At 69.9% G+C, this 47,619-nt stretch carries 43 protein-coding genes, 1 tRNA gene and 1 pseudogene (1 of these 45 running past the window's edge); 22 read left to right on the top strand and 23 right to left on the bottom strand.

What is annotated here, in order from left to right:
• Positions 1 to 101: 101 nt before the first annotated feature.
• Both B042_RS0108635 and B042_RS0108630 read right to left on the bottom strand, forming a co-directional pair.
• A complete protein-coding gene (locus B042_RS0108635) occupies positions 102 to 425 on the bottom strand; it encodes a hypothetical protein (RefSeq protein ID WP_028647959.1) in 324 nt (107 codons plus the stop codon).
• Positions 426 to 607: 182 nt separating this feature from the next.
• On the bottom strand, positions 608 to 2,191 hold the full coding sequence (locus B042_RS0108630; RefSeq protein WP_028647958.1) for a molybdopterin-dependent oxidoreductase: 1,584 nt from the start codon (positions 2,189 to 2,191) through the stop codon (positions 608 to 610).
• Between the two features lie 129 nt (positions 2,192 to 2,320).
• On the opposite strand from B042_RS0108630, the gene sigK reads away from it, so the two are divergent.
• The 6 genes from sigK to B042_RS0108600 all read left to right on the top strand — a co-directional run bounded on the left by sigK (position 2,321) and on the right by B042_RS0108600 (position 6,535).
• Positions 2,321 to 2,941 (top strand): ECF RNA polymerase sigma factor SigK, encoded by a 621-nt coding sequence (gene sigK / locus B042_RS0108625; protein WP_028647957.1) that lies wholly within the window; start codon positions 2,321 to 2,323, stop codon positions 2,939 to 2,941.
• A complete protein-coding gene (locus B042_RS0108620; protein WP_028647956.1) occupies positions 2,938 to 3,726 on the top strand; it encodes an anti-sigma factor domain-containing protein in 789 nt (262 codons plus the stop codon). The genes sigK and B042_RS0108620 overlap by 4 nt, the downstream gene beginning before the upstream one ends.
• Before the next feature lie 95 nt (positions 3,727 to 3,821).
• Complete coding sequence (locus tag B042_RS0108615; protein ID WP_028647955.1) at positions 3,822 to 4,055, top strand: hypothetical protein; 234 nt, start codon at positions 3,822 to 3,824, stop codon at positions 4,053 to 4,055.
• An 86-nt stretch (positions 4,056 to 4,141) separates the two neighbouring features.
• Positions 4,142 to 5,122, top strand: coding sequence for an ADP-ribosylglycohydrolase family protein (locus B042_RS0108610; protein WP_028647954.1), 981 nt, complete (start codon positions 4,142 to 4,144; stop codon positions 5,120 to 5,122).
• Between the two features lie 59 nt (positions 5,123 to 5,181).
• Positions 5,182 to 5,703 (top strand): YbaK/EbsC family protein, encoded by a 522-nt coding sequence (locus B042_RS0108605; protein WP_028647953.1) that lies wholly within the window; start codon positions 5,182 to 5,184, stop codon positions 5,701 to 5,703.
• 145 nt (positions 5,704 to 5,848) lie between these two features.
• Positions 5,849 to 6,535 carry a TetR/AcrR family transcriptional regulator gene (locus tag B042_RS0108600; protein ID WP_028647952.1) on the top strand — a complete coding sequence of 229 codons (687 nt, stop codon included), beginning with the start codon at positions 5,849 to 5,851 and terminating at the stop codon, positions 6,533 to 6,535.
• Here B042_RS0108600 and B042_RS22410 read toward each other — a convergent pair.
• The gene (locus B042_RS22410) at positions 6,508 to 6,825 is read right to left on the bottom strand and encodes a response regulator transcription factor (protein ID WP_231493877.1); all 318 of its coding nucleotides are present in this window, start codon (positions 6,823 to 6,825) and stop codon (positions 6,508 to 6,510) included. The genes B042_RS0108600 and B042_RS22410 overlap by 28 nt on opposite strands.
• Before the next feature lie 1,599 nt (positions 6,826 to 8,424).
• Here B042_RS22410 and chrA point away from each other — a divergent pair.
• The 4 genes from chrA to arsB all read left to right on the top strand — a co-directional run bounded on the left by chrA (position 8,425) and on the right by arsB (position 12,322).
• Positions 8,425 to 9,639 carry a chromate efflux transporter gene (gene chrA, locus B042_RS0108590; protein WP_028647951.1) on the top strand — a complete coding sequence of 405 codons (1,215 nt, stop codon included), beginning with the start codon at positions 8,425 to 8,427 and terminating at the stop codon, positions 9,637 to 9,639.
• 183 nt (positions 9,640 to 9,822) lie between these two features.
• Positions 9,823 to 10,503: a helix-turn-helix domain-containing protein gene (locus tag B042_RS0108585; RefSeq protein WP_028647950.1), complete on the top strand. Its 681-nt coding sequence runs from the start codon at positions 9,823 to 9,825 to the stop codon at positions 10,501 to 10,503.
• Positions 10,500 to 11,144 (top strand): arsenate reductase ArsC, encoded by a 645-nt coding sequence (locus B042_RS27030; protein ID WP_028647949.1) that lies wholly within the window; start codon positions 10,500 to 10,502, stop codon positions 11,142 to 11,144. Before B042_RS0108585 ends, B042_RS27030 begins: the two co-directional genes overlap by 4 nt.
• A 95-nt stretch (positions 11,145 to 11,239) precedes the next feature.
• Complete coding sequence (gene arsB / locus B042_RS0108575) at positions 11,240 to 12,322, top strand: ACR3 family arsenite efflux transporter (protein ID WP_028647948.1); 1,083 nt, start codon at positions 11,240 to 11,242, stop codon at positions 12,320 to 12,322.
• Positions 12,323 to 12,465: 143 nt separating this feature from the next.
• Here arsB and B042_RS0108570 read toward each other — a convergent pair whose 3' ends face one another.
• Positions 12,466 to 13,614, bottom strand: coding sequence for an MFS transporter (locus B042_RS0108570; protein ID WP_231493876.1), 1,149 nt, complete (start codon positions 13,612 to 13,614; stop codon positions 12,466 to 12,468).
• A gap of 89 nt (positions 13,615 to 13,703) precedes the next feature.
• A complete protein-coding gene (locus B042_RS0108565) occupies positions 13,704 to 15,038 on the bottom strand; it encodes an FAD-dependent oxidoreductase (RefSeq protein WP_028647946.1) in 1,335 nt (444 codons plus the stop codon).
• A 93-nt stretch (positions 15,039 to 15,131) separates the two neighbouring features.
• On the opposite strand from B042_RS0108565, the gene B042_RS22405 reads away from it, so the two are divergent.
• The 6 genes from B042_RS22405 (at position 15,132) to B042_RS0108535 (ending at position 23,005) form a co-directional block, all read left to right on the top strand.
• On the top strand, positions 15,132 to 16,055 hold the full coding sequence (locus B042_RS22405; protein ID WP_081748666.1) for a metalloregulator ArsR/SmtB family transcription factor: 924 nt from the start codon (positions 15,132 to 15,134) through the stop codon (positions 16,053 to 16,055).
• A gap of 36 nt (positions 16,056 to 16,091) precedes the next feature.
• Entirely contained in the window at positions 16,092 to 17,075 is a 984-nt protein-coding gene (locus tag B042_RS0108555) for an arsenic resistance protein (RefSeq protein WP_028647945.1), read from the top strand.
• A 528-nt stretch (positions 17,076 to 17,603) separates the two neighbouring features.
• Positions 17,604 to 18,962 (top strand): tyrosine-type recombinase/integrase, encoded by a 1,359-nt coding sequence (locus tag B042_RS0108550; protein WP_028647944.1) that lies wholly within the window; start codon positions 17,604 to 17,606, stop codon positions 18,960 to 18,962.
• 362 nt (positions 18,963 to 19,324) lie between these two features.
• Positions 19,325 to 19,621 carry a hypothetical protein gene (locus B042_RS0108545; protein ID WP_231493875.1) on the top strand — a complete coding sequence of 99 codons (297 nt, stop codon included), beginning with the start codon at positions 19,325 to 19,327 and terminating at the stop codon, positions 19,619 to 19,621.
• Positions 19,622 to 19,787: 166 nt separating this feature from the next.
• A complete protein-coding gene (locus B042_RS0108540) occupies positions 19,788 to 20,510 on the top strand; it encodes an ABC transporter ATP-binding protein (protein ID WP_051415547.1) in 723 nt (240 codons plus the stop codon).
• Positions 20,507 to 23,005 (top strand): FtsX-like permease family protein, encoded by a 2,499-nt coding sequence (locus B042_RS0108535; protein WP_028647941.1) that lies wholly within the window; start codon positions 20,507 to 20,509, stop codon positions 23,003 to 23,005. The genes B042_RS0108540 and B042_RS0108535 overlap by 4 nt, the downstream gene beginning before the upstream one ends.
• A gap of 118 nt (positions 23,006 to 23,123) precedes the next feature.
• On the opposite strand, the gene B042_RS0108530 is transcribed toward B042_RS0108535, so the two are convergent.
• Positions 23,124 to 24,041 (bottom strand): replication-relaxation family protein, encoded by a 918-nt coding sequence (locus B042_RS0108530; RefSeq protein ID WP_028647940.1) that lies wholly within the window; start codon positions 24,039 to 24,041, stop codon positions 23,124 to 23,126.
• Between the two features lie 1,104 nt (positions 24,042 to 25,145).
• Here B042_RS0108530 and B042_RS0108520 point away from each other — a divergent pair.
• Positions 25,146 to 25,688 carry a phosphatase PAP2 family protein gene (locus B042_RS0108520; RefSeq protein WP_231493874.1) on the top strand — a complete coding sequence of 181 codons (543 nt, stop codon included), beginning with the start codon at positions 25,146 to 25,148 and terminating at the stop codon, positions 25,686 to 25,688.
• A gap of 101 nt (positions 25,689 to 25,789) precedes the next feature.
• On the opposite strand, the gene B042_RS0108515 is transcribed toward B042_RS0108520, so the two are convergent.
• The 3 genes from B042_RS0108515 to B042_RS0108505 all read right to left on the bottom strand — a co-directional run bounded on the left by B042_RS0108515 (position 25,790) and on the right by B042_RS0108505 (position 27,453).
• Positions 25,790 to 26,044: a hypothetical protein gene (locus B042_RS0108515; protein WP_028647938.1), complete on the bottom strand. Its 255-nt coding sequence runs from the start codon at positions 26,042 to 26,044 to the stop codon at positions 25,790 to 25,792.
• A 144-nt stretch (positions 26,045 to 26,188) separates the two neighbouring features.
• Positions 26,189 to 26,875, bottom strand: coding sequence for a helix-turn-helix domain-containing protein (locus B042_RS0108510; RefSeq protein WP_155988958.1), 687 nt, complete (start codon positions 26,873 to 26,875; stop codon positions 26,189 to 26,191).
• 128 nt (positions 26,876 to 27,003) lie between these two features.
• Entirely contained in the window at positions 27,004 to 27,453 is a 450-nt protein-coding gene (locus B042_RS0108505; protein ID WP_028647936.1) for an ATP-binding protein, read from the bottom strand.
• Positions 27,454 to 27,718: 265 nt separating this feature from the next.
• Between B042_RS0108505 and B042_RS0108500 the strand changes: the two genes are divergently transcribed.
• Together B042_RS0108500 and B042_RS0108495 are read left to right on the top strand one after the other, a co-directional pair.
• Positions 27,719 to 28,528, top strand: a complete 810-nt coding sequence (locus B042_RS0108500; RefSeq protein ID WP_197024212.1) for a helix-turn-helix transcriptional regulator — start codon at positions 27,719 to 27,721, stop codon at positions 28,526 to 28,528.
• Positions 28,525 to 28,719 (top strand): DUF397 domain-containing protein, encoded by a 195-nt coding sequence (locus B042_RS0108495; protein WP_028647934.1) that lies wholly within the window; start codon positions 28,525 to 28,527, stop codon positions 28,717 to 28,719. The genes B042_RS0108500 and B042_RS0108495 overlap by 4 nt, the downstream gene beginning before the upstream one ends.
• A 193-nt stretch (positions 28,720 to 28,912) precedes the next feature.
• Here B042_RS0108495 and B042_RS22400 read toward each other — a convergent pair whose 3' ends face one another.
• The 9 genes from B042_RS22400 to B042_RS0108455 form a co-directional block, all read right to left on the bottom strand.
• The gene (locus B042_RS22400; protein ID WP_036554306.1) at positions 28,913 to 30,001 is read right to left on the bottom strand and encodes a hypothetical protein; all 1,089 of its coding nucleotides are present in this window, start codon (positions 29,999 to 30,001) and stop codon (positions 28,913 to 28,915) included.
• Positions 29,998 to 32,019 carry a methyltransferase, FxLD system gene (gene fxlM / locus B042_RS0108485; RefSeq protein ID WP_028647933.1) on the bottom strand — a complete coding sequence of 674 codons (2,022 nt, stop codon included), beginning with the start codon at positions 32,017 to 32,019 and terminating at the stop codon, positions 29,998 to 30,000. The genes B042_RS22400 and fxlM overlap by 4 nt, the downstream gene beginning before the upstream one ends.
• Entirely contained in the window at positions 32,012 to 33,271 is a 1,260-nt protein-coding gene (locus B042_RS0108480; RefSeq protein WP_028647932.1) for a lanthionine synthetase C family protein, read from the bottom strand. Before B042_RS0108480 ends, fxlM begins: the two co-directional genes overlap by 8 nt.
• Positions 33,268 to 35,166 (bottom strand): lantibiotic dehydratase family protein, encoded by a 1,899-nt coding sequence (locus B042_RS0108475; protein ID WP_197024210.1) that lies wholly within the window; start codon positions 35,164 to 35,166, stop codon positions 33,268 to 33,270. Before B042_RS0108475 ends, B042_RS0108480 begins: the two co-directional genes overlap by 4 nt.
• Positions 35,084 to 35,428 (bottom strand): lantibiotic dehydratase, encoded by a 345-nt coding sequence (locus B042_RS27025; RefSeq protein WP_369797688.1) that lies wholly within the window; start codon positions 35,426 to 35,428, stop codon positions 35,084 to 35,086. The genes B042_RS0108475 and B042_RS27025 overlap by 83 nt, the downstream gene beginning before the upstream one ends.
• A 121-nt stretch (positions 35,429 to 35,549) precedes the next feature.
• Positions 35,550 to 35,723: an FxLD family lanthipeptide gene (locus B042_RS24865; RefSeq protein WP_081748662.1), complete on the bottom strand. Its 174-nt coding sequence runs from the start codon at positions 35,721 to 35,723 to the stop codon at positions 35,550 to 35,552.
• A gap of 94 nt (positions 35,724 to 35,817) precedes the next feature.
• Positions 35,818 to 36,690: a helix-turn-helix transcriptional regulator gene (locus B042_RS0108465; RefSeq protein WP_028647930.1), complete on the bottom strand. Its 873-nt coding sequence runs from the start codon at positions 36,688 to 36,690 to the stop codon at positions 35,818 to 35,820.
• Positions 36,691 to 37,215 carry a DUF6879 family protein gene (locus B042_RS0108460; RefSeq protein WP_028647929.1) on the bottom strand — a complete coding sequence of 175 codons (525 nt, stop codon included), beginning with the start codon at positions 37,213 to 37,215 and terminating at the stop codon, positions 36,691 to 36,693.
• Entirely contained in the window at positions 37,199 to 37,342 is a 144-nt protein-coding gene (locus B042_RS0108455; RefSeq protein ID WP_231493873.1) for a hypothetical protein, read from the bottom strand. Before B042_RS0108455 ends, B042_RS0108460 begins: the two co-directional genes overlap by 17 nt.
• 181 nt (positions 37,343 to 37,523) lie before the next feature.
• On the opposite strand from B042_RS0108455, the pseudogene B042_RS26455 reads away from it, so the two are divergent.
• A pseudogene (locus B042_RS26455) lies at positions 37,524 to 37,996 on the top strand (hypothetical protein); the annotation flags it as partial.
• 134 nt (positions 37,997 to 38,130) lie between these two features.
• Here the strand turns inward: B042_RS26455 and B042_RS0108445 are convergent.
• On the bottom strand, positions 38,131 to 38,763 hold the full coding sequence (locus B042_RS0108445; RefSeq protein WP_028647926.1) for an HAD family phosphatase: 633 nt from the start codon (positions 38,761 to 38,763) through the stop codon (positions 38,131 to 38,133).
• 337 nt (positions 38,764 to 39,100) lie between these two features.
• On the opposite strand from B042_RS0108445, the gene B042_RS22395 reads away from it, so the two are divergent.
• Complete coding sequence (locus B042_RS22395) at positions 39,101 to 39,352, top strand: DNA-binding protein (RefSeq protein ID WP_197024208.1); 252 nt, start codon at positions 39,101 to 39,103, stop codon at positions 39,350 to 39,352.
• A gap of 771 nt (positions 39,353 to 40,123) precedes the next feature.
• On the opposite strand, the gene B042_RS0108435 is transcribed toward B042_RS22395, so the two are convergent.
• Positions 40,124 to 40,197: transfer RNA gene (locus tag B042_RS0108435), tRNA-Ile, on the bottom strand.
• A gap of 948 nt (positions 40,198 to 41,145) precedes the next feature.
• Here B042_RS0108435 and B042_RS0108430 point away from each other — a divergent pair.
• Positions 41,146 to 42,933, top strand: coding sequence for a thiamine pyrophosphate-requiring protein (locus tag B042_RS0108430; protein WP_028647925.1), 1,788 nt, complete (start codon positions 41,146 to 41,148; stop codon positions 42,931 to 42,933).
• A gap of 99 nt (positions 42,934 to 43,032) precedes the next feature.
• Here B042_RS0108430 and B042_RS0108425 read toward each other — a convergent pair whose 3' ends face one another.
• From B042_RS0108425 to gyrB, 3 genes are all read right to left on the bottom strand, one after another.
• Complete coding sequence (locus B042_RS0108425) at positions 43,033 to 43,893, bottom strand: DUF3566 domain-containing protein (protein ID WP_028647924.1); 861 nt, start codon at positions 43,891 to 43,893, stop codon at positions 43,033 to 43,035.
• A 107-nt stretch (positions 43,894 to 44,000) separates the two neighbouring features.
• Positions 44,001 to 46,574 carry a DNA gyrase subunit A gene (gene gyrA / locus B042_RS0108420; RefSeq protein WP_028647923.1) on the bottom strand — a complete coding sequence of 858 codons (2,574 nt, stop codon included), beginning with the start codon at positions 46,572 to 46,574 and terminating at the stop codon, positions 44,001 to 44,003.
• 84 nt (positions 46,575 to 46,658) lie between these two features.
• On the bottom strand, positions 46,659 to 47,619 hold the 3' end of the coding sequence (gyrB, locus tag B042_RS0108415; RefSeq protein WP_081748661.1) for a DNA topoisomerase (ATP-hydrolyzing) subunit B. The gene runs 977 nt beyond the window's last position; 961 of the gene's 1,938 nt are visible here — the last part of the coding sequence; its start codon lies off the right edge, out of view — the gene reads right to left on this strand; the stop codon is at positions 46,659 to 46,661.

Here is a 47,619-nt window from a genome sequence, read left to right as displayed (position 1 = left end):
GTTCCGAAACCCACGCGTGCCCGCACCGGGAAACCCCGATACGGGCACGTCAGAGCGCTGTTGTGCTCTACACCGCGATCCACATGAGAGCAGAAAGCTCGTTAGCTCTCCTCGTCCATGGAGTCCTCCATCATCTCCTCGTCCATCATGGAGTCCTCCTCCATGCCCTCGTCCATGGAGTCACCGTCCTCCATCATCTCCTCGTCCATGGAGTCCTCCTCCATGCCCTCGTCCATGGAGTCACCGTCCTCCATCATCTCCTCGTCCATGGAGTCCTCCTCCATGCCCTCGTCCATCTCCTCGCTCTCGACCGCGGGAGCGTCGACCGGCTCGTCGTTGCAGGCGGCGAGGGTGAGGGCCGCGGTGGCGGTGATGGCTCCGGCCATGAGGAGTCGACGGAGGGTGTTGGGCAGGGCAGTGGTCATGTCTCTACTTCCTTCTCTGTCCCGACGGACACACGAAATGTGATCACACGATCCCCATGTGTGCTCGCCGACATTCTGTCTTCTCGCTTTGTCGATCTCTGGTCGTCTCGACATTCCCGACCGCTGGTCTTCTTCCGCCGTTCACCCCTTTCCCGTTCTCGCGGCGGAGGGTCGGGAACAGGTCACTCGACGGTGACCTGGATCGTGTGGTGGCCGGTGGCACCGTCCGGTGCGACGGGGGCCCGCTCCTCGGTCTGTGTCCGCCCGTCCCGGTCGGTGGCACGTACCGAGATCCGGTGCTCTCCGACCTCGGCACCGGCCCACTCGTAGGACCACTGGCGCCAGGTATCGGCCGTGTCCTCGTCCGCGAGTACGGCCTCGCGCCAATCGCCATCGTCGATTCGAACCTCCACCCGGTCGATCCCGGTGTGCTGCGCCCAGGCCACACCCGCGACCACGACCGTCCCGGGCGCCTCGGAATGGGTGACCCTCGGAGTGTCGATACGGGACTGCGTCTTGATCGGTCCACGCGCCGACCAGCCGCGCGGCACCCAGTAGGCGTCGAAGGCGTCGAAGGTGGTCAGTTCGAGGTCGACGATCCACTTGCACGCCGACACATAGCCGTAGAGGCCGGGAACCACCATTCGGGCGGGAAACCCGTGCTTGTAGGGGAGCGGACGGCCATTCATACCGATGGCGATGAGCGCGTCCCGCCCGTCCATCACGTCCGCTACCGGCGTGCCGATGGTCATGCCGTCATCGGAACGCGACACGAGCTGATCCGCCGGCCCTCCCTCCCCTGGGGGGCGTACCCCGGCCTCCTCCAGAAGGGTTCGCAGCGGCACACCGATCCAACGGGCGTTCCCCACGTACGACCCCCCGACCGGGTTGGAGACGCAGGCCAGGGTGATGTCCCGTTCGACCAGGTCGTCCCGGTCGAGCAGGTCGGCAAACGTGTACACCCGTTCCGTCGCGCCCAGACCGTGGATACGCAGCGACCAGGTGGAGGCGTCCACACGCGGGATGGTCAGTGCGGTGTCGATCCGGTAGAACTCGTCGTTCGGAGTGAAGAACGGGTCCAGCCCGGCGAGTTCCAGGTCAGCCCCGTCAGGAACCGCACCGGCCGGAAAGGCGGGACGCGGCAGGGTGACGTCGGCCGGTGTGAGCCGCCCCTCGGCGGTGGTCGCGGCCAGGAACCTGGCCGCGACCCCGGTGGCGGCCGAGGCCGCGACCGCCGACCCGGCGAGCAGGGCGAACCTCCTCCGGTCGAAGCCCTGCGGCTGTTCCTCCCGCTCCGGGCCCTCCTCGGCCCCGCCACTGCGGCCCTTGGCGATCGCACCGAGGAGCAGCACGAGGACACCGGCACAGGCCGCCGCGCCGACGAGCGTCGGCAGGACGTCGAGGGGGCCCGCGTCCGGACGTGTCAAAGCGGCGAGCACCCCCGCGCCCGCGAACGCCCCCAGACCGGCGAAACCGATCCAGCGCCTGTGCACGGCCGCGACGCCCAGCAGAGCGGCGGCGACCGCCAGTATCACCCCCATGCCGACGAACAGGGCGATCTTGTCCGCCGTACCGAACGCGTCGACCGCGAACTGCTTCACCGGCTGCGGGGTCAGATCGACGACGGCGTCCCCGACCGCCAGAATCGGGGTCGCCGAGGGACGTGACAGCAGGGCACCGGTGACTTCGGCGGTCGCGAGCGCGGCGCCGGTGGCGACCAGTCCGGTGGTCGCTCCCGGAACCCAGGTGCGGATGGTGTCGAACATGCCCTGTGTTCGGCGCCGGCCCGCCGGAGGCGACCCGCACCGTCATCACGAACTGGTAAACATGTACCGACCGGAACGTCGCCCCGCGCCGCCCCGCCTCGAATGACGAGTAGGACACGCGGGAGGACGGTGGACGTGGAACGGGTGAGGGACATCGGAACCGATCACGCCCGGGGGCCCGGCCCTCGACCCAGACCTCCGGAGGACGATCTGGGCTCCCTGCTCCGCCGGACCGCGGTCGGCGACCTCACCGCGTTCGAGCGTGTCTACCGGGAGCTCGGCGGGCCCGTGTTCGGGGTGGTGCGCAGGGTCCTGCTCAACGAGGCCCAGTCGGAGGAGGTCACCCAGGAGGTGTTCCTGGAGGTCTGGCGGAACTGTTCGCGCTTCGACCCCTCCCGGGGGAGTGCCCGTTCGTGGGTGCTGATGATCGCGCACCGCAGGGCCGTCGACCGGGTGCGCTCGGAGGCGTCGGCGACCGAACGGGAGGCCGCGGCGGGACGCCTGGAACCGGAGTCGACCCCAACCGACGGGGTCGAACAGGTCGTGGAGAACAGTCTCGAACGCGAGAAGGTGCGCCGCTGTCTGCGCCGTCTGACCTCGTTGCAGAAGGACGCGGTCCAGCTGACCTACTACACCGGTTACACGCAGGCCGAGGCCGCCGCCCTCCTCAAGGTCCCGCTGACCACGGTGAAGGGACGCCTGCGGGACGGCCTGATCAGACTCCGCGACTGCTTGGGGGTGACCGCATGAACGACATCGACGCGCACGGCCTGATCGCCGGGTACGCCGTGGACGCCCTGGAGCCGGAGGAGCGGGCCGCGGTGGAGCGGCACCTGCCCGGATGCGAGGACTGCCGGAGGGACCTGGGGGAGTTCCGGGAGACGCTGGTCCGGTTGGCGTACGCGGAGGCCGCGCCCCCTCCCGAGGACCTGTGGTCGCGGATCCGCGACACCGCGGCGGGGACCCGGCAGTTCCCGCCCCAGCGGGTTCCGGGCTCCGCCGGCACGGAGGGTTCCGACCCACCGTCCGCCGAGGTGGAGGCCGGCGGGGCCCCCGGAACCGTCGTGGCGGGTCCCGCGCGCTGGTGGAGCCACCGGTTGCCGTGGCTGGTGGCCGCGGCGTGCGCGCTGGTGGCCGTGGTGCTCGGGGGCACCCTGGTGTCGTTCGAGCGGAGCATGGACCAGATGTCCGCGCACAGCGCCGAGGTCGAGGCACTGCTGGCGGCCCCGGACACGCACATGCATGAGGGGCCCCTGGGGGAGGGGGCGCGGGCCACGGTCTTCACCTCCTACGAGATGGACGCGCTCATGCTGGTCGCGGAGGGGCTGCCCGACACCCCGCCGGGAATGCAGTACCAGATGTGGTACGTCGATGAGGACGGGATGCGCTCGGCGGGGATGCTCTCGCTCTCCTCGGACGGCCGGTACTCGGGGATGGCCCACGACATGGGGTCACCCGTACAGGTGGGGGTCTCCCTAGAACCCGAGGGCGGCATGCCCGAGCCCAGCGAGCAGCCCATGAAGTTCAACCTTTGAGACGTGCGTGGTCGAACGGTGGCGGTGGCGGTGGCGATGTGGCGAAGTTTCCGGAAAACCCCTGGGGTCCGGTCCGTGTGCGTTACCGTGATCGCATGTCGATCTGGGCGTCGGACAACCGCAGTGGACAGGTCCGGGAAGCTTTGACCATGCTGCTCTCCCAGGGCGTGATCGACGATTTCCGTATCCGTCCCGAGGACGACTTCCCCTTCCGGGTACAGATCCCCGCCGGGGTGGTGCCGATGACCGAGCACCAGGCGGCGCACTTCGCGCTCGGCGCCACGGTCGCGCACTTCGGCCGCCTGGCCCGCTGCGAGGAGACCTTCTGACGTTCGGACGCGGCGCGTGGCACCTCCTGCCCGGCCGCGCCGACGGCCCACTGCCACCCGCCCCGCCGAATGTGAGAGGCCCCACCGTGTTCCCTCCCCCCGGTACCGTCGACGACCGCGCGGCGGGCGTCCTCCTGGGCACCGCGTGCGGCGACGCCCTCGGCGTGCCCTACGAGTTCGGCCCCGCCCTGCCCGAGGAGCGGATCCCGGAGATGGTCGGTGGCGGGCTCGGCCCCTACGCCCCGGGAGAGTACTCCGACGACACCCAGATGGCGGTGTGCATCGCCGAGACGCTGCGCGACCACGAGGCACCCCTCTCCGTAGCGGCGCTCAACAGCACCGCGGACGCCTTCCTCACCTGGCGGAGCGAGGGGGCCACCGACATCGGCAACCAGACCGCGCGTGTCCTGGGCGCCGCCGGGGCCACCCGGGGCGGCGAACGAGTCGCGGAGGTGATGGGGAGCGCCGCGGCGGAGATGTTCGCCGCCGGGGTGCCGGGCGCGGGGAACGGCTCCCTGATGCGCACGGGCCCGCTCGCGCTGGCCTATCTGCACGATCCGGCGGGGCTCGCCGAGGCGGCCGACCGGTACAGCCGTCTCACCCACGGCGACCCGCTGGCCGGGCAGGCCTGCGTCCTGTGGTGCGAGGGCGTGCGCCGCGCGGTCGTCCACGGCGACCTGTCCGGGGTGCGCGCCGGGCTGGACCTGCTGCCCTGGGACGCACGGGCTCCGTGGTCGGCGTGGCTGGACGAGGCCGAGGATTGGCCGCCGCACGCTTTCGGGGACAACGGGTTCGTCGTCCGCGCACTCCAGGCCGCGTGGTCGGCGGTCGTCCGCGAACCACACGGGTTCGCTCCGTCGCTGCACACCGCGGTCCGGGCCGGCCACGACACCGACACCGTGGCGGCGATCGCGGGTGCGCTGCTCGGAGCCCGGTGGGGGGTCGGCGCGATCCCCGAGGCGTACGTCTCCGCCGTGCACGGGTGGCCGGGCTACCGGGCCGAGGGTCTGGCCGAGCTGGCGCTGTCGATCGTGCGGCGGCACGACCGAACCGCCGAAGGGGCCTGACCGGGCGGAGTGCGCGATCATGGTGCCGGACCGTGCCCGGCGACCCTGAGGAGCGCACCGTGCCTGCCCGTATCGACTGGACGCCCCCGACCGACCGCCCCGACTTGCTGGCCGATCCGGTGCGCGAGGGGTTGCGGGAGCTGGAGGCACGGGCCCGGGTGGCAGGGATCGACCCGGGGCTGGCCGACACCGCGGCGTTCTGCGAAGGCTACGGAATGCCTCTGGAGACAAGCGCCAACTGCGTGGTACTGGCCGCCAAGCGCGGGGGAGCGGTGTCCTACGCGGCCTGCGTGGTGCTGGCGACCCGGCGTGCGGACGTCAACGGTGTGGTCCGCCGCCACCTGGGGGCACGCAAGATCTCGTTCGCTCCGATGGACGAGGCCACCGGTATGACCGGCATGGAGCAGGGGGGCATCACACCGTTCGGCCTGCCCGGGGAGTGGCCCGTGCTCGTCGACGCGTCGGTCGTCGACACCCCGCACGTGGTGGTGGGGAGCGGGCTTCGGCGCTCCAAACTTCTGGTGCCGGGGGCGTCCCTGAAGGAGCTCCCGGGGGCCGAGGTCCTGGCGCTGTCGAAGTAGGGCAGCGGCGGCCCTTCCCCTCACGTGTCCATCGTTTCACGTGAAACACCCGCTGTGCCGGGACGGCACCGCGGGTGTCCTCTCCAGGCCGGGGAAAGGGCGGGAGGGCGTCCTCCCCGGTCAGCACGTAGGAGATGATGGGAGTATGCCGAACCCGTCCACAGCGCGCGGGGCCCGCGGCCGAACCGCCCGTATCTCCCGTGGGGAGATCATCACCGCGGCCCGCCGGATCATGTCCGAGGAAGGCATGGCGCGACTGACGATGCGGCGGTTGGCCCGAGAGGTCGACAGCACGCCGATGGCGCTCTACCACCATGTGCGGGACAAGGAGGAACTCCTACTCCTCCTGCTGGAGGACCACGCCGAACGGTCGCTGCACCGCCCCGCACCGCTGCCCGACCACCCGCGCGACCGGGTGGTCGTCGCCGCTTCGGTTCTCCACGATGTGCTCTCCACACACCCCTGGATCGCGGAGGTGCTCAGCGCCGACGATCTGACGTCCACGTCGGCACTGTGGTTCGTCGAACAGATCGTGGACGGTCTGGCGGAGTCCGGGCTCACACCCGAACACGCGGTGCACGGCTACCGGGCGATCTGGTACTACACCGTCGGAGAGGTCATGGTCCAGGCGGCCCGGCGGCGCTCGGACGGGGGGCGGACGTTCCACGGGGGCAGGGGCTTCTCCGGGCTCGACCCCGGAGAACTGCCCCGGCTGGCCCAGGTGGCGGACCGGTGGCCGGACCTGACCGCCCAGGACACCTACCTTGACGGGCTCCGGGCCCTGGTGGACGGTCTCCTCACCGGTCAGGGGCGGGCGAGGCCGGCGCGGTAGGCCCGCACGACCGTCTGGAGGCGATCGCGCGTGCCGATCTCGGCCATGACCCGTCCCAGGTGGGACTTGACCGTGCTGGCCTCGACGAACAGCGCCCGGGCGATCTCCGCGTTCGACATGCCGCGGGCGGGCAGTCGCACGGTGTCGGCCTCCCGTGCGGTGAACAGGTCCGACACGGCGGAGTCCGCGCCGTCCGGCGGACGGTGCCGGGCGAACTCGGCCATGCCCCGGCGCGCCACGGCCCCGTCCACTAGGCCCTGCCCGCGGGCGAGGCCGCGGAGCCCGTCCACCCGCACCCACAGGCCGCGGGGACGGCCACGAGGGCTCCGGGCAGTTGCAGCACTTGGGGTACCGCGCAGGACGGCTGCGGGATCGTCCCGCAACCCGGTGGGCGAGGCGATCACCGCCACCCAGCCGAGCAGTGCGGCCGGTCCGGTCCGAGAGGCAGCGGGCCAGCGCACGGATCGGCCAGGAGACGGCGGCGATGAGGAGGGCCAGTGCACTGGACACCAGGACCGGTAGGGCGAGCGCCGTTCCGGGCGCGGCGGGCAGCAGGCCGCCGCGCCAGGCACCGACGTCCTGTTCGGTGAGTTCTGCGGCGGGTGCGGGGGCGCTGGGACGGGAATGTCTGCGGGCGGGGCGGCGCACCCCGCGGCGAGGAATGCGAGGACGGCCACCGGGGCGGGCAGGGCACGACGGGGGGGCGGGACAGGGGCGGTGGGGTCTTCGCGGGGATCACGGTCTCTCCTTCTCGGGGTCTGCTCCCAGCGTCATCGCCCGCCCCGCAGCGGCGCATCGGGCGCGGATCGGCATTCGGTGTGCGACCTTCGGGGGAGGGCCCTCCTTCCGGGGTGGGCCCCGCGCGCACCGGGCGGCGGAAGGCTCCGGGCGGGCACCTGTGCGCCCGGAACGGTGCGCGCTGGGCGGGCGCCCGCCCACGGGCACAGGTCGGCGCGCCCGCCCGCCGGAGCCCCGGGCGGGCGGATGCGCGCGCACCGGGGCGCCCGCCCCGTGCGCACACGCCGTGGGCGGCGTGCCCGGAGCCCGGGGACGGTGCGCGCACTCCCCGGCCGCGCCACAGGACGTGCGCCCGCGGGGCACACCCGCGACGGCCTTCTGGAGCGGGCGGGTGTGCCCGGGGCTCGGACGGCCGGAGCGGTGCACCCGTGCGGGGGGAGCCCCGCCCCGGGCGGACACGGCGACGGGAGCGGGGCGCCGGTGTGCGCGGCGGGGCCGCCGTGCCCGAAGGCGTCCCGGTCCGGAACGGGCGCCACCGGGTGCCCGGAAGAGGCCGTCGCCCCTCCCGGAGGCCGTGTCTGGGAAGGGCGACGGCCGTGCGCGTTCCGGATCGGGGACGCGCACGCGGCATGTGCGCGGGCACGGTGCCCGTCGAGGGCGCGGCGGGGGAGCCGCCCGGGCACCGCGCGCCCGGACGCGCCCCTGTCCGTTCGCCCCCCTGCGCGCGGGCGTCCCGCGCCCACCGGTCCGGCGGCACCGGGGGCGGGCAGTCGGTGGATCGGCCGCGACGGGGCACGGGGCATGCCCGAGCCGGGCGCGCCCCGAGGAGGTGGCACGCCGCCGGGGTGTACCGGACAGAGCGCACGCGTGGGCGCGCGCCCCGGTTCAGGTCCGGTGCCCGGGAGTCGCTGCCAGAGCGCACGCGCGGGCGCGGGCCGGGCGTCCGGTGGGCCCCGGACCGGTGCCCGCCGGCCCCTCCCCCTCCCGGATCCCGCGCCGCGCCCCGCCGGGCCTCTCGGATAGCTTCGTACGGCGTCACAGGCACAGCGCTCGCATGAGGATCCCCGGGAGGAACCGACCGTGCCCACAGCACCCCCCTCGCCGCCCCGAACCACGGTTCCGGTGCCACGCACGTCCAGGACGGCCCGCGGATGAGCCGCCGGGACACCGAGGCACCGGCCGACGGACGCGGAACGGTCGGGGAGGTCTTCCGGGCCTTCCTGCTGCTGGGGCTGACCTCGTTCGGCGGACCGGTGGCGCACCTGGGCTACTTCCGCGACGCGTTCGTGGTGCGCCGCGGCTGGCTCACCGAGGCCGCCTACGCCGACCTGGTAGCACTGTGCCAGTTCCTGCCCGGCCCCGCCTCCAGCCAGGTCGGTATGGCTCTGGGCCTGCGCCGTGCCGGATACGCCGGGATGGCCGCGGCCTGGGCGGCCTTCACCCTGCCCTCGGCCGTGCTGCTGACGGCCTTCGCCCTGGGCGTGCAGGCCCTCGGTGTCGAACCCGGGTCCGGGTGGCTGCTCGGTCTGAAGGCGGCGGCGGTGGCGGTGGTCGCCCACGCCGTGGTCGGCATGGCCGGGAACCTGGCCTCGGGGCGCCGCCGCGCCGCGATCGCGGTCTCCGCTCTGGTCCTGGTCCTGCTGCTGCCCTCGGCCCTCAGCCAGGTCGCCGCCATCGTGCTCGGTGCCCTGACGGGGGTGCTCTGGCTCACGGCGGACACGCCCGACGGCGAAGCGGCCGGATCGGGTGTGCCCGTCCGGCGCCGGACCGCCGTGGTCTGCCTGGCGGTGTTCGCCGTCCTGTTGGCGGGGCTGCCCGTGCTTGCCGCGCTGACCGGTGACACGGTCGCGGGGATGGTGGACGGCTTCTATCGCGCCGGTTCACTCGTCTTCGGCGGCGGGCACGTGGTCCTGCCCCTGTTGGAGGCCGAGGTGGTGGGCACCGGGGCGGTGGACCAGGAGTCGTTCCTGGCCGGGTACGGCGCGGCGCAGGCCGTTCCCGGTCCGCTGTTCACCTTCTCCGCTTACCTGGGCGCCCTCATGCCCGTCGCGGGCAGTCCTCTGCTGGGAGCGGCGACCGCCCTGGGCGCGGTCTTCCTTCCGTCGGCGCTGCTGGTGGTCGGCGCACTGCCGTTCTGGGAGCGGCTGCGCACCGCCCCGCGCGCCCGGCGTGCGGTGGCCGGGGCGGGTGCCGCGGTGGTGGGCGTCCTCGCCGCAGCCCTGTACGACCCGGTCTTCACCCAGGGCGTGGTCTCGCACGCGACCATGGCCGTGGCCGCGGTCGCCTTCGTGGCGCTGGCGGTGTGGCGCGCACCCGCCTGGGCGGTCGTGCTGGGGGCCAGTGCGGCCGGGGTCCTGGTCCTCTGACGCGAGCCTCCGGTTCACAGGCCGTTCCACGGACCGGACCCGTGAGCGGTGCCGTCGCCATCATCGCTGTCGGCCGTCCGGTCCCCGCGCTGGTGCGGGGACCGGACGGCCTTCCATGAACATCGGGCGAAGGTGAGGGGTGCCACCTTGCGCCGACAGTTTGACTCAGCGATTATTGAGTCAATGACCGCTGAGCTTTCTCTCGAACAGCGGGCCGGACTCCACGGCGCACTGGCCGACCCCGCCCGCCTGTCCATCACCGACACCCTGTGTACGGGGGACGCCTCACCCTCCGAACTCGGGGAGCTGTTGGAGATGCGCTCCAACCTCGTCGCCCACCACCTGCGCGTCCTGGAGGAGGCCGGTGTCGTCACGCGCGCCCGCTCCGAGGCCGACCACCGCCGCGTCTACGTCCGCCTGCTGCCCGAGGCGCTCGCCGCGCTGACCCCCGCCGCGCTGCTGCACGCGCCACGCGTGGTGTTCGTCTGCACCCGCAACACGGCCCGCTCCCAACTGGCCGCTGCCCTGTGGGAGCGCAGCAGCACCGTGCCCGCCGTCTCGGCCGGGACCCGGCCCGGCCCACGCGTCCACGAGGGCACCCTGACCGCCGCCCGCCGCCACCGGCTGCCCCTGAGGCCCGGGGGGACGACCCGCGTCGAGGACGTACTGCGCGAGGACGACCTGGTGGTGGCGGTCTGCGACAGCGCCCACGAGGAACTCCCGCCCCACCGCTCGCGCCTGCACTGGTCGGTACCCGACCCGGTCCGCGCGGGCACCGACTCCGCCTTCGACACCGCCCTCACCCAGATCCGCGACCGTGTGGAGCGGCTCGCGCCCACCGTCCGCCCTCAGGAGGCTCCATGACCGAGCAGGCCCACAGGTTCACCTTCGACCAGCAGCACGCGCTGAACATCGCCTCCCGCGACCTGGAGAAGGAGTTCGAGGGGATCTTCAACGCCGCCACCATCGAGCGGTTCCTGCACACCAGCTACGACCAGTTCGCCCCCGGCTCGACCGTCACCCAGTTCCTGCCGCTGCTGGCCGCGCGGTTCGCTCGCCAGCGCCTGACGGCCCTGGCACGTGTGGAGGACAAGATGAACGACGGCCGTCCCGTGGTCCTGTTCCTGTGCGTGCACAACGCCGGGCGCAGCCAGATGGCACTGGGCTTCTTCCGCCACCTGGCGGGGGACCGGGCGATCGCCTGGTCCGGCGGTTCGGAACCGGGCCAGGAAGTCAACCCGGCGGCCGTGGCGGCCATGGAGGAGGTAGGCATCGACATCTCCTCGGAGTTCCCCAAGCCGTGGACGGACGAGGTGGTGCGCGCCGCGGACGTGGTGGTGAGCATGGGGTGCGGGGACGCCTGCCCGATCTTCCCGGGCAAGCGCTACGAGGAGTGGACGCTGGACGACCCTGCAGGCAAGGACGTGGCGGCGGTGCGCCCGGTCCGCGACGAGATCGAGCAGCGGGTCCGCACACTGCTCTCCGAGTTGGACGTCACCGTCTGAACCCGCCGGGTCCCGCCCCGGCGGGGCGGGACCCGTGGACGGCACCATGCGCGGCGGGTTCTCCCCGCGCTCCCCGAGGACAGGAAACCCCGCTGATGACACGCTCTGAGAAGACCGCCGCGACCACCGGTACACCGGTCGCGGCGAGACTGTCCACCCTCGACCGCTTCCTGGCCGTGTGGATCCTGCTCGCCATGGCCGCCGGCCTGGGACTGGGCCGCCTCGTCCCCGGGCTGGACGAGGCCCTGGCCACCCTGGAGGTGGGCGGGATCTCCCTGCCCATCGCCCTGGGGCTGCTGGTGATGATGTACCCGGTCCTGGCCAAGGTCCGCTACGACCGCCTCGACACCGTCACCCGCGACCGGCGCCTGCTCGTCTCATCCCTGGTGGTCAACTGGCTGGTCGGCCCGGCGGTAATGTTCGCGCTGGCGTGGATCTTCCTGGCCGACCTGCCCGAGTACCGCACCGGGCTGATCATCGTCGGCCTGGCCCGCTGCATCGCCATGGTCATCATCTGGAACGACCTGGCATGCGGCGACCGCGAGGCCGCCGCGGTCCTGGTCGCGCTCAACTCCGTCTTCCAGGTGCTCGCGTTCGGGCTCCTGGGCTGGTTCTACCTCGACCTGCTCCCGGGGTGGCTGGGTCTGGACACCGGCGGGCTCGACGTCTCGCCCTGGTTCATCGCCGTCAACGTCGTCATCTTCCTCGGCGTTCCGCTGGCCGCTGGCTTCCTCACCCGGGTCCTGGGCGAGCGCCGGATGGGCCGGGACCGGTACGAGTCGGTGTTCCTGCCACGCATCGGCCCCTGGGCGCTGTACGGACTGCTGTTCACGATCGTGCTGCTGTTCGCCCTCCAGGGCGGCACCATCACGAGTCGGCCGCTGGACGTGGTCCGTATCGCCGTGCCTCTGCTGGCCTACTTCGTGATCATGTGGTTCGGCACCTTCGCGGTCGGCAAGGCGATCGGAATGGGTTATGAGCGCACCAGCACCCTGGCCTTCACCGCGGCGGGCAACAACTTCGAACTCGCCATCGCCGTGGCCGTGGCCACCTTCGGTGTCACGTCCGGCCAGGCCCTCGCCGGCGTCGTGGGACCGCTGATCGAGGTCCCGGTGCTGGTGGGCCTGGTGTACGTGTCACTGGCCTGGCGCAAGAGGTTCACCACCCGGAACCGATAGCGGCACACCTCCAGGGTCAGGGCACGCGCATCTCCCGCGCGGGCCCGGCCCCGCGCCAGGTGTGTGCGGGGCCGGGCGAAGGTCATCGAGGGCCGCGGTCGGCGGGGAGGGGGCCGTGGCTCCCTCCCCGCCGTCGGCCACGGTCACGACACACTCGGGGGAGAGGGCACGGGACGGCTGAGCAGAGCCGCCATGGCCCCCGCGGCTGCCAGAGCACCCATGACAGCGAACGCCGCCGGATAACCGCCCAGCGCTCCGGCCAGTACCGCGCCGACCCAGGGGGCCAGAGCGGTCGCCAGCATCAGCGGGGTGTGCATCACCCCGCTGATCACCGCGTAGTCCCTGGTGCCCCACCGGTCGGCGACCGCGGTGGCGTGGAGCAGGGTGAGCGCACCGCGTGCCACGCCCGACAGGACCACCATTGCCATGAGCAACGGCCAAGGTCCGGGCACCAACGCCAGGGACAGGGTCGTGGCCGCGCACGCGCCCAGGATGACGACCGTCCGGGAGACGACGGCGACCCTCCGTTCCATAGGCGCGTAGACCAGACGTCCCAGGACCTGGCCGACCCCGCCCGCCCCGAGGAGCCAGGCTGCCGTGGTGGTATCGAGGCCTCGGTCGCCCAGAAGAGGGACGATGTTGACCACGACCGCGAACACGGCCAGTACCCCTGCGGTGAGAGCGGCCGTCAGGGCCCAGAAGTCCCGGCCGCGGAGGACCTCCCCCGCCCTCGTTCCCGACGCGTCGGCACGCTCGTCGAGGACCGTTTCGCCCCGGCCGCGGGGAAGGAGGAGAGCGTGGCAGGGCAGCACCACCACAACCAGCACTCCCGCCAGAACCAGGTAGGCGGCCCTCCAACCCCACACCTGCTCCAGAGCTGCGGCCAGGGGAGCGAAAACGGTACTCGCCAGTCCCGCCGCCAGGGTCAACGCGGTCAGCGCGCCCACCCGTTCAGCGCCGTACCAGAGGGTCAGCGCGGCGAAGGCCGGCGGATAGAACAACCCGGCCATCGCCCCACCGGACATGAGCCATGCCAGGGCGAAGAGCCACGGGTTCGGAGCCAGGGCGAGACACGCCACGGCCGGGGCAGCGAGCACTGCCGCCCAGGTCATCACCGGCCGGGGTCCGTAGACCTGCAACCACTTCCCGGCCAGGGGGCCGGCCAGGCCCGCCAGGACCTGGGCCGCGGAGAACAGGGCGGTGACTGTGACGGCGGACCACCCGGTATCGGTGGTGATCGCCGGGGCCAGCACGGGGAAGGCGTAGAAGAGCACGCCGTAGCTCGTGGTCACGGTGACGCACAGGGCTACCAGCCCCCGGCGTGCCCCGGCCACCGGCACGGAGGCGGGGGCACCGGGGGCCGGAGCCGTACGCCCAGGTCTCACGGGGCCCGGACCGCCAGAGGGGAAGCGACGTCCTGGGTGCCGCCGGTCGAGCAGCAACCCCCTTCTGCCTCGGCCTCGGCGTCGTCGAACAGCCCCGATCCGCCGCACACGCCGGTCTCGGGCAGGACCAGTTCCACCCGCTCGGCCGCCTCGTGGTCACCCGCGATACGCGCGGCGATGCTGCGCACCTGTTCGTAGCCGGTCAGGGCCAGGAACGTGGGGGCACGGCCGTAGGACTTCATCCCGGCGAGGTAGAAGCCCTCCTCGGGGTGGACCAGTTCCCTGGCTCCGTGGGGGTAGACCGTTCCACACGAGTGCACGTTGGGATCGATGAGCGGAGCCAGTTCCACCGGTGCCTGGAGTGCGGGGTCCAGCCCCAGACGGATCTCGGACAGCATCGACAGGTCGGGGCGGAACCCGGTCAGGGCCACCACCGCGTCCACCGGTTCCAGCGCCCGCCCACCCTCGTCCACGAGCACCAGGCGACCGTGCTCCGCACGGACCTCGGCGGTACGGAAACCGGTGACGATCCGCACGTGTCCGGCCTCAACCGCCTCCTTGGCGCGCAGGCCCAAGGCCCCGCGCCCGGCGAGCTGGTCGGACTCGCCGCCGCCGAAGGCGTCGCCGACCTCCCCGCGGCGGAGCACCCACACGGCCTCGGTGCCAGGCTCCTCCTCGGCGAGCGCGGCCAGGGCGACCAGAGCGGTGAGCGCCGAATGGCCCCGGCCCACCACGGCGGTGGTGCGGCCCGCGTGGCGGGAGCGAACCCCGGGGTCGGTCAGGTCGGGCATCCTGTGGGAGACGCGATCCCCGGCGGCCTCCTCACCCCGTGCGGGCAGGCCGTCCGCGCCCAGCGGGTTCGGTGTGCCCCAGGTGCCCGAGGCGTCGATCACCGCGCGCGCCAGGACGCGCTCCTCCCCCCGCCCGGTGCGCACCCGCACGGTGAAGGGCTGCCGCTCCCGTCCGGCGTCGACCACGCGGTCCCGGCCCAGGCGGCTGACCCCGGTCACCTCCGTCCCGAACCGCACCCGCTCTCCCAGGGCCTCGGCCAGCGGAGCCAGGTAGGACTCGGCCCACTCCCGCCCGGTCGGATAGCGGTCGTCATCCGGGCGCCGCCAGCCGGTACCGGAGAGCAGCTTCTCCGCCGCGGGGGCCACCAGGTCGCGCCAGAAGGAGAACAGGCGCACGTGCCCCCAACCGGTCACCGCCGCACCGGCCCGGTCACCGCGCTCCAGAACCAGGACCGGCAGGCCGCGCTCGACGAGTTCGGCGGCAGCCGCCAGCCCGGTGGGACCCGCGCCAATCACCACCACGGGACGTTCCTCAGACATGACACACCCTTTCATCGATGAACATCTATCATTTGATACTTTATCGATAACCATCGATGCATGCAACCATCGACCATCGTCGACAATGAAGACATGAGTGCGATCTCCGAACGCAACGACGACCTGCTGCCCTCCGACGACGCGGAGACCTACGCCTCCTGGTTCGCCTGCCTGGCCGAACCCATGCGCGTCCGCCTCCTCCACGCCATCGCCACGGCCCCCGGTCCGATCAGCGTCGGAGAGCTCGCGAAAACCGTGGAGATCCGACAGCCCACGGTCTCCCACCACCTGCGCAAACTCGCGGACGCGGGGTTCGTGACCCTGACCAGGGCGGGAACCGCGACCCGGGTGGCGGTCAACACCGCTTGCTGCACAGGCCTGCCGCACGCCGCGGACGCCGTCATGGGCGTGCTGAACACCCGCCCCTGCTGCCCCACCGACCTGCCGCCCGACGTCACCACGCGCCCCATGGACGACGCGGACCTGGACGCGGTGCGGGAGATCCACGCCCAGGGTCTCGCCACCGGAAACGCCGTCTTCGAGACCCGTGTCCCCGACACGGCGGGGGAAGGTCGGCCCGCCGGTCAACGCTGGGTCGCCGAGACCGGCAAGCACGTGGTCGGCTGGGCCGCCGCCACCCCCGCCTCCGGATTCCCCGCCTACGCCGGGGTGGCGGAGACGTCGGTCTGGGTGGCCCAGGAAGCCAGGGGGAGGGGCGTGGGAAAGGCCCTGCTGCACCGACAGGTCACCGAGGCCGACGCCGACGGGCTGTGGACCCTCCAGGCCTCGGTCTTCCCCGAGAACCGGGCTGCGCTCTCCCTGTACCACCAGGCGGGCTTTCGCACCGTGGGTGTGCGCGAGCGCATCGCCCACCACCACGGCACCTGGCGCGACACCGTTCTGCTGGAGCGCCGCCGGAGCACCGACGACACGGACCACGGTGTGGCCCCGCCTGCCCGAACCGCTGAACCCCGCGGCCCGTGCCCTGCGCAACCTCGGCACCGAGGGTCTGCGTAAGGTCGCGTACGTGACCCCAGAGCAGTAAGGAGTCGCGTGTCACAGAGTCCGACCGCATGGCTGGAACGCCACCAGGTCGCCGTCTACGTGGGGGCGCTGGCCGCCGGTGCGGTGGCCGGCCTCGCCCTTCCCTCCACCGCTCCGGCGCTGGAACGGTCCGTCAACCCGCTGCTCGCCGCCCTGCTGTACGTGACGTTCCTCCAGGTACCCGCCGCCGAGCTGGTCCGCTCGTTGCGACCGGACCGGTTCCTGTCCGCCGCACTGCTGGTGAACTTCGCGGTGGTGCCGCTGGTGGTGGCGGCGATGCTGCCTTTCCTGCCCGACGACGAGGCCGTACGGGTCGGTGTCCTCATGGTGCTGCTGTGCCCGTGTGTGGACTATGTGATCGTCTTCAGTGGGCTGGCCGGGGGCAGCAGTCGACGCCTGCTCGCGGCCACGCCCCTGCTGCTCGTCGCGCAGATGGCTCTCCTCCCGGTCTGCCTCCTGCTGTTCACGGGGCCGGAACCGACCGACGTGGTCGAGGCGGGGCCGTTCATCGAGGCGTTCACGGTACTGATCGCCGTCCCGCTGGCGCTGGCCTGGCTCACCCAGTTCTGGGCCGCCCGCAGCGGCACGGGACTCAGAGCCGCTGAGGCGGCAGGCACGACGATGGTGCCGCTGATGGCGGCGACACTGTTCGCGGTGGTCGCCTCCCAGATTCCCGGGCTGGACGGCACGTCGGTCGACGTGGTGCGCGTGGTGCCGTTCTACGTGCTCTTCCTCGTGGTCATGGTGGGCGCCGGCCTGGCCCTCGCACGACTGTTCCGTCTGGACGTGCCCGCAGGACGGGCGGTCGTGTTCACCGGCGCGACCCGCAACTCGCTGGTCGTCCTCCCCCTCGCCCTGGCCTTGCCGGACGCACTCGCCGCCACGGCGGCGGTGGCCGTGGTCACCCAGACCCTGGTAGAGGTGATCGGCATGGTGGTCTGTGTGCGGACGGTGCCCCGGCTGCTGCCCGCCGCCCAGCCCACCGCCGCGTGACCCACGCGGTGGCCCCTCCCGGCCGCCCTACGGGGCTCTCGGTGCCCCGCCCACCGCTCGGACCCTGCTCCACACCAAGCTGGACAGAGCGTTCGCCAAGCGCGCCTGGACCGGGCGACCTGACGGCGGGAAGGCGGCTCCGGGCCGACCGGACCGGAGCCGCTGACCCGGTCCACCGAATCGACGGGGTGTGCGGCTGGGCTTCTTTCGATCCCGCGGAGTCCTTGCGCTCACCCCGCCGGTCAAGACGCAGCCTCGGAGGGGCCGCAGCAGTACTTTGCTGCGGTACGGCAAAGACCCGCCGATGATTCGGCGGGTCTTTTGGCTGGTGGGCGTACCAGGACTTGAACCTGGGGCCTCATCCTTATCAGCGATCATCCGCCCCCTGGAACGACCCGTCACAGCCCCCACCGGAACGGCCTTTCCCCTGTTGAGCGGCTTGCCGCCGTTCGCGGAGTGACACCGGGTACCGTGCTCTGCCACACGGTCACACGGTCAGATCACGGTCAAGAACAGGGGTCTGTCCACGTGGGATTCTCACGCGCCCGAACCGGCGCCAGGGGCGGGACACGCTTCACCGCGTACTACACCGACATCAAGGGCGACGAGCGCTCGGCGGGCACCTTCGCCACCGCCAAGGAGGCCGACAAGGCGTGGCAGCGCGCCGAGGCCAAGGTCGCCGAGGGCCGCGTCACCAGCACCAGGCACGGGCGCCAGCGCTTCGCCGACTTCGTCCTGGACACCTGGCTGCCCGACCACGTCATGGAGGAGTCCACCCGCCAGAACGTCACCTACACCGTCCACAAGCGCTTCATCCCCGAGTTCGGCAGGATGCGCATGAACGAGATCCTGCCCCAGCACGTCCAGGCATGGGTCCGGCAGTGCCAGAAGGAGGGCCTCGCCGCCTCCTCCATCCACCGCATGGCCACGGTCCTGTCGGCGATCTTCACCTCGGCCGTGGTCAACCAGGTCATCTTCACCCACCCCTGCAAGGGTGTCGTGCTGCCGACGGTGGGCAAGAAGCAGTTCGAGATCATCACCCCCGAACAGTTCTCCGCCTTCCACGACGCGATCGAGGGCGAGCGGTTCCGGCTCCTGGTTGAGTTCGACATCGAGTCGGGGCTGCGGTGGGGAGAGCTCAGCGAGATCCGGCTCAAGGACATCGACCGGGCGACGGGCATCCTCACCGTCAGCCGGTCCGTCGTGGAACTCACCGCCAGGGCCCACCCGACCGGCGGGCGGTTCCTGGTGAAGGACTACCCCAAGGACCGCACGTTCCGCCGCCTCAAGCTCGGCCGCCCCCTGGTGACGACGGTCCTCGCCTACGCCATGGCGAACGGGATCCGCGACGACGACCTGCTCTTCCCCTTCCCCGAGCAGGACGACGACGCCCCGATCCCCGAGGTCCCCGATGGCGTGGACCTCGGGCTCACCGCGCCCAACGACGAGGGGAAAAGGTACAAGCACGGCACGACGACCGCGTACACGAACGGGAGGTGCCGCTGCGAGCACTGCCGGGCCACGTTCGCCCGCTACCGCGCCCTCCGCCGGGCCGAGGGCAGGGACAGGCCGAGGAGACGCAGGAGGGTCACCACCGACGGGCACATCCCGGCCGACTGGTTCCGCAAGAACGTCTGGCACCCGGCAAGGGAGAGGGCGGGTTTGCCGGCATCGGTGACCCCGCACCAACTGCGGCACGCCCACGCCTCGTGGCTCCTCGCCGGGGGCGCCAACCTCACCGTGGTCCGCGACCGTCTGGGGCACGCCTCCATCACCACGACCGAGCGCTACCTGCACACCCTGCCCGAAGCCGACGACAGCGCCGTGGCGGCGCTCAGCGCCGTCCGCAATCGAGGAGCGGGCGCGGTCGGCGCCGGACTCCGCTGAGCCACCCCTGAAGCACAAAAAGTGACAAAAGAAACACTCCAAGCGATCAACTCGAGGGCACGCCGACCCCAAAGCAACGAATCAAGCCTTTCAACAGCGAAAACAAAACCGTGTAGAGCAATAAGGCACCCGCGTCAAGTCCTGTAAAGAAGATGGCCGCAATCGGCCGTCGATCCCAAAAAATAATTTAACACGCCAACCCTGACCTGCGAATTTTACCCATCGATTCCAACGACCCCCCATGCCCTGCAATAACGAGATGAGCCCCAGTACCGTTGACTCTTGGTTCAACTTCATTTTACGCTTCATGCGAAGTTTCAAACTTCATCGAGAAAGGAAAGAAAATGCGAACCCACAGTGCTATGAAGAAGTCTGCTGCCGTTGCCCTTCTCGCCGCTGGAATGGCTGCCGCTGCCACCCCGGCCTGGGCCGACGCCACCGCAACCAACTCGAGTGCGATGCTGCTGGACTGCGCCAAGGGTGTCAGCAATGGTGACGCTTACGCGAGCTGCTTCGGATCGTTCAGCGAGGAGTGGCGTCTGCGCGCTGACTGCCCCTTCCAGCCCGACCGATACTCATCCTGGCAGAGCGGCGACGGAAACGTCACCGTGAGCTGCACGTTGGGAGACGCGCGCACCGCGATCATCGAACTGCGTTGACCTGCATAATCTGAATAACATTCCCCTCTTTCCGCTGAACGCACCCTTGTAGGGTGGTGACCACGCAGACGGAAATGATGGAATACCGTACGGCGGCGGCCTGTGCTCATTGGAGCTATGTGTAAGCGCAGGCCGCCGCCGTACATCTCAACGAACCCGGACGGTGATGGCGACGGCTGGTCGACAGGTACGCATCGAGAACACGACACCGGCGTTGGACATGGAAGGGGTCGTCCGTGAGCACGGTGTGGGCCAGGTACAGGTCACGGCCGTCCGCGAGGCATCCCTGCGGATCTCCCGTGGAGAAGTGGTGGTGGTCTACGGCCCGAGCGGTGCTGGGAAGTCAAGCCTCTTGCAGATCGCAGGATGCCTGTCCGAGCCCACTCGGGGAGCCGTGCGTGTCGACGGCAACGACGTCGTCGGTATCGGTGCCAAGCGCCGCGCGGACCTGCGCCTCCGAAGCATCGGTTACGTGTTCCAGGAGTACAACCTGCTGAGCGTACTCACCGCGCTGGAGAACACCGCGCTCCCTCTGGAGATAGAGGGGACCCGTCGGGCACGTCAGCGTGCCCTCACGGCATTGGAGGAACTCGGGATCGCCGAACTGGCGGACCGCTATCCGGGGCAGATGTCCGGCGGGCAGCGGCAGCGTGTGGCGATCGCCCGTGCACTCATCGGCTCCCGGAGGCTGGTCGTGGCCGACGAGCCGACCGGTGCGCTGGATTCGGTGTCCTCCCGGGCCGTGCGTGATGCGCTGGTCGGCCGGGCACGCGAGCACGGCGCGGGTGTACTGATAGGTACCCATGACCAACAGTGGTCGACGCTGGCCGACCGGGTCCTGGTGATGCGCGACGGAGTACTCGGCCAGGACCGGAAGGACCCGCTGTGAGAAAGCCTCTCAGCCTGCGTCTGGCATGGCGCATGGTCAGGAAGGACGGCAGGCGTGCCCTGGCGGGAGCAGGGCTGCTCGGACTCCCGGTAGCGGTCGCCGTGTTCGCGCAGATCCTGTACAGCACTGCCGTTCCCACTGCTGAGGAGGAACAGGTCGCCGCCATGGGGGCGGCCCAGGCTCGCGTGTACACGGCATCGGGGAAGGCTTCGGCCGCGGAGCTGGAAGACGCGCTGCCGGAGGGTGTGAGGATCGTCCCGGCCGCCGGCTCGGTGATAGCGGCGGACACGGGCCACGGTCCGGTCCCCACTTCAGTGGTTCTGGCGGATCTGTCCGACCCTTTGACGGACGGTCTGTTGGAGGTCGCCGAAGGGCGCACGCCCGAACAGACCGGTGAGGTGTTGGTGAGCCGACATCTCGGCCACGGTTCACAGGTGGAGATCGGCGATCGCGTGACCGTGGGCTCGGAACACACCGTCACCGTCACCGGCCTCGTGGTCGACCCTACCGACCATGACCGCGATTTCCTCGTCGGTCTGCCACAGGATCCGGTACTGTCCGCTTCTGCCGAGGACAACGGCCCGTGGCTCCTGGGCGGTCTGCCTTCGGGCACAGGCGAGCCGGAACTGACCCAGTTGCTCGGTCCACTCGGTTTCACGGTGGATCCGCGCACCTCCGGCCCGACACCGGGGGCACCCCCGGCGGCCGAGGACACCACACGCGACGACGACCGTGCGGTGCTACTGTTCACCGCCCTGGGTCTGGGAGAGGTCGCGCTGCTGGCCGCGGCGGTGTTCACCCTCTCCGCCCAACGCCGTCGACGGGACATGGGGTTGTTGGCCGCCGCCGGAGCACGACCGGGCCTGTTGCGCCGCACGGTTCTGCTCCACGGCGTACTGGTGGCTGCGACCGGTGCTCTGGCAGGGACCGTCGTAGGAGTCGTCGCTGCCTTGCTCGCCCAACCGTTGGGGGAACGGATCACCGGCCTGTCCTGGGGAGCACCGGTGATCCGCATGGACCAACTCGTCTGGATCGGGGCTCTGTCCCTGGTGGGCGGTCTGGTCGCCGCGTGGTTGCCGGCGCGGGCGAGCGCGAGGTGGGGACCGGTCGACATGCTGCGCGACGTCCCCGGTGGGACGGTTCCCCGGCGCAGAAGGTGGATCTGGCCTACCGCAGCCGTAGCGGGTCTGGCTGCCCTCATCGGCGGCACCGTCATCGGGGCGATACCTCTGGCCGGTGCCGGAGGTGTCGTCTACGCACTCGGGCTGCTGGGATCGTGCGGGCTACTACTGTCGCTGTCCTCCGTGGTCGCGGCGCGTCTGCCGGTGCGGACGCGAGTGGCGCTGCGCACTCCGGCCCGCACCATGTCACGGTCACTTCCCCTCGCGGTGGCGATCTGCGCGGTCACGGCCAGTGCCTCGGTGGCCGGAGTACTCGTCCGCAGCGCCGACGAGTACAACGCCGCGACCTACGTCCCCGGCCTTCTGCACGGCCAAGCCATGGTGAGCGGCCCCCTTCCGGCCGACGACTCCGTGCTCAGCCCACTCACCCGGGAGCTGGGTGGTGCCAAAGTGGTCCGGATCCCCTACGCCGCACTGCCCACCGACGGCGAACCGACCCGTGTGGTCCTGGACAACGACACGTGGAGATGTGCGCTGGCAGGCGACGGTACGGAAGGATGCTCTCCTGACCTGCCGCCCGGCCTCACACCTGTACAGGCCGTCGCGGTAGCCGACGAGGCCCTGGTCTCCGCCCGGTTCCGCGGGGACGGTCAGCGGGAGCAGGCCCTTCGCGCGCTCCGAGACGGCCGTGTGGTGGTGACGGACGACGCCTTGCAGCACAACGGACGTGTTCTTCTCCGCCCCGGAGCCGACCCTTCGGGGCCTGCCGTGGAAATGGACGCGGAGACCGTGCCGACCGACGACCACGGAACACGGTTGCCGAACGCCCTCATCTCCGCCCAGCACCTGGACGAACACGGCCTGGCTGCCGTCACCGCCCGCGACGCCTTGTTGGTGGCGGGCACCGATCCCACCGCTGACCAGATCGAGGCAGCTCAGGCGGCTACCGACCGCCATCTGGGAGGACAGGCGGAGCTCTACATCGAACGCGGCTACGACGGTACGGAGATCTCCGCCCTTCTGTGGCTGATCACCGGCTTGGCCACCGTCACCGCGGCGGGAACAGCGGCCATCGCGGGAGCGCTTTCGGCCGAGGAGAACGCCCGAGACGACGCGGTCATGGCAGCGGTGGGAGCACCGCCGCGTTTCATACGCCGTATGGTCGCGGCACGCCTGCTCGCCCTCGCCGTCCCGGCCTCGGTGCTGGGCGCGCTCGGAGGCAGCGCGGCGATGACGGCCGCGGTGTGGGCCTGGGGTACCTGGCCACCTGCGATTCCCTGGCTACCCCTCCTCGCCACGGTGGCCGCTATCGCAGTGGCCACCTGGTTCACCGGCTACCGCACCAAAGCGGCACGGCCCGCGCTCGAGAACTGATCGCCGGAGAAGCCTGTGTCAGTCTGCCCCCGGGCCATGGGAACAACAGCCTGTCGGCTCTCAAGCGTGCTGTGCCTTCTGGTCACAGCGCTGTTCCCGGCCGTCAGCTCAGACGCGTTCACGCGCGCAGGGTGAAGTCCGTGTACTGCTCCCCGTCCCGCCCCGGGCTGAGCAGGTTGGTCCAGATCCGCTCCCGCGGCCCGTGCTCCACCAGGTCGGGCATCGTGGTGTATCCGACGCGAAACCCCGGCCGCTCGACCGTCAGGTACGGCAGCAGCCGCGCGTAGGCGGCGAGGTCGACTCCGCGGTTGCGCAGGCGCCGCTCGTTGGCTCCGTCCAGGACCAGCAGCACTCTGGGGAAGAACGGATACCGGTCCTGCCAGGCCGGACGCGCCGATCTGCCCGTCACGCTCGTGCGCCTGCGCAGGGGGTGGTGGTCGAAGTAGCGGGCGTAGGCCACGAGCTTGGCCACCAGTCGTGTCACGGGCATGGTGGTGCGGTCCACCTCCACCAGGAACTGGTACTGGACCCGGCGCCCGTCGGGGCGCACCGTGATGTAGTGCATCAGGGCGTCGCTGATCACGTGGGTGTCGGCGAACCTGCCGCTGCCCTTGGTATAGCGGTGCGCCACCTCCGGAACCCAGTGCAGGAGCCCGAACTCGTCGTCCAGGCGGTGTGCGTGTGCGAAGAAGGCCAGGCCCGTCTCCACCACGGCCAGCATGTGTTCGGCGAGCGGTCCGGCGGCGCGTTCGGGGCTCATCCGGTACGGGCGCGCCGACAGTTGCCCGGCCTCCTGTACGGCGCGTGCTCCGGCGAGAGTGAGGAACCAGCGGTGCGGGCGGCGGCCCGGGGGCACCACCCGGTCGGCCAGGCCCTGCTGCCGCAGCCGGTGGAGGATGTGGAGCATGTATCTCCGTGAGTTGGCCTCCGGGGTGAGTAGGCGGGCCAACTGGTGGCTGGTGACCAGGCGGTGCTGGTAGAGCACCGCCAGCGCGTGTTGGGCCAGCTCGCTGGCTTCGGTGGTGCGGATCGGCAAGCGCTCGTCCTCCTCGCTGTGGGCGACAGATCCCGTCGCAAGGAGGAAGCCCGCCGGAGGCGGTTATGTGACACATGTCGACGGCGTCTTTTCGGCTCCCGGACTTGCCCACTTCTCCGGTGGGGAGACAGCTCCCCCGTATGGAGGCCAAGCCGCCTCACCGACCCGGAGTGCTCGTCTTCCGGGTCTCAGCACCCGCTCGAAGGGTTCGGTCTCGCATCCAGACCCTGCATCCCTCGCCAGTCGGGCACAGGGGCAGGCGTACAGGAGATAGCGGCGTTCTCGAGTCGGGGTCCACAGGTGAGCGGATGGGTGGAGCCGGAGCAGGAGGAAGAAGGTGAGTTCGGGTGTGTCACCACGGTGAGATGGAGGTCGCGTTCACAATGGCTCGGTGTGATCAGGATCCAGAAAGGTGTCCATGGAAGGAGCAAGCTCTACTGGGATCAAGGAGAAGGGAGGATCAGAGACAAGCGTTCTTCTCTCTTACATGAGGTGAGAGAGAAGATGTCGGAGTTTGCCGACAGCGCTCCATCCCCTGCCCTGTCGGGCTTCGGTGCGTCCGGCGGCTGCGGAAAGGGTGAACCCGCCCCTGTAGCGACCCCTGTAGCCCCCAGTCAACCATTGGGTCAACCCGTCGAGGATGCCCACCGTCAGACGGCTACTCGTCTTCGTTCAGGTCGATATCGCGCAGGCCCCAGGGCCTCGGAGACGGTTCCCCGCGGGTGCGCAGCACCTCGGTCCCGTGCCGCGATCCCCGGCGTACCAGGTCGGTCATGCCCGTGTACCACCACGGTCCGCCCCGTACCACTGTGTTCCACTGGCCGCCGGCAAGGGTGTCTTCCCTGATCACAGAGGTTTTCCGAAGGGTCGGCAAGACACGTCGGCAAGCCTTGCCGAGACCTCTCACCTGTCCGGAGCGGATACCGAGGCGTTCACCGAAGTACGCCGATGGAGCGTTGCCCGTGTGCACCGGTCCTCTAGCCGTGCTAGAACTCGCCGCGTCCTTCCCCCCTATTCCCGCCGACAGTACCGACGAGTGCGGAGGAACCGCCGTGACGCCCCTCGACGACGGTCGGGTACCGGGTGGCCCGAGCCGTCACTGAGATGCTGGCGCCCGGTGTCCTCGTCGTGGTCGTCCTTCTCGCGATCGGCTGGTACAGCGACCAGACCCCCGCCGGGATTCTCTGGGGTCTCCTCGCCGCACTGTTCTGCGGCATCGTCCCCTACGCGATCCTCATCCTCGGAGCCCGAATCGGTTGGTGGACCGACCGCCATGTGCGGGAACGCCGTCAGCGCTTCGTTCCGCTGCTGATCGTCATCGGATGCGTGACACTCGGCATCGCGACGCTCGTGCTCCTGGACGCGCCCCGGGAACTGTTCGCTCTGGTCGTCGCGATGCTGACGGCACTGGCCATCACTCTGGCGATCACCGTGAAGTGGAAGGTCTCCGTTCACACCGCCGTGGCCGGCGGTGTCTCGACCGTCCTCGTGCTCACCTATGGGGCGGTGATGGCGGCCACGGTTCCGCTCATCGCGCTCGTCGGTTGGTCGCGGGTACGCCTGGGGGACCACACACCGGCACAGACCGTCGTGGGCGCGGTGTTCGGTGCGGCCGTCGCGGCAACGGTCTTCTCGCTTCTTCGCTGAGCGGGCGGCCAGGACCGCTGGGTCACAGGACACCCGTCTGCGCGGTTCGAGTGAGCGGGCCATGGCTTTCTCGACACTCCTCGGATGTGAGGACGCGATCCTCAGCCGGATCGTCGCGCCAGGTAGAGCCGCACCAGAGCCGACAGTTCACGGAACTCGTCGTCGGGTGGGCCGCGCAACGGGATGCCGTGCCCTCGCAGGACAGCTTCCGCCGTCTTCACCGGGTCGTCCCGGAACAGCGGCCCGGGCCGTGGTGCTCTGATGCCGTACCGGGTGTTCAGGTACTCGGTGCACGAGCGGGGGCAGCGGGCGGGGGCGCGGTGTCGTCTCTCAAGCTCGGCCTGGGCGGCGGTCACGGTACTCCTCAACACGAACAGGGGGTGGCGTGACCCGGGCCTTGCTGAGCCGACAAGGCCCGGGGTGTGGTGCGGCAGGGGAAACCCGGGCGGGTGCGTCCCCGCCGCACCGGTTCAGGTGGCCCCGGGCCGCAGGGCGGGCGTTCAGCTCTGTTCGCGGGGCGGTTCGGGAGGCTCGGCGGGCTGTTCCTGCTCGGGTGCGGCATCCGGGGGATGCGGCGTTTGGGGCCAGTGCGTGGGCAGGGCGAACCAGGCGGTCGCCCCGTGGCCGGTGTTGGTCACGCCCCAGGCGGTGCCGTGGTCGACGACCAGGCACGGGTCGTCGGGGTGGGCGACGAAGACGACGCTGCCGGGCACACCGCCATCGGGGTCGGGGGTGTCCTGGTCGGGGTCGGGGTCGCGGACGTGGACGCGGATGGGGGCAGGGCTGGTGAGGACCACGCAGGGCACGCCGTAGTCGTCGCGGGGGCCGGCCGGGGGCGGCGGATCCTCGTCCAGGTGGGGCTGGTGGATCTCGCCGGGGACCTGGGGCGCTCCGAGTCCGGCCAGGGCGGTGACGGCGCGGTCGATGCGGGTGGCGGTGGTGCCGTTCTCCAGCCGGGAGATCATCGCCCGCGACAGGGCGCACATGTCGGCCAGGGCCGCCTGGGAGAGGTGGCGGGTGTCGGGGTGGCGGCGCAGGTACTGGATGACCTTGGACAGGTTCAGGGCGCGCACGGCTCGGGCCGCTTCCGTGCTCTGCCATACGTGGGCGGGGATGCAGGTGCAGCGGTAGGCCGGGGCTCCGCTGTGGCGGGGGCTACCGCAGTGCCTGCACAACAGGACCGTCACGGGCGGTGTCCCTTCTCGTTCGGCGGTGTGGTGCTGGAGGGGGTGCCGGAGGCAGCGGCAGGGGCGTCCGCCGCCCCCGGGATCCCGCGCCGCGCCAGAGGCAGGGGCGCGGCGCGGGGGTCAGGTGGTCATCGGGGGAAGACGGCGCGGACGGTGGTCCCGCCATCGGGGTTCCGTGTCCAGTCCCAGTAGGCGCACACCGCCTCGACCAGGCGCAGCCCGTTGCCGCCCACCCGGAAGGGGTCCAGGGCGGGGATCGCCGGGGGTGTGGTGGCCGTGCCGAGGCGGGGGCCGTCGTCGGTGACGCGCAGTTCCAGGTGGCCGGTGCGGTCGATCTCGACGCGGACGGTGCCGCCGGGCAGGCCGGAGGCGGTGTGGCGCAGCGCGTTCGTCGTGAGTTCGGAGACGGCCAGCGCGAGGGGTTCGGCCAGGCCGAGGCGGGTGCGGGTGGCCCGGGCCGCCCAGCGGCGCGCGATGGCGACGTGGCCGAGGTCGGGGCCGAGCAGGAGGCCCGACCTGGTCGGGGTTCCGCGCAGTCGGCGCGGCAGCGCGGAGGGCGGAGCGATAGACTGGTGCATGTCTCACCTCGGGTCGTTCGGGGTGGGTCCGTGCCTCGGAGCCGCTGCGACCCGGCTGCCGAGGTACTTCTGTTTCGTGGTTTCCCCGGCCTTTCCATAGAGAGCACTGGGACGACACAGCGGCCCGCTGCTGCTCGTTCGTGCTCCTCTAGCCGGATCCTCATCGTCCAAGCGTGCCGCGACGCGTTCAATGCCTTTCCGAACACCGAGGGAAAGTTGGCAGATCCCGTACAGGGACGTAGAGAATCTCTGTAAAGTTCTATGCATGCCTGAGAAAGTGCTGACAGCTTGGGTCACCTTCGGTCGAGAGCTTCGCAGGCAACGCGAAGGAAGAGGGCTGACGCTCGACCAAGCAGCAAGAGAGACCGGCTACGGCGCGTCAACCATAAGTAAATACGAGAACGCTTACAGGTCCCCCAAAAGGGACTTCGTGCACGAAACCGAAGCCCTGTACCGTACAAACGGTGACCTCCTCCGCCGTTGGGAGGAAGCCCAGCGCGCAGCGGACGATCCTGACTGGCACCGCAAGGTCGTGACCGCCGAAGAACAGGCCTCCGGGATCAAGTTCTGGAACCCCGGGCTCGTACCCGGCATGCTCCAGACCTCCGACTACGCTCGCCAGGTATTCCGGGACGGTGCGCCCCTGGACACGGACCACGAGATCGAACGGCTCGTCGAACTCCGTGTCAACCGCCTTGACACGCTTCGCAAGATGAACAACCCCCGCATGCTGGCCATCCTCAGCGAGTCGGTCATCAGAGCTCGTGTCGGTACCGGTGTCGTCATGGCGGAACAGCTCCACCACCTGCTCGAACTCTCGGACAGTGGGATCGTGAGAGTCCTGGTCCTGCCGATGGAGGCTCCGTACTACGGCGGCGCCTCCGGACCTTTCCGCCTGATCGAGTTCCGGGACCGGCCGACTCTCGTGGAAGTCGAACATGCTTCCGGTAGCGAACTGCTCGGAGGCGACCCGGTTGCACGGCTGGGGGCTGTATACGGTGAGCTGCAGACATGGGCGCTGCCCCCGGTAGCCTCTCGTGAGAAAATCGTGGAAGCCATAGGAGGCTTAGAGTGATCGACCGGACTGGTGGGTGGCACACGTCCACCTACAGCGGTGCTCGGGGCGAATGCGTTGAGGTCAACGAGACGAACCCTCTTGAGGGCGTGTTGATGCGCGACACCCAGAACCGCGCGCACGGTCACCTCGGCTTCGAAGCAGGCGAGTGGATCACTTTCCTGGACGCCATGAGGGACACCCACCGGTAGAAGCACGACGGACCGGCCCCAGCCCCCCAGTGGATTCCAGGGGCCGGTTCCCTGCCGCGACGAACGGGCCACCTCCGAAACCACGGGACCGCGCCGAGCACTGCGGCGTCGTACTCGGCGTTGATACACCTGACGGCCCAGGCCAACAGGCACCGGGCCGCCACGTCTCCCCTCCCGCTCGTGGAGGATTGCTTCACATCAAGAGCAGGTCGGCTCCACTGAGTCTTCCGTGTGCCTCCTGGAGGGACTCTGTGAGCGCTTGGAGGGGCATCTCCTGCAACACGCCTGAATCGAGCCCTGACTCGTCCAGCACCGTCCTCAACGCCGCCCTGCTGTCCTGGGGCAGCCTGTCCTCCCAAGCCCGGAGCACATCACGGACCGCGTACCCGTCCCGCTCCTGAATCACTGCGGAGACCACTGGTGCGACGAGCGGCCCGGCCTCTTCGCTGAGGCCACCGGCCACTTCTATGGCGGCGATCCCCAACCGGGTCCTGAAGACGACACGACCCTCCTGGGCGACCCGAACCCGCTGGAGAACGGTGGCGGCTTCACCGTCTTCCACCCCACCGGCCTCGACACGGCACCACAGAGCCAGAACCCTTTGGACCGCCCTCTCCCACGGTTCCTGCACCGCGCTGCCCTCGACCAGGGCCAGTGCAGCCTCCGGGGCGCCCCCAACGAGTTCGGCGATGACGGCGGCTTGGCGGCCGTCGAACAGTCGCTCCCCGACCCCCATGTGCTGCTGGGCGTGTTCAGCGGCACGAGACCACTGCCCCTGCGAAGCCAGGGCCCGGGTGCCGTCTCCAAGACAGACCGTCCACACCCACCGGTACAGCTCGGCCCGGTCCTCCTCCGAGGCGATGAGCCGGTCCAAGGGGAGTTCGTGCCCGTCGATCACGATAGAGGCCGCTGTGCGTACTCCTTCGCGGAGAGCGGTGAGCATCCCGAAGGCCGCTCCTCCCTCCCCGGCACGAATCTGTAGGCGGGCGAGGTTGACCACCGGCTCCAAGGCCCGCTGCGCCATCCTGGCGTCCAGGGGCAGGTGGGCCAGGTAGAGCCGGGCGTGCTCCCAGCACCAGTCACGCGCCAGTTCGGGCAACCCCACGTCCGAGGCGATCAGCGCCGCCCCGTTGTAGACCTGTGCCGCGGCGGCAACGGCATCACTCGGCTCACCGCAACGCACGGTCTGGGCAGCGGTGGTGATCCGTTCGATCCGCGTCGCCAGCTTCTCTCCGGGTGGGCGGGGCCAGGGGACCAGCGGGAACCACTGCCCGGCGCTCACGCGGGTTCGCCCCAGGACACGACCAGGATGGAGTGCTTGCGCTTGAGCACACGCCGGGTGTCGGAGGGGGCTTCCGTGACAGGGGTGAAGTGCAGGGCGAAGGAGATGTCGTCGTCGCGGTGGGGTTCCCACGCCGCGGCCTGGGCGCCCATCTGCTCGGCGAGCTTCCGCCCGGCGGCTGCGTGCCCGACGACTCCGAGTTCATGGCGGCCCCGGTGTCCTTCCACCGGTCGCAGCGTGAGGTATGCCAGCCCCCGCTCGGCGGCGGGCACTGCGGCCATGTCGCCCCAGGGCAGTCCCGGGCTGACCAGTCCGTTGGCGACGGCGTGTCGGCGCAGGGGCATCCGGGAGAGGCGATTGTCCAGGTGGGTGGCCAACCACAGCCACATCGTGTCCAAGGGCTGGCTCTTGCCGTAGGTCACCCCGGTCCAGACGGTGGTGGCTTCTTCGCCGAGCACATCGTGGACCTGCGCTTCGGTGATGGTCTGGTCCTGGTTGGCCTGGATCTGGACCGTGCCGTCCCGGTCCAGGGAGAGGACGCGGCGCGGGTCATCGCCGATGCCTCCGCCCCGCAGGGGCATGAAGGTGCACAGTTGGCTGTCCACGGAGCGCCACCGATCGCCGTCACGCTCGAACACGATGCTGCGGTTGACGTCCCCGGCGATCCGTACGGGGGCGATGAGCCTGCCGTCAGGGGCGAGCTGGTCCACCCAGGCGCGTGGCACGTCGTGGGATCCCACGGTCGCGATGACGCGGTCGTAGGGTGCGCCGCCGGGGTGGCCGAGCGCACCGTCGCCCAGGTGGACCGTCACGTTGGTGGCGCCGTGGTCCTTGAGCCGGGTGCGGGCTCCGTCCACCAGGTCCTGGTCGACGTCGATGGTGGTGACCGCCCCTTCTCCGACCAGGTGGCCGAGCAGGGCGGCGTTGTAGCCGGTCCCGGAGCCCAGTTCAAGCACCCGCATCCCGGGGGCGAGGGCGGCCTGTTCGAGCATGAGCGCGACCACGCCCGGCTGGGAGGCGCAACTGATCGAGGCGCCGTCGTCATCGTGCTTGATGTGGACCGGAGCGTTGGTGTACGCCTCCTCCAGGGTGGCGTGGGGGACGAAGGTGTGGCGCGGGACGCGACGGAAGGCGTCCTCCACCTCCGAGGTGGTGATAGAGCCGTTCTCGCGCAGCTTTCGGATGAGGTCCTCGCGCAGCGTCTCGGCGGTCTCGGGCGAGGCGGGCGCGTTGTCGGCGGTGTCGGTCATGACGGCCTTTCCGAGGTTGGACAGCACATGTTGGTCCTGGTAGGTGAGTCCCCACCGGTTGAAGGTGAAGACCAGGTGGTGGGCGCACACCGCCCGCAGGCCCCGGGTGAGTCTGCCTTCGGCTGCCAGGCGGGACAGGACGGCTCCGGCCGCGGTGAACTCCTGTGCCCAGGCGGTGGTGTGCGGGCTGGTAGCGGCCACAGCTCGGGGATCGAGGGCCGTGAGGGTGCGGGCGGGTGCGAGCAGCCGTTCATCGGCGGTGAAGGGTTGGGGGAGGCGGCGCAGGGCGGTGACCTTCTCCCACACGTCGGCCTGTTCGAAGGCGTCCAAGCGGGCGCCGCGCAGGAAGGCGCCGCCCATGAGGAGGGCGAGTTCGCGTCGGCCCAGCTCTGTGGACGGGTTCGTGTGGACGTGGGCCAGATAGGTGAGCAGGTGGCGGCTGTCGGCGTGGAACAGGGTGTGGGCCAGGCTCATTGCGGCCTGTCCGCCGAAGGCCCCGGTCTCCGGCTCGTAGATGGCGTGCGCCCACGCTGAGACGGACTCTGCACGGTGAAGGCGTTCGAGATGGGCGTCGAGGAATCGGCGGGCTCGGTGCCCTCCGGTGTAGCGCAGCCGCCAGTAGGGCTTCTTGCGGATGAACCACCAGCCGGTGAGAAGCCCTCGGCGTCGGCCGAGGCCGAGGATCGGCCCCAAGTGTTGGGCGGCCGTGTGTTCGGCCGTCGCCCAATCGGGCCACTCGATCAGGGTCTGTGGATGCTCGTCACGCATGAACGCGCTCCTTGGCGTAGCCGATGAGCAGGAACGAGGCCCACCCCAGGGGGTTCGGGTCGGTGGTGAGGGTGTGCAGGGCCGTGGCGGTGCCGGCCGCTCCTTCCAGAAGTCCGATGCCGTTGCGGGTGAGGAGGCGGCGGACGGCGTCGTCGGGGTCGTGCCCTTCCGCCGTTGGGGCGAGTAGGGCGGGAACGCGGGCTGTACCGGTGGCGTGCGCGAGGAGGGCGAGGCCGGAGTAGCCGTGGCACAGGGAGGTGTCCAGGGTCGTCCCCACCGCGCTCTGAGGGGTGAGGGTGCGCGCGAGTGTGGCCTGGGCGTTCATCGAACGGTTCGTGTCGCCGAGAGCATCGGCCGCGAGGAGCTGGGCGTGGGCGACCCCGGCCGCCCCGTAGCACCACGATGGGCGCTGCGGCCCCACCGGCTCCTCCTCACCACGGTGTTGGGCCGCGGTGATCCAGTAGGGCCACCACACCCCGTCCGGATCGGTGCGCTGCCACAAGTCGAGCCAGTCGAGGATGCGGCTGATCGCACGGGTATGACCGTCGACCTCGATCCCGTGCCGCAGAGCCGACGCCAGGACGGTCAACGGTCCGCAGATGCCGTGGGCCACGCCGGTGTTGGCGTGCCCGCCTGGGAAGAGGTCCGGGGACTCCTTCCCCGCTGGGTCCACCGAAGCCCACCAGCCGGGCGTCTGCTGCCCGTCCGGCGCCGTGACGGGTTCGGTCAGCCGAACCAGGTAGACCAGCGCCCGCCTCAGCAGGTCCTGATACGAGTCGCGCGTCAGCAGCAGCGCCGAGAGTCCGGCCAGACCACGGATGGCGTCGAACTCGGCCAGCACGGGAAGACGTCCTCTGGTGTCCATACGCGCGTGTGCCTGTTCCAGGCGCGCAGCGACGATTCGCGCCACGGCTGCGTCGAGCTGTTCCAGCTCCCGCTCATACCCCAGGTGGACCGTGGCGGCCTGGTGCAGGACGAACGCCAGGGCGGGCGCCCCGTAGTACAGGTGAGCCTCGGGTGAGGCGTCCACCCCATCGGAGACGGCGCATTCCAGCCAAGTTTGAGCGCGTTCCCAGGGGCCGTGGCCGGTACGGGCCCGCTCGATGTGCAGCAGTGCCACCCCGACGGCTCCGTGGGCCAGGGACTGAGGCCACCAGCGGTTTTGGGCCAGTGCCCGCCCCTGGTCGGGGGTAGCCAGGTGGTCGGCGGCGCGGGTTGCGACAGCGGAGGCGTCGATGAGAGGCGCGGTCACACCGTCCCCTTCCGTTGGAGTTGGAGGAGGATCTCCACCGGACGCCCGTCGCACCATCCTGCCGAGTCGGGTGCGGGGGCTTCGGTGAGCACGGTCGCGCCTTCCTTGTTCAGGTGACTGCGGAGCAGGAACAGGTGTCCTGGTTGGGTGAGGTCCAGGCGTAGCCGCTGGTCGCCTTCGCCCAGCTCGACCAGGGCCGGGAGGTTCCGGCTCCGCGCCCACGCCTGCCATGCGCTCTGCCAGCGTGGCCACGCCGCCGTGATGGGAGGAAGGTCCGCCGCGGTGACCCGCCACCGGGCGTTCGCCACGACCACCCTTCCGGACCGCAGCCGGGGCAGGAACGGCAGGAAGGAGGCGGCTCCCCAATCGAATCCGGACACGACCGTCTTCCCGGCGCGGGGAAGTTCGGCCAGGAAGCGGGCCAGCGGTGGGGCGTGGCGCAGGTTCAGCGCGTGCGGCACCACTGGGACGACCGCGCGTTGCAAAGAGCGCGACCACAGGAACAGTTCCGTGCCGTCGTCTCCGATGAACAGGTCGTCGACGGTGAGGGCGTCCGTACCGGTGGAGGGGTACTCGGCCACGTGCAGGACGTGCTTGAGCAGTCTCGGGGCCCGGGTGACGGGCACGCTGCCGGACCGCTGCGGAGGGAACGACATCTGCACCGGCAGCGGTCCGGAGCCGGTGAGCACCTCGGCCAAGTCGGTTTCGATCCCCGTCAACGCGGCGAACCGGCCCGCCATCGTGCCCGCGCTGCGCGAAGCTCCCAGCACCACGAGTCGGAACCGGCCGCTGTCGAGCGCCGCACGCGACGGCGATTCCAGACGCAGGTTCAACTCCGTGTTCTCGGGCGGGGCCGAGGAGTACACGGTTTCCTGGGCGGCCAGCAGTTCCTCGATCCGGACCTCCCTTCGCCCCGTCAGCGCCGCGTCCTGGGCCTGGCCCATCAGCCACCGGTCGCGCACGCTGAGGGCCGCTGCGGGTGCTTCGCTTCCCGTAGAGGTGTAGCTGTGAGGAAACCCCAGGCCGGTGGACGGGTGCACGGCCTCGGCCACAGGCACCGGATCGGTGCCGTACCGGTACGCGAACCGGTCCCGATACCCGCGCCAGGCGGGAATACCCTCTGGATACGCGGACAGGACGGTGAGCATGTGCGCGGCCTTCTCGGCCGTGTACACCACTTCGGCCGGCAGGGAGACGGTGGCATCGAGGCGTACGTCGATCCCCGTCCGCCCGGTGTCGCACAGGTGCCGCGCCGCCTTCATGGACTCCGCCCGCACAGCCGGGCCACTGCCGTGACGGTGACGTATCCGTACCACTGAGCGGGTGCCATCGAGGAGAGGGACCGGCGGTGAGACTTCGACCATGCCGTCCAGGGCTCTGGCCAGGTAGGCCAACGGGTCGGTCTCGACCGACGTGGGGGACAGGCTCGTCAGCAAAGCCCGTGCCCGGATCAACTGGGTGAGCAGGTTCTCGGCGCTCTGGGCGGGTTCGTCCGGGTACTCGGCGGTGAGCTTCGCGGCCAGTGTGGCCCACGGCACGGGCCTTTGGGCGGCATCCAGGACGAGTCGGACAGCACCGGTCAGACGGATCTCTACCTCGGCCGTGGCCGCCCGAGGATGGGGTGGGGCGGGGCGCGCGTGCTGGGGCACCACGAGATGGTCCTGTGTGCGCCAGGCGGTGTGGTTGGCGGCCAGGAACAGCCGCTGGCGCACCTGGGGGAGATCCACGAGGTGATCGGTGATCTCGGTGATCCACTCCCCGCTGGGGGAGGCCACAGCATGGTGATCGTGCCCCCATGCCACCGACGCCGCGTCAGCGAAGGCCGCCGGGGCGATGCCCGCAAAGAGGCCGAACGGGGTTGGCCCGGTGCCGGGCCCGCAGCACGTAGCGCACAACAGCGGCGGTCACTTTGCGGGCGCGCCGCACTCGGATCCCGTCCGGGGCTCGGGATCGGAGGTCGTCCACGCCGGCGGCCAGGTCCGGTGAGGCGTGCCGGATCGCCTCGGCCAGTTCGGATGCCGCCCACACGCATCCGAGCCAGTGCACCCACTCGTCGACATCGTTCCCAGGCAGGTTCGGCCACCAGGACACCGGCGAACCGTCCGTGATGGGCGCTCGGATGACGGGAGTGCCCCTCACCTGCCAGCGCAGAGCCATGGTGGTCCTCCCAAGAGGGTGGTCGGCACCGAAGAGGACGGTGCCGACCACCACGGATCGACAGTGCGGCCTGGTGCGTGTCCGGGTCGGCGCTCGAATCCATGCGCTTTCCCGAGACTGTTCAGTCCGACACGCTCGTGACACAGGTGCTGGGGCAGGTCGTCCCGCAGCCGTCGTCGGTGAGGTTGATCAGTGGTGTGGTGTCGCTGGTCTCGATCAGGCGGATGTCGAGAACGAAGGGTGACGAAGGGGCGTGGGTCTGCGTGTCCTGCTGGGATTCCTGCGCCAAGCGCATCGCTCGCTCTTTCCGGTAGGGGCTCTGGCACAGGAAAGACTAGGCACACCGGAAAGTCGTTTGAAGGACTTTCACGGGTGGGAATAAATTCACGCTACGGAATGTCGGTTTTCGCTCGTTCTCGATATTCCTGGGCGAATCGGCCGAGAAACGAGCGAGCATCGTCATGCGCGAGGGATCGGCCGTGGTAGAAGTCGAAGATCTCTTCGCTGTAGGCGATGTCCTTGGGGTCGCGCAGCGCCAGCTCACCGGTGAACACCTCAACGGTGACGAGCCGGTCATCGTAGAGCGTGAACCCGTTGAGCGGCCCGCTCGGGACTGGAGGGTGGGCGGGGACGATCCGGATGTCCACCCCGGCCAGCTCACTCAAGGACGCGAGGCGGTCCATCTGCAACGCCATGACCGCGGGCGGGCACAGCGGCCAGCGCAGCGCTGCCTCGGTCAGCACGAACACGAACCGTCGTCCCGGCTGGTAGAGGGCCTGCTGGCGTTCCAGTCGGCGGGCCAGGGCCGTGTGCCACTCCGCACCGCGGTTCACCAGCGGGTGCGCCAGACTCTGCCGCGCGTATTCGGGGGTCTGCAACAGGCCGGTGATCATGCACGGCAGGAAGTAGCGGATCGTGGTTGCCGCGCCCTCAATGGCGGCCAAGTCGCGTTGCAGCTCCCCCAAACCGCGTTGCAGCGCGGTGCGGAACCCCTGGTAGTCGGAGTTGGTCACCCGCGCCAGCTCCAGCAGGCGCACCCCGTCCTGTCCTTCCAAGGGGACGCCGAGGGCGGTGAGGATGCGTTCGACGTCCAGATGGGAAGGGCGGATGCGGTTGTTCTCGATCTTGCTGATCTTGGCCTGGCTCATACCGGCGCGGGCGGCCAGGCCCGCACCGGTCATCCCGGCAGAGCGGCGGAGCCGGCGCAGAGCGTCGGCCAGTTCGCCGCGCTGCCGGTCGGCGTTCTCGGGCTCAAGGGTCAATCAGCGGACCTTGTAGTACTCGGTGAAGGGGGTGGAGTGCTCCAGGGCCAGGTCCTTGTACCGGACGTAGGGGGCGGGGTCGGTGTCCTCCAGCAGTTCCCGACCGGTCTGGGTGCCGTCGGCAGCGTAGTGCATGAGGACCACGTGCGTGTCGTCGAAGAGCCAGAAGTCCTGTCGGGGAAGGCCGGGGTCGGGGGTGGTGGCGAAGTCGAGGATGTTGACCTCCTCTCCCGCCTGGACGCTGAAGGCGTACCCCCACTCGAACTGGAACCGCAGGTGGTCGCCGACAGGGCTGGTGAGGGTGTGGACTCTGCGCATCCGGCGCCCGGCTTCCACGTGCTCGCGGACCTTGATCAGGTAGGTGTCGGTGTGCAGCTCCTCGGCGGGCCGTGCTTCTCCGGCCAGGAAACGGCGCAGCTCGTCCTCTTCCTCGGGCACTGTGTAGCTCGGCAGGGTCTCCAGCCGGAACGCCTCCCGGCGGAAGGAGTGGAAGAACTCCTGCCAGGCGTCACCTTCCAAGCGCACGGGCGGCCTCCTCGATGAGGTGGGCGGGGATCTCGACGGCCACCTCACCGGTGGAGAGGGTGAGTTCTTCGGTGGCCTTCAACAGCGGTCCCTGGACGATCACGGTTCCCGTTCCGGTGGAGAACACACCTGGGCAGTCGTTCCGGTTGCAATCACCGGAAAGTTTCCGAAGTGCCATGAATCATCCTTTCCGTATGGCATTATCGAGAATTCACGGTAGAGAGCGCCCGGGCGACGGTCAACTCATCCGGGAGTATTCACGCTCGGGAATACTCCTTCGGTGTTCAGGGAGTCCTGTGGGCGAGTCGCTGTTCGACGTCACCGGTCACTCGGACCTGAGGCTGACAGGGTCGCCGCGGTGCGTAAGGCCCTGGACGAGGCTCTGGCTCCCTACGCTGACGGCGCGCTCACCGGTGTCTCCTGTCTGGCACGCGGAGCGGACCAGCTCTTCGCCGAAGCCGTGCTCGCGGTCGGCGGACTGCTCGAAGTCGTCCTGCCCTCCGTCGACTACCTGGAGGCCAAGGTCAAGCCCCACAACCTGGACCGGTTCGACGGCCTGCTGATGCGCTCCACGCTCGTGCGGTACATGCCGCACAAGAGCGTCGGCCGCGCCGCTTACGAGGACGCTAACGAGACCGTGCCCGGCGGGATCGACCGGCTCTCCGCGGTCTGGAACAGCAGGACCTCGAACGGCAAGGGCGGCACGGGCGACGCCGTCGAGGCCGCGCGTGGCCGGGGTGTACCGGTGGACGTGATCTGGCTTGCGGGAGCCGCAAGGGAGAGGTTCGGTAGCCGACCGACTTCATGGGGACTCCGCATGCCCCCACGTCCAGCCTGCCCGAGCGCTCTCGAAAACCGGGGCGAAGAAGGAGTGCGCCCACCAGCTCCACGTCGCACACGGCCGTACGCGAGTTCCTACGGGTGGGGTAGGTCCAGCATGTGGCGCAGGCGGGGGGCCGCCACGTCCTCGTCCAACGCCAAGAGCGGGGTGAGGCCCAGCCAGTGGGCGGCAGCAAGGTTGTCTTCGCTGTCGTCAACGAACACGCACCGTTGGGCCGCCACACCGAGCTTGTCCAGGACCAGGCGGAAGATCTCGGGATCGGGCTTGCGGATGCCGTGGTCGGTGGAGAACACCACCTCGTCGAAGGTGCCGTGCAAGTCGAAGCCCGCGTAGGGATCGTAAGGTTCCCGGCCGAGACTGTTGGACAGCACCGCCGTCTTGATCCCGGCCTGCCGTGCCTGCCGTGCGACCTTGAGCATCTGGTAAGCGGGGAAGGCGTCATGGAGGTAGCGGGCCATCAGGTCGTCAGGGGCGACCCCGATCAGGGCGGCGAACCCCTTGTTCCATTCCGCTTGCGTGATCTGGCCGAGTTCGAGCTGTTGGAAGAGTTCTTGTCCTCGCTGGTCGGCCCACGCACGAAGAAACGTTCCTCGGGGCAGTTTCTCGCGGTCCTCGAATGAGGAGATGACCTCGACCATATTGAAGGTCAGGACACCGAAGAAGTCGAAGATCACTCCGCTGTACTTGGACTCTGTGGTCGTCGCCATGACCCAACCCTACGATCTGCAGCGGAGCCGCCACCTCCTGTCCGCCCGCCGCCTCAGCGAAGCTCTGGAGACTGCCGCCACGGCGGGGCGGCACCGCCTTCGTCGAATATCGGCAACTACCTTGCCGGGCTGGGCCTACCAGCCACGGCCGGGTTCGACCCGGTCCACGAGGGGCTGCACGCCACCGACAAACGGGTACGGATCGATACCCTCCTGATCGTGCAGGTGGTGTACGACCGGGCCGTGCGCACCCTCATGTCCTGACGTGCCCCTGTCACTTTCCGCAGTTCCAGGTGCTTCTCCTCCTTGACGAGGAAACCGGCACATGGGAGGACCAGTGGCTGAGGATCGCAGAGCCTTCACCATCCACGAGCTGTACGAACTGCCTGCCGCCGTGGACCTGATGACGGCGGCCCGTGCTCTGCACATGGGGCGGACGACGGCCTACGAACTCGCCAGGCGCGGCGAGTTCCCCTGTCGGCTGCTGCGCTACGGCACGACCTACCGAGTGGTCACGGTCGACCTCTTGAAGCTTCTGGGCGTGCCCCTCCCGGAACGGAGAGAGCCGACCGCTACCGAGACGGCATAGGGGCGCGATGTGGGCGCCCGCCCATGTGCGCACCGGGCGGGCGCCCACATGGGCGGGCGATGCGCGCACCCCTTGGGCGCCGTGCCCACGCCCTGTGGGCGGCGGGCACTATGGCCCGGTGGGCGGGCACCTACCAGGGCACTCCACCGAGTGCGCCCCCAGTGCATGGCCCGAGCCGGGGAAGTGGGCACCGGCATCGGAACGCATAGTCCGTGCGCCGCCCGCCAGCGCACGGCACCGCCCAGCGGGCGGGTCCATGCCCAGCGAAAACGGCGCTCGTGGAGGGGCGACAGAGAGCACGGATGCCATGCGCGACGGCGCGCGCCCTTCGCCCAGTCTGCGGACACCGGCACCGTGCGCCCTACTGCTCCGCCCTGCTGTCGAGGCGCAGTGGGATGCGCGTGACGCTCTGGGCACCCATGCACGGTGCACCGTCGCACGCCCCAGCGCAAAGGGCGCGCCCTGCGCCCACTCTCACCTGATGTGTGTCCGGGGCGGGCGCACAGATCCCGCGGCGATGCCCGCCCGCGGCCTCTGCCCGCTGGAGTTCCCGAGTCGCCCACTGCCGACCCAGAGGTGACCGGCTAGAGTCGGGGCGACACAACCATCCGATCTGTTGTCGACTTCGCGTCCGGCCGGTGCCGTTCAGTGCCGGGGGAGTACGTGTTCTGACAGGGGATGCCGTGGGGTCCCACGGTCAAATGACGGTCGAACGAGAAAGAGCCCTGCTCTCTGAGTGGAGAAGCAAGGCTCTGACCAGGAAAATCTGGGTGGGCGTACCAGGACTTGAACCTGGGGCCTCATCCTTATCAGGGATGCGCTCTAACCGACTGAGCTATACGCCCTCGTTCCGGATGGAACTCTACCGCATCGGCGAGACCGGAGCGAACCGGTTCCACTGTGCGGGCAGGAGCGGGACCCGGCGATCCGTGCCCCGCTTCACCTCCTATTTTATGGGGCTCCCCGAGTGCTTCAGCCCACGCGTTACCGCTCGGCGTCGACCGTCCTGAAACGCAACCCGTGACCGGGCAGACCGGGGGCGGCCACGGGGAAACGTCACGTGGCGGATCAGCGCCGTCGCGGAGGAGCGCCTCGATGCGCGCGTGGTCGTGGAACCACTCCATGTGCCGCGGGCCGGGTGGGACCAGCACCGCGTGGCGGCGCAGGTAGGGGCACGGTGCTCCGGAAGCTCCAGACCGTGGATCGCGGCCACAGTCGCCGCCCGCGGACGCTCCAGGAGCCAGCATCGGTCCGCGAAAGCAGGTCCCGCACGACGGCGGCACGGTCCGACCTGGGTGGCCGCCAGTGCGGGGCGCGACGGCCGAGGAACTCCGCCAGCGTGAGAACCCGTTCCGAGAGCGGGGCGGCGTCCTCGTCACTCTCCGCTACGCGACCCGTGCCTGCGCAGAACGTCACTGAAACGGACGGGGGGCGAACCCCCGTAACGGAATACCAGGTCGGCGGCGCGCTCGACGAACCCGCGGTGGTCGCCGACACCGGAGCGCGAGCGCGCGTCAACGGGGATCCTCGTTTGCGAGGTCCCCCGTCCGCCCATGGGGTCCCCCGTCGGTCGTGCGGCACCCGCGCAGAGCCCTCACCGGGCCCGGCTCCGGGCAAACGTGCGTCGCCGGACCGGAGGACGAACACACGGGCGAGGGGGCCGGTGTCGGAGTCCGGCCCTGCCAAGACGAATGCACCGCCGTGACCTGGGTAGTCACACCTACTGAAGGCCAACGGTGTTGCGATGCGACGGGACGGTGTCGCGTGATCGCGGTCCCGGGAGAGGAACCGCCATGGCCGACATGGTGTCCGACTACGTGCTGAAGCGGCTGCGCGAGTGGGAGGTCGAGCACGTCTTCTCCTACGCGGGCGACGGCATCAACAGCCTGCTCGGAGCCTGGGGACGGGCGGAGGACCGGCCCCGCTTCATCCAGTCCAGGCATGAGGAGCTGGCCGCGTTCGAGGCGACCGGGTACGCGAAGTTCTCCGGGCGGGTCGGCGTGTGTGCCGCCACCTCCGGCCCCGGCGCCGTCCACCTGCTCAACGGCCTCTACGACGCCAAACTCGACCACGTACCGGTGGTGGCGATCATCGGCCAAACGGCGCGCAGCGCGATGGGAGGCTCCTACCAGCAGGAGATCGACCTGCTCTCGCTGTACAAGGATGTGGCGAGCGACTACCTCCAGATGGTCACCGTCCCCGAGCAACTGCCCAACGTCCTGGACCGGGCCATCCGCACAGCGGTCTCGCGGCGGACCGTGACCGCACTCATCATCCCGGCGGACGTGCAGGACCTGGAGTACTCGCCGCCCAGACACGAGTTCAAGATGGTGCCCTCCAGCCTCGGGCTCTCCGACACCGAGACAGTGCCGTCGGCCGAGGGGCTGGCCAGGGCCGCCGAGGTCCTCAACTCGGGCGAACGCGTCGCGATCCTGGCGGGCCAGGGCGCCCGGGGGGCACCGGGGGAGCTGACCGAGGTGGCGGACGTCCTCGGTGCGGGGGTGGCCAAGGCCCTGCTCGGCAAGGACGTCCTCCCGGACGACCTGCCGTTCGTGACCGGCTCCATCGGGCTGCTGGGCACCCGGCCTTCCTACGAGATGATGCGGGACTGCGACACGCTGCTGGTCGTCGGCTCGAATCTGCCGTACAGCCAGTTCCTGCCCGCCTTCGACCAGGCGCGGGCGGTCCAGATCGACATCGACCCGACGATGCTCGGGATGCGATACCCGTTCGAGTGCAATCTGGTCGGCGACGCGGCCCGAACCCTACAGGCCCTCCTTCCGCTCCTCGAACGGAAGACCGACGGCTCGTGGCGGGAGAAGATCGAGGACGACGTCGAACGCTGGTGGGAGGTGCTCGGACGGCGTGCCATGGTCGACGCCGAGCCGATCAACCCCCAGCGTGTCTTCCACGAACTGTCGCCGCTGCTGCCCGACGATGTGATCGTGACGTCCGACTCCGGTTCGGCTGCCAACTGGTACGCGCGCTACCTGCGCTTCCGCACGGGCATGCGCGGCTCCCTGTCGGGCACCCTGGCCACGATGTGCCCGGGCACGCCGTACGCGACGGGGGCCAAGTTCGCTCATCCGAACCGACCGGTGATCGCTCTCGTCGGTGACGGCGCGATGCAGATGAGCGGTATCAACGAGCTGATCACCCTGGCGCACTACTGGCACGAGTGGGAGGACCCCCGTGTGGTCATCGGGGTCCTCAACAACGGTGACCTCAACCAGGTCACCTGGGAACTGCGTGCGATGGGTGGAACACCGCGGTTCACGCCCTCACAGCGCATCCCCGACCTGCCCTACGCCCAGATCGCCAGGGACATGGGGCTGGCCGGAGCTCGGATCGAGGATCCAAGTGAGGTGGCCGACGCCTGGCGACGGGCGCTGAACGCGGACCGCCCCTGCGTGGTCGAGTTCGTCACAGACCCCGCCATACCGCCCATCCCGCCGCACGCGACCCTGGACCAGATGGAGAGTATGACGGCGGCGCTGCTCAAGGGCGACCCGGAAGCCTGGGCGGTCGTCAAGGAGGGCGTCAAGAGCAAGGCCCAGGAGTTCATCCCGGGGCCGCGATGACCCCGCGTCCGCTCCGACTGCGCGGAGCCCGGCCCCGGTAGGGGCTCGGGCTCCGCGAGGTGCTCTACTCCCGTCCCGCTGCGCGGGACGCGGCCTGGCCTACTCAGCCTCGGTCAGTGTGAGGTCGATGCCACCGACCAGGTCGGCAACCAGGTTGTACAGCATCGCGCCCACGGTGGCCAGCGCGGTGATGAGCACGATGTTCAGTGCACCGACCACGCCGGTGTAGCCGAGGACCCGGCCGGGCGAGAACCACGCGGACGGGTTGAGGCCGAGCTCGTCCTCACTGCCGTCGCCCTCCAGGAGCGCCGTCATCATGTTGGAGAGCTCGTCGAAGACACCCAGCATCGACAGGGTCGTGTAGATGACCACGACCGCCACGAACAGGACGATGAAGCACACCAGCGACACCACGAAGCTGTACTTCATCACCGACCAGGGTTCCACGCGGGAGACCGTCAGGTGCGCCCTGCGGCTCGACAGCGTCGCCTTCACGGCGCTCGGCTGTTTGGCGGCCGCCGTCTTGGACTCGGTCACTTCTGTTCCCCCCGGCCCTTCGGTGTCCCCGGTGGATTGGTCGGAACGCGTGTCCACGGCCTCCTCCTTCTTCTTCGTCGCGGAGGAGCCCGTCGCTTCGGACGCGGCGCCCCGGCCGGGGGAGCCGGCTTCCGGTTCCCCACCCTCGCTCTCCTCGGAGGGCTTCTCCGCGGAGGTGGCCCCACCGGTGTCGGAACCGCCGGAGGACGTGGTCACGGCCGGAGCCTCGACCGCGTCGTCCCGCGTCTCCGGCCCCTGGCCGGGCCCGTCCTCATCCCGGCCGGGGAAGGAGGACTTGGTGGCCACCGCCACCGTGTCGGCCCCGTCGACCGGAGCCCGGTCCGCCACCGCCTCGTCCTTCGCGGTCGTCGGCGTGTCCGTGTCGGATTCGTTGGTGGAGGTGTTCCGCTGCTTGTCAGACATAGAAACGCTACCGCTGGACTTTCGTTGAGACGGGTGAATGGCGCAAGAGGCGTCCCGCAAGGTTCGCGACCGGAACCCTGCGGGACCAAAAGGACCTAAGGTGCAGTCTAGACCTCAGACCCACCTTGCTCAGAGACCGCGCCAGAGACCGTGTCGTCGACTTCGGCCTCCTCTTGAGCCTCTTGGTTGCGTGCACACGCCACGATCTTGTTGCCCTTGTTCAGGTTCATCAGCCGAACGCCCATCGTGGTACGGCCGGACCGCTTCACCTCGGCCACGTTGGTGCGGATCACCCCGCCGTTGGAGGTGATCGCGAAGATCTCGTCCACGTCGGGGTCGACCATCATCGCACCGACGAGCTTGCCGCGCAGTTCCACGACCTTGGCTGTCAACACACCCTTACCGCCGCGGTTCTGCACCGGGTACTGCTCGGCCGGGGTGCGCTTGGCGTAGCCGTTCTCCGTCGCGACCAAGACGTCGGTGGCGCCGTCGCCGCCCCGGATGACGTCCATGCTCAAGAGGTAGTCGCCCTCCAGGAACCGCATCCCGATCACGCCGCTGGTCGCGCGGCCCATCGGCCGCAGCGACTCGTCGGAGGCGGGAAAGCGGATCGCCTGGGCGTCGCTGGAGATCAGCAGGAGGTCGTCGTCGGGGAAGGTCAGCCGCGCGGCGATCAACTCGTCGCCCTCGCGCAGGTTGATCGCGATGATCCCCGCCGAACGGGCCGAGTCGAAGTCCTCCAGGCGCGACTTCTTCACCAGGCCCTCGCGCGTGGCGAGTACCAGGTACGGCGCGGCCTCGTAGTCGCGCAGGGCCATGATCTGGGCGATCTGCTCGTCCGGCTGGAACGGCAGCAGGTTCGCCACGTGCTGGCCGCGCGCGTCCCGGGCCGCCTCCGGCAGCTCGTAGGCCTTCATCCGGTACACCCGGCCCTGGTTCGTGAAGCACAGGATCCAGTGGTGGGTGGTGGTGACGAAGAAGTGCTGGACGATGTCGTCCTGCTTGAGCTGCGCCCCGCGCACACCCTTGCCGCCGCGCTTCTGCGCACGGTAGTTGTCGATCCGCGTGCGCTTGGCGTACCCGCCGCGGGAGATCGTGACGACCACGTCCTCCTCGGCGATGAAGTCCTCCATACGCATGTCACCCTCGAAGGGGACGATGTGCGTGCGCCGCTCGTCGCCGTACTTGTCGACGATCTCGGCGAGCTCGGCGCGGACGATCCTACGCTGACGGGCCTCGTTCTCCAGGATGTCGTTGTAGTCGGCGATCTGCGCCATGAGCTCGTCGTACTCCGACATCAACTGGTTGCGCTCCAACGCGGCCAGCTTGCGCAACTGCATGTCGAGGATGGCGCGGGCCTGGACGTCGTCGATCTCCAGCAGACCCATCAGGCCCGTGCGCGCCTCGTCGGCGGAGGCACTGGCGCGGATGAGGCTGATGACCTCGTCGATCCGGTCCATCGCCCTCAGCAGGGCGCGCAGGATGTGCGCCCGCTCCTCGGCCTTGCGCAGCAGGTACCTGGTGCGCCGGAGGATGACCTCGATCTGGTGCTCGACCCAATGCCGGACCATCTGGTCCAGACGCAGGGTCCGCGGCACCCCGTCGACCAGCGCGAGCATGTTCGCGCCGAAGGTCTCCTGGAGCTGGGTGTGCTTGTAGAGGTTGTTGAGCACCACCTTGGCCACGGCGTCGCGCTTGAGCACGATCACCAGGCGCTGGCCGGTACGGCCGCTGCTCTCGTCCCGCACGTCGGCGATGCCGGTCATCTTGCCGTCCTTGACCAGGTCGGCGATCTTCAGCGCGAGGTTGTCCGGGTTGACCTGGTAGGGCAGCTCGGTGACGACCAGCGTCTGACGGCCACGGGCGTCCTCCTCGACCTCGACGACGGCCCGCATCGTGATGGAGCCGCGCCCGGTCCGGTAGGCCTCCTCGATCCCGCGCTTGCCGACGATGAGCCCGCGGGTGGGGAAGTCGGGACCCTTCACCCGCTCGATGAGAGCGTCCAGAAGCGTCTCGTCATCGGTGTCGGGGTGGTCGAGGTACCAGTAGACGCCCTCGGCGACCTCCCGAAGGTTGTGGGGAGGGATGTTGGTGGCCATACCGACCGCGATGCCCGACGAACCGTTGACGAGCAGGTTCGGGAAGCGGGCGGGGAGCACGACGGGCTCTGAGGAACGGCCGTCGTAGTTGGGCCGGAAGTCGACGGTCTCCTTGTCGATGTCCCGGAGCATCTCCATGGCCAGCGGTGCCAGCTTGCACTCGGTGTAGCGCATGGCGGCCGCCGGGTCGTTGCCCGGCGAGCCGAAGTTGCCGTTGGGATCGACCAGCGGCATCCGCATCGACCACCACTGGGCCAGGCGCACCAGGGTGTCGTAGATGGCGCTGTCGCCGTGCGGGTGGTAGTTGCCCATGACGTCGCCGACGACACGCGCGCACTTGAAGAAGCCGCGGTCGGGGCGGTATCCGCCGTCGTACATGGCGTAGAGCACGCGCTGGTGGACCGGCTTGAGGCCGTCTCGCACGTCCGGCAGGGCGCGCCCCACGATGACGGACATCGCGTAGTCGAGGTAGCTGCGCTGCATCTCGACCTGGATGTCGACCGGTTCGATCCGGTCACGTGTCGGCGCCTCCAGAGCGGAGTCCGTGCCCTCGGGGGAGTCGGGGTTGTTCGCATCCGCCACGGATGTCGATCCCTTCTACGAAGCTGCGTTGAGCGTGGTTCTCCCGCCCGGACCGTCCCGGGGGGACGGTCCGGGCGGCACGGACTAGATGTCCAAGAAGCGGACGTCCCTGGCATTGCGCTGGATGAAGGACCGGCGGGACTCGACGTCCTCACCCATGAGCACACTGAACATCTCGTCGGCCTGGGCCGCGTCCTCCAGGCTGACCTGGAGCAGGACGCGGTGGTCGGGGTCCATCGTGGTGTCCCACAGCTCGTTGGCGTTCATCTCGCCCAGACCCTTGAACCGCTGCACCATGTCGCGCGGGCGCGGGTCCCTCTTGCCCGCGGCGATCCCCTCCTCGATGACGCGGTCGCGCTCAGCGTCGGAGAAGGCGTAGCCGGCGTCGCTGCCGCGCTGGTCCCACTTGATCTTGTACAGCGGCGGCTGGGCGAGGTAGACGTGCCCGGCTTCCACCAGCGGTTTCATGAAGCGGAACAGCAGGGTGAGCAGGAGGGTGCGGATGTGCTGGCCGTCGACGTCGGCGTCAGCCATGAGGATGATCTTGTGGTAGCGCAGCTTCTCCGCGTCGAAGTCCTCGTGGATACCGGTGCCCAGGGCGGTGATGATCGCCTGGACCTCGGTGTTCTTGAGGATTCGGTCGATCCGGGACTTCTCCACGTTGAGGATCTTGCCGCGGATCGGCAGGATCGCCTGGTGGTGGGGGTCGCGGCCGCCCTTGGCGGAGCCGCCGGCCGAGTCGCCCTCCACGATGTAGAGCTCGCACTTCTCCGGATCGGTCGACTGGCAGTCGGACAGCTTGCCCGGCAGGGAGGTGGACTCCAGGAGCGTCTTGCGGCGGGTCAGGTCCCGTGCGTGGCGGGCCGCGATGCGGGCGCGCGCCGCCTGGCTGGCCTTGGAGACGATGTCCTTGGCCTCACCGGGGTTGCGCTCGAACCAGTCCCGCAGGTGCTCGTTGGTGACCTTCTGGACGAAGGACTTGGCCTCGGTGTTGCCGAGCTTGGTCTTGGTCTGGCCCTCGAACTGCGGGTCGGCGAGCTTGACC

Origin of the sequence: Nocardiopsis sp. CNT312, assembly GCF_000515115.1 — a bacterium.
Taxonomy (GTDB): Bacteria; Actinomycetota; Actinomycetes; order Streptosporangiales; family Streptosporangiaceae; genus Nocardiopsis.
The sequence above is the reverse complement of the archived record's forward strand: the minus strand, read 5'-3'. Positions and strand labels throughout refer to the sequence as shown.

What these genes read in the sequence shown, in the direction of transcription:
- B042_RS0108545 (WP_231493875.1), top strand. Translation starts at nt 19,325, where the DNA reads ATGAAGAAGTCTGCTGCCGTTGCCCTTCTCGCCGCTGGAATGGCTGCC.
- fxlM (WP_028647933.1), bottom strand. Translation starts at nt 32,019, where the DNA reads ATGCGTGACGAGCATCCACAGACCCTGATCGAGTGGCCCGATTGGGCG.
- B042_RS24865 (WP_081748662.1), bottom strand. Translation starts at nt 35,723, where the DNA reads ATGCGCTTGGCGCAGGAATCCCAGCAGGACACGCAGACCCACGCCCCT.
- B042_RS0108540 (WP_051415547.1), top strand. Translation starts at nt 19,788, where the DNA reads ATGGCGACGGCTGGTCGACAGGTACGCATCGAGAACACGACACCGGCG.
- B042_RS0108630 (WP_028647958.1), bottom strand. Translation starts at nt 2,191, where the DNA reads ATGTTCGACACCATCCGCACCTGGGTTCCGGGAGCGACCACCGGACTG.
- B042_RS0108585 (WP_028647950.1), top strand. Translation starts at nt 9,823, where the DNA reads ATGACCGCTGAGCTTTCTCTCGAACAGCGGGCCGGACTCCACGGCGCA.
- chrA (WP_028647951.1), top strand. Translation starts at nt 8,425, where the DNA reads ATGAGCCGCCGGGACACCGAGGCACCGGCCGACGGACGCGGAACGGTC.
- B042_RS0108425 (WP_028647924.1), bottom strand. Translation starts at nt 43,893, where the DNA reads ATGTCTGACAAGCAGCGGAACACCTCCACCAACGAATCCGACACGGAC.
- arsB (WP_028647948.1), top strand. Translation starts at nt 11,240, where the DNA reads ATGACACGCTCTGAGAAGACCGCCGCGACCACCGGTACACCGGTCGCG.
- B042_RS27025 (WP_369797688.1), bottom strand. Translation starts at nt 35,428, where the DNA reads ATGGCTCTGCGCTGGCAGGTGAGGGGCACTCCCGTCATCCGAGCGCCC.
- B042_RS0108565 (WP_028647946.1), bottom strand. Translation starts at nt 15,038, where the DNA reads ATGTCTGAGGAACGTCCCGTGGTGGTGATTGGCGCGGGTCCCACCGGG.
- B042_RS0108500 (WP_197024212.1), top strand. Translation starts at nt 27,719, where the DNA reads ATGCCTGAGAAAGTGCTGACAGCTTGGGTCACCTTCGGTCGAGAGCTT.
- B042_RS0108615 (WP_028647955.1), top strand. Translation starts at nt 3,822, where the DNA reads ATGTCGATCTGGGCGTCGGACAACCGCAGTGGACAGGTCCGGGAAGCT.
- B042_RS0108635 (WP_028647959.1), bottom strand. Translation starts at nt 425, where the DNA reads ATGACCACTGCCCTGCCCAACACCCTCCGTCGACTCCTCATGGCCGGA.
- B042_RS0108430 (WP_028647925.1), top strand. Translation starts at nt 41,146, where the DNA reads ATGGCCGACATGGTGTCCGACTACGTGCTGAAGCGGCTGCGCGAGTGG.
- B042_RS0108505 (WP_028647936.1), bottom strand. Translation starts at nt 27,453, where the DNA reads ATGCACCAGTCTATCGCTCCGCCCTCCGCGCTGCCGCGCCGACTGCGC.
- B042_RS0108600 (WP_028647952.1), top strand. Translation starts at nt 5,849, where the DNA reads ATGCCGAACCCGTCCACAGCGCGCGGGGCCCGCGGCCGAACCGCCCGT.
- B042_RS0108620 (WP_028647956.1), top strand. Translation starts at nt 2,938, where the DNA reads ATGAACGACATCGACGCGCACGGCCTGATCGCCGGGTACGCCGTGGAC.
- B042_RS0108520 (WP_231493874.1), top strand. Translation starts at nt 25,146, where the DNA reads ATGCTGGCGCCCGGTGTCCTCGTCGTGGTCGTCCTTCTCGCGATCGGC.
- B042_RS0108445 (WP_028647926.1), bottom strand. Translation starts at nt 38,763, where the DNA reads ATGGCGACGACCACAGAGTCCAAGTACAGCGGAGTGATCTTCGACTTC.
- B042_RS27030 (WP_028647949.1), top strand. Translation starts at nt 10,500, where the DNA reads ATGACCGAGCAGGCCCACAGGTTCACCTTCGACCAGCAGCACGCGCTG.
- B042_RS22405 (WP_081748666.1), top strand. Translation starts at nt 15,132, where the DNA reads ATGAGTGCGATCTCCGAACGCAACGACGACCTGCTGCCCTCCGACGAC.